The organism is Pseudorhizobium flavum, assembly GCF_044142885.1.
In the GTDB taxonomy this organism is placed as follows: domain Bacteria; phylum Pseudomonadota; class Alphaproteobacteria; order Rhizobiales; family Rhizobiaceae; genus Neorhizobium; species Neorhizobium flavum.
The window spans coordinates 1-54,150 of record NZ_JBIOKZ010000002.1 but is presented as its reverse complement, the minus strand read 5'-3'; the positions used below and the strand labels follow the sequence as shown (position 1 = coordinate 54,150).

General features: G+C 64.1%; 59 protein-coding genes, 1 tRNA gene and 2 pseudogenes (1 of these 62 only partly in view). 22 read left to right on the top strand and 40 right to left on the bottom strand.

The features are described from left to right. Positions 1-893, top strand: a pseudogene (locus ACEPP2_RS03740) (methyl-accepting chemotaxis protein); it begins 891 nt to the left of the window's first position. Positions 894-969: 76 nt separating this feature from the next. Here the strand turns inward: ACEPP2_RS03740 and ACEPP2_RS03735 are convergent. Continuing rightward, positions 970-2,439, bottom strand: a complete 1,470-nt coding sequence (locus ACEPP2_RS03735; protein ID WP_395515829.1) for an aldehyde dehydrogenase — start codon at positions 2,437-2,439, stop codon at positions 970-972. A gap of 218 nt (positions 2,440-2,657) precedes the next feature. Continuing rightward, positions 2,658-3,227, bottom strand: a complete 570-nt coding sequence (locus ACEPP2_RS03730; protein ID WP_395516161.1) for a TetR/AcrR family transcriptional regulator — start codon at positions 3,225-3,227, stop codon at positions 2,658-2,660. 174 nt (positions 3,228-3,401) lie between these two features. Here ACEPP2_RS03730 and ACEPP2_RS03725 point away from each other — a divergent pair. Then, positions 3,402-3,800, top strand: a pseudogene (locus ACEPP2_RS03725) (RidA family protein). A 9-nt stretch (positions 3,801-3,809) separates the two neighbouring features. Here the strand turns inward: ACEPP2_RS03725 and ACEPP2_RS03720 are convergent. Further along, positions 3,810-4,358, bottom strand: a complete 549-nt coding sequence (locus ACEPP2_RS03720) for a DUF2380 domain-containing protein (RefSeq protein WP_395515828.1) — start codon at positions 4,356-4,358, stop codon at positions 3,810-3,812. Between the two features lie 150 nt (positions 4,359-4,508). Between ACEPP2_RS03720 and ACEPP2_RS03715 the strand changes: the two genes are divergently transcribed. The 3 genes from ACEPP2_RS03715 to xdhB are packed head-to-tail and all read left to right on the top strand — an operon-like array spanning position 4,509 to position 9,109. Further along, positions 4,509-5,285 carry a 3-hydroxybutyrate dehydrogenase gene (locus ACEPP2_RS03715; protein WP_077546834.1) on the top strand — a complete coding sequence of 259 codons (777 nt, stop codon included), beginning with the start codon at positions 4,509-4,511 and terminating at the stop codon, positions 5,283-5,285. 13 nt (positions 5,286-5,298) lie between these two features. Continuing rightward, a complete protein-coding gene (gene xdhA, locus ACEPP2_RS03710) occupies positions 5,299-6,771 on the top strand; it encodes a xanthine dehydrogenase small subunit (protein ID WP_395515827.1) in 1,473 nt (490 codons plus the stop codon). Position 6,772: 1 nt separating this feature from the next. Beyond that, positions 6,773-9,109, top strand: a complete 2,337-nt coding sequence (gene xdhB / locus ACEPP2_RS03705; RefSeq protein ID WP_395515826.1) for a xanthine dehydrogenase molybdopterin binding subunit — start codon at positions 6,773-6,775, stop codon at positions 9,107-9,109. Between the two features lie 2 nt (positions 9,110-9,111). On the opposite strand, the gene ACEPP2_RS03700 is transcribed toward xdhB, so the two are convergent. The 4 genes from ACEPP2_RS03700 to ACEPP2_RS03685 all read right to left on the bottom strand — a co-directional run bounded on the left by ACEPP2_RS03700 (position 9,112) and on the right by ACEPP2_RS03685 (position 12,721). Then, positions 9,112-9,375 carry a sunset domain-containing protein gene (locus ACEPP2_RS03700; protein WP_152339695.1) on the bottom strand — a complete coding sequence of 88 codons (264 nt, stop codon included), beginning with the start codon at positions 9,373-9,375 and terminating at the stop codon, positions 9,112-9,114. A gap of 105 nt (positions 9,376-9,480) precedes the next feature. Continuing rightward, positions 9,481-10,632, bottom strand: coding sequence for a GAF domain-containing sensor histidine kinase (locus tag ACEPP2_RS03695; protein WP_395516160.1), 1,152 nt, complete (start codon positions 10,630-10,632; stop codon positions 9,481-9,483). A gap of 140 nt (positions 10,633-10,772) precedes the next feature. Continuing rightward, positions 10,773-11,696, bottom strand: a complete 924-nt coding sequence (locus ACEPP2_RS03690; RefSeq protein ID WP_077546838.1) for a hypothetical protein — start codon at positions 11,694-11,696, stop codon at positions 10,773-10,775. A gap of 65 nt (positions 11,697-11,761) precedes the next feature. After that, on the bottom strand, positions 11,762-12,721 hold the full coding sequence (locus ACEPP2_RS03685) for a GGDEF domain-containing protein (protein WP_395515825.1): 960 nt from the start codon (positions 12,719-12,721) through the stop codon (positions 11,762-11,764). A 171-nt stretch (positions 12,722-12,892) separates the two neighbouring features. On the opposite strand from ACEPP2_RS03685, the gene xdhC reads away from it, so the two are divergent. From xdhC to ACEPP2_RS03670, 3 genes are all read left to right on the top strand, one after another. Further along, positions 12,893-13,714, top strand: a complete 822-nt coding sequence (gene xdhC / locus ACEPP2_RS03680; protein WP_395515824.1) for a xanthine dehydrogenase accessory protein XdhC — start codon at positions 12,893-12,895, stop codon at positions 13,712-13,714. A 44-nt stretch (positions 13,715-13,758) separates the two neighbouring features. Continuing rightward, positions 13,759-13,920, top strand: coding sequence for a hypothetical protein (locus ACEPP2_RS03675; protein WP_395515823.1), 162 nt, complete (start codon positions 13,759-13,761; stop codon positions 13,918-13,920). A gap of 122 nt (positions 13,921-14,042) precedes the next feature. After that, positions 14,043-14,939, top strand: a complete 897-nt coding sequence (locus ACEPP2_RS03670; RefSeq protein WP_077546841.1) for a LysR substrate-binding domain-containing protein — start codon at positions 14,043-14,045, stop codon at positions 14,937-14,939. Between the two features lie 9 nt (positions 14,940-14,948). On the opposite strand, the gene ACEPP2_RS03665 is transcribed toward ACEPP2_RS03670, so the two are convergent. Continuing rightward, entirely contained in the window at positions 14,949-15,287 is a 339-nt protein-coding gene (locus ACEPP2_RS03665; protein WP_077546842.1) for a hypothetical protein, read from the bottom strand. Positions 15,288-15,555: 268 nt separating this feature from the next. Here ACEPP2_RS03665 and puuD point away from each other — a divergent pair, with 268 nt between their 5' ends. The 5 genes from puuD (at position 15,556) to ACEPP2_RS03640 (ending at position 20,177) form a co-directional block, all read left to right on the top strand. Continuing rightward, positions 15,556-16,785: a urate hydroxylase PuuD gene (gene puuD / locus ACEPP2_RS03660; protein ID WP_152339689.1), complete on the top strand. Its 1,230-nt coding sequence runs from the start codon at positions 15,556-15,558 to the stop codon at positions 16,783-16,785. Continuing rightward, positions 16,782-18,107: a guanine deaminase gene (gene guaD / locus ACEPP2_RS03655; protein ID WP_395515822.1), complete on the top strand. Its 1,326-nt coding sequence runs from the start codon at positions 16,782-16,784 to the stop codon at positions 18,105-18,107. The genes puuD and guaD overlap by 4 nt, the downstream gene beginning before the upstream one ends. A gap of 9 nt (positions 18,108-18,116) precedes the next feature. Continuing rightward, positions 18,117-18,437 (top strand): type II toxin-antitoxin system HigB family toxin, encoded by a 321-nt coding sequence (locus ACEPP2_RS03650; protein WP_077546845.1) that lies wholly within the window; start codon positions 18,117-18,119, stop codon positions 18,435-18,437. Then, positions 18,430-18,810 carry a helix-turn-helix domain-containing protein gene (locus tag ACEPP2_RS03645; RefSeq protein WP_395515821.1) on the top strand — a complete coding sequence of 127 codons (381 nt, stop codon included), beginning with the start codon at positions 18,430-18,432 and terminating at the stop codon, positions 18,808-18,810. Before ACEPP2_RS03650 ends, ACEPP2_RS03645 begins: the two co-directional genes overlap by 8 nt. Positions 18,811-19,031: 221 nt before the next feature. Next, a complete protein-coding gene (locus ACEPP2_RS03640) occupies positions 19,032-20,177 on the top strand; it encodes an alpha-hydroxy acid oxidase (RefSeq protein WP_395515820.1) in 1,146 nt (381 codons plus the stop codon). Positions 20,178-20,214: 37 nt separating this feature from the next. Here the strand turns inward: ACEPP2_RS03640 and ACEPP2_RS03635 are convergent, their stop codons facing one another. The 10 genes from ACEPP2_RS03635 to ACEPP2_RS03590 form a co-directional block, all read right to left on the bottom strand. Continuing rightward, entirely contained in the window at positions 20,215-20,394 is a 180-nt protein-coding gene (locus ACEPP2_RS03635; protein ID WP_077546920.1) for a DUF3606 domain-containing protein, read from the bottom strand. Positions 20,395-20,517: 123 nt separating this feature from the next. Then, a complete protein-coding gene (locus tag ACEPP2_RS03630) occupies positions 20,518-20,916 on the bottom strand; it encodes a DUF1622 domain-containing protein (RefSeq protein WP_395515819.1) in 399 nt (132 codons plus the stop codon). A gap of 123 nt (positions 20,917-21,039) precedes the next feature. Further along, the gene (locus tag ACEPP2_RS03625) at positions 21,040-21,834 is read right to left on the bottom strand and encodes a thermonuclease family protein (RefSeq protein ID WP_281976682.1); all 795 of its coding nucleotides are present in this window, start codon (positions 21,832-21,834) and stop codon (positions 21,040-21,042) included. A 76-nt stretch (positions 21,835-21,910) separates the two neighbouring features. After that, a complete protein-coding gene (uraH, locus tag ACEPP2_RS03620) occupies positions 21,911-22,267 on the bottom strand; it encodes a hydroxyisourate hydrolase (protein ID WP_152339682.1) in 357 nt (118 codons plus the stop codon). Then, entirely contained in the window at positions 22,264-22,758 is a 495-nt protein-coding gene (locus ACEPP2_RS03615; RefSeq protein WP_395515818.1) for an ureidoglycolate lyase, read from the bottom strand. Before ACEPP2_RS03615 ends, uraH begins: the two co-directional genes overlap by 4 nt. 2 nt (positions 22,759-22,760) lie before the next feature. Continuing rightward, positions 22,761-23,120: a HepT-like ribonuclease domain-containing protein gene (locus tag ACEPP2_RS03610; RefSeq protein WP_395515817.1), complete on the bottom strand. Its 360-nt coding sequence runs from the start codon at positions 23,118-23,120 to the stop codon at positions 22,761-22,763. Then, complete coding sequence (locus ACEPP2_RS03605; RefSeq protein ID WP_142588162.1) at positions 23,117-23,410, bottom strand: nucleotidyltransferase family protein; 294 nt, start codon at positions 23,408-23,410, stop codon at positions 23,117-23,119. The genes ACEPP2_RS03610 and ACEPP2_RS03605 overlap by 4 nt, the downstream gene beginning before the upstream one ends. Positions 23,411-23,468: 58 nt before the next feature. Further along, entirely contained in the window at positions 23,469-23,966 is a 498-nt protein-coding gene (gene uraD, locus ACEPP2_RS03600) for a 2-oxo-4-hydroxy-4-carboxy-5-ureidoimidazoline decarboxylase (RefSeq protein ID WP_395515816.1), read from the bottom strand. Beyond that, on the bottom strand, positions 23,963-24,889 hold the full coding sequence (puuE, locus tag ACEPP2_RS03595; protein ID WP_395515815.1) for an allantoinase PuuE: 927 nt from the start codon (positions 24,887-24,889) through the stop codon (positions 23,963-23,965). Before puuE ends, uraD begins: the two co-directional genes overlap by 4 nt. A gap of 75 nt (positions 24,890-24,964) precedes the next feature. Further along, positions 24,965-26,155, bottom strand: a complete 1,191-nt coding sequence (locus ACEPP2_RS03590; protein WP_395515814.1) for an NAD(P)/FAD-dependent oxidoreductase — start codon at positions 26,153-26,155, stop codon at positions 24,965-24,967. Between ACEPP2_RS03590 and mnmD the strand changes: the two genes are divergently transcribed. After that, positions 26,154-26,876 carry a tRNA (5-methylaminomethyl-2-thiouridine)(34)-methyltransferase MnmD gene (mnmD, locus tag ACEPP2_RS03585; protein WP_395515813.1) on the top strand — a complete coding sequence of 241 codons (723 nt, stop codon included), beginning with the start codon at positions 26,154-26,156 and terminating at the stop codon, positions 26,874-26,876. The two genes, ACEPP2_RS03590 and mnmD, sit on opposite strands and share 2 nt — an antisense overlap. Here the strand turns inward: mnmD and ACEPP2_RS03580 are convergent. Next, positions 26,860-30,531 (bottom strand): response regulator, encoded by a 3,672-nt coding sequence (locus tag ACEPP2_RS03580; protein WP_395515812.1) that lies wholly within the window; start codon positions 30,529-30,531, stop codon positions 26,860-26,862. The genes mnmD and ACEPP2_RS03580 overlap by 17 nt on opposite strands. A 278-nt stretch (positions 30,532-30,809) precedes the next feature. Between ACEPP2_RS03580 and ACEPP2_RS03575 the strand changes: the two genes are divergently transcribed. Next, positions 30,810-31,136, top strand: a complete 327-nt coding sequence (locus tag ACEPP2_RS03575) for a hypothetical protein (protein ID WP_395515811.1) — start codon at positions 30,810-30,812, stop codon at positions 31,134-31,136. Positions 31,137-31,479: 343 nt separating this feature from the next. Next, positions 31,480-32,982 (top strand): DEAD/DEAH box helicase, encoded by a 1,503-nt coding sequence (locus ACEPP2_RS03570; protein ID WP_395515810.1) that lies wholly within the window; start codon positions 31,480-31,482, stop codon positions 32,980-32,982. A gap of 60 nt (positions 32,983-33,042) precedes the next feature. Here ACEPP2_RS03570 and ACEPP2_RS03565 read toward each other — a convergent pair whose 3' ends face one another. The 3 genes from ACEPP2_RS03565 to ACEPP2_RS03555 form a co-directional block, all read right to left on the bottom strand. Further along, positions 33,043-33,792: an SDR family oxidoreductase gene (locus ACEPP2_RS03565; RefSeq protein WP_395516159.1), complete on the bottom strand. Its 750-nt coding sequence runs from the start codon at positions 33,790-33,792 to the stop codon at positions 33,043-33,045. Between the two features lie 79 nt (positions 33,793-33,871). Further along, on the bottom strand, positions 33,872-34,744 hold the full coding sequence (locus ACEPP2_RS03560; protein ID WP_077546859.1) for a DMT family transporter: 873 nt from the start codon (positions 34,742-34,744) through the stop codon (positions 33,872-33,874). Between the two features lie 147 nt (positions 34,745-34,891). Then, positions 34,892-35,218 carry a hypothetical protein gene (locus ACEPP2_RS03555; protein WP_052639029.1) on the bottom strand — a complete coding sequence of 109 codons (327 nt, stop codon included), beginning with the start codon at positions 35,216-35,218 and terminating at the stop codon, positions 34,892-34,894. A 170-nt stretch (positions 35,219-35,388) separates the two neighbouring features. Here ACEPP2_RS03555 and ACEPP2_RS03550 point away from each other — a divergent pair, with 170 nt between their 5' ends. After that, positions 35,389-35,883: a hypothetical protein gene (locus ACEPP2_RS03550; protein WP_077546860.1), complete on the top strand. Its 495-nt coding sequence runs from the start codon at positions 35,389-35,391 to the stop codon at positions 35,881-35,883. On the opposite strand, the gene ACEPP2_RS03545 is transcribed toward ACEPP2_RS03550, so the two are convergent. Both ACEPP2_RS03545 and ACEPP2_RS03540 read right to left on the bottom strand, forming a co-directional pair. After that, positions 35,865-36,089: a hypothetical protein gene (locus ACEPP2_RS03545; RefSeq protein ID WP_077546861.1), complete on the bottom strand. Its 225-nt coding sequence runs from the start codon at positions 36,087-36,089 to the stop codon at positions 35,865-35,867. The genes ACEPP2_RS03550 and ACEPP2_RS03545 overlap by 19 nt on opposite strands. Before the next feature lie 4 nt (positions 36,090-36,093). Then, a complete protein-coding gene (locus ACEPP2_RS03540; protein WP_395515809.1) occupies positions 36,094-37,314 on the bottom strand; it encodes an ROK family transcriptional regulator in 1,221 nt (406 codons plus the stop codon). Positions 37,315-37,518: 204 nt separating this feature from the next. On the opposite strand from ACEPP2_RS03540, the gene xylF reads away from it, so the two are divergent. The 3 genes from xylF to ACEPP2_RS03525 all read left to right on the top strand — a co-directional run bounded on the left by xylF (position 37,519) and on the right by ACEPP2_RS03525 (position 40,835). Further along, complete coding sequence (xylF, locus tag ACEPP2_RS03535) at positions 37,519-38,559, top strand: D-xylose ABC transporter substrate-binding protein (protein ID WP_077546863.1); 1,041 nt, start codon at positions 37,519-37,521, stop codon at positions 38,557-38,559. 162 nt (positions 38,560-38,721) lie between these two features. Continuing rightward, positions 38,722-40,035, top strand: coding sequence for a sugar ABC transporter permease (locus ACEPP2_RS03530; protein ID WP_077546864.1), 1,314 nt, complete (start codon positions 38,722-38,724; stop codon positions 40,033-40,035). A gap of 14 nt (positions 40,036-40,049) precedes the next feature. Further along, positions 40,050-40,835 (top strand): ATP-binding cassette domain-containing protein, encoded by a 786-nt coding sequence (locus ACEPP2_RS03525; protein WP_077546865.1) that lies wholly within the window; start codon positions 40,050-40,052, stop codon positions 40,833-40,835. Positions 40,836-40,878: 43 nt separating this feature from the next. Here ACEPP2_RS03525 and ACEPP2_RS03520 read toward each other — a convergent pair whose 3' ends face one another. Further along, entirely contained in the window at positions 40,879-41,574 is a 696-nt protein-coding gene (locus ACEPP2_RS03520; protein WP_395515808.1) for an SDR family NAD(P)-dependent oxidoreductase, read from the bottom strand. A gap of 210 nt (positions 41,575-41,784) precedes the next feature. Here ACEPP2_RS03520 and ACEPP2_RS03515 point away from each other — a divergent pair. After that, a tRNA-Arg gene (locus tag ACEPP2_RS03515) sits at positions 41,785-41,861 on the top strand. On the opposite strand, the gene ACEPP2_RS03510 is transcribed toward ACEPP2_RS03515, so the two are convergent. From ACEPP2_RS03510 to trbG, 7 genes are all read right to left on the bottom strand, one after another. Next, positions 41,832-43,490 carry a recombinase family protein gene (locus tag ACEPP2_RS03510; RefSeq protein ID WP_194531979.1) on the bottom strand — a complete coding sequence of 553 codons (1,659 nt, stop codon included), beginning with the start codon at positions 43,488-43,490 and terminating at the stop codon, positions 41,832-41,834. The two genes, ACEPP2_RS03515 and ACEPP2_RS03510, sit on opposite strands and share 30 nt — an antisense overlap. Beyond that, entirely contained in the window at positions 43,487-43,885 is a 399-nt protein-coding gene (locus tag ACEPP2_RS03505) for an HVO_A0114 family putative DNA-binding protein (protein WP_024353510.1), read from the bottom strand. The genes ACEPP2_RS03510 and ACEPP2_RS03505 overlap by 4 nt, the downstream gene beginning before the upstream one ends. Then, on the bottom strand, positions 43,882-44,235 hold the full coding sequence (locus ACEPP2_RS03500; protein WP_395515807.1) for a toxin-antitoxin system TumE family protein: 354 nt from the start codon (positions 44,233-44,235) through the stop codon (positions 43,882-43,884). The genes ACEPP2_RS03505 and ACEPP2_RS03500 overlap by 4 nt, the downstream gene beginning before the upstream one ends. Further along, positions 44,232-44,549 (bottom strand): hypothetical protein, encoded by a 318-nt coding sequence (locus ACEPP2_RS03495; RefSeq protein WP_024353508.1) that lies wholly within the window; start codon positions 44,547-44,549, stop codon positions 44,232-44,234. The genes ACEPP2_RS03500 and ACEPP2_RS03495 overlap by 4 nt, the downstream gene beginning before the upstream one ends. Positions 44,550-44,683: 134 nt before the next feature. Beyond that, positions 44,684-44,905: a DUF2274 domain-containing protein gene (locus ACEPP2_RS03490; protein WP_024353507.1), complete on the bottom strand. Its 222-nt coding sequence runs from the start codon at positions 44,903-44,905 to the stop codon at positions 44,684-44,686. Positions 44,906-44,907: 2 nt separating this feature from the next. Next, the gene (locus tag ACEPP2_RS03485; protein WP_395515806.1) at positions 44,908-46,035 is read right to left on the bottom strand and encodes a TrbI/VirB10 family protein; all 1,128 of its coding nucleotides are present in this window, start codon (positions 46,033-46,035) and stop codon (positions 44,908-44,910) included. After that, positions 46,032-47,030 (bottom strand): P-type conjugative transfer protein TrbG, encoded by a 999-nt coding sequence (trbG, locus tag ACEPP2_RS03480; protein ID WP_029673238.1) that lies wholly within the window; start codon positions 47,028-47,030, stop codon positions 46,032-46,034. The genes ACEPP2_RS03485 and trbG overlap by 4 nt, the downstream gene beginning before the upstream one ends. Positions 47,031-47,048: 18 nt before the next feature. Between trbG and ACEPP2_RS03475 the strand changes: the two genes are divergently transcribed. After that, positions 47,049-47,426: a nuclear transport factor 2 family protein gene (locus ACEPP2_RS03475; protein ID WP_024353836.1), complete on the top strand. Its 378-nt coding sequence runs from the start codon at positions 47,049-47,051 to the stop codon at positions 47,424-47,426. 5 nt (positions 47,427-47,431) lie between these two features. Here ACEPP2_RS03475 and trbF read toward each other — a convergent pair whose 3' ends face one another. The 8 genes from trbF to ACEPP2_RS03435 form a co-directional block, all read right to left on the bottom strand. Further along, positions 47,432-48,121, bottom strand: coding sequence for a conjugal transfer protein TrbF (gene trbF, locus ACEPP2_RS03470; RefSeq protein ID WP_024353504.1), 690 nt, complete (start codon positions 48,119-48,121; stop codon positions 47,432-47,434). Continuing rightward, a complete protein-coding gene (gene trbL, locus ACEPP2_RS03465) occupies positions 48,118-49,491 on the bottom strand; it encodes a P-type conjugative transfer protein TrbL (RefSeq protein WP_171379984.1) in 1,374 nt (457 codons plus the stop codon). The genes trbF and trbL overlap by 4 nt, the downstream gene beginning before the upstream one ends. Before the next feature lie 2 nt (positions 49,492-49,493). Beyond that, positions 49,494-49,760, bottom strand: coding sequence for a putative entry exclusion protein TrbK-alt (gene trbK-alt / locus ACEPP2_RS03460; RefSeq protein WP_024353502.1), 267 nt, complete (start codon positions 49,758-49,760; stop codon positions 49,494-49,496). 13 nt (positions 49,761-49,773) lie between these two features. Further along, a complete protein-coding gene (gene trbJ, locus ACEPP2_RS03455; RefSeq protein ID WP_024353501.1) occupies positions 49,774-50,547 on the bottom strand; it encodes a P-type conjugative transfer protein TrbJ in 774 nt (257 codons plus the stop codon). Next, a complete protein-coding gene (gene trbE / locus ACEPP2_RS03450) occupies positions 50,544-53,036 on the bottom strand; it encodes a conjugal transfer protein TrbE (RefSeq protein WP_024353500.1) in 2,493 nt (830 codons plus the stop codon). The genes trbJ and trbE overlap by 4 nt, the downstream gene beginning before the upstream one ends. 10 nt (positions 53,037-53,046) lie before the next feature. Beyond that, complete coding sequence (locus tag ACEPP2_RS03445; RefSeq protein WP_024353499.1) at positions 53,047-53,328, bottom strand: VirB3 family type IV secretion system protein; 282 nt, start codon at positions 53,326-53,328, stop codon at positions 53,047-53,049. Then, positions 53,328-53,660 (bottom strand): TrbC/VirB2 family protein, encoded by a 333-nt coding sequence (locus ACEPP2_RS03440; protein WP_024353498.1) that lies wholly within the window; start codon positions 53,658-53,660, stop codon positions 53,328-53,330. Before ACEPP2_RS03440 ends, ACEPP2_RS03445 begins: the two co-directional genes overlap by 1 nt. Further along, on the bottom strand, positions 53,657-54,150 hold a 494-nt coding region (locus ACEPP2_RS03435; RefSeq protein ID WP_395515805.1), incomplete at its 5' end, for an ATPase, T2SS/T4P/T4SS family. The genes ACEPP2_RS03435 and ACEPP2_RS03440, both read right to left, overlap by 4 nt.

Genomic DNA, 54,150 nt, shown 5'->3' with positions numbered 1-54,150 from the left:
GTATCCGCGAGAACGCCAAGGCAATCGCAGCCGGGTCGGGTGAAATGAAGTCAGCAGCCGACGACCTGTCGCGCCGCACGGAGCAGCAAGCCGCCTCCGTCGAGGAGACGGCGGCAGCTCTGGAGGAGATTACCCAGACGGTTGCCGATTCCAGCCGCCGCGCGGACGAAGCCGGCAAGCTCGTGATCGATGCACGGCAGAATGCGGAACGTTCCGGCGAGATCGTCGGCAAGGCGATCAACGCCATGGGCGCGATCGAGAAGTCCTCGAAGGAGATCACCAACATCATCGGCGTGATCGACGATATCGCCTTCCAGACGAACCTGCTTGCCCTGAACGCTGGCGTCGAGGCCGCCCGCGCCGGAGAAGCCGGCAAGGGCTTCGCAGTGGTTGCGCAGGAGGTGCGTGAACTCGCCCAGCGTTCGGCCACCGCCGCCAAGGAGATCAAGGCGCTGATCAGCCAGTCCGGCGAACAGGTCAAGACCGGCGTCGGACTGGTCGGTGAGACTGGTGAAGCGCTTGCGCGGATCGTCGAGCAGGTCAAGGAGATCAACGTCAACGTCGCGGCGATCGTAGAGGGTGCACGCGAACAGGCCGTCGGGCTGCGGGAGATCAACGTCGCCGTCAACACCATGGACCAGGGCACGCAGCAGAATGCCGCCATGGTCGAGCAGTCGAACGCGGCGAGCCACAGCCTCGCGAGCGAAGCCCAGGCGCTGTTCCAGTTGCTCGCGCAGTTCCGCGTCGAGGCCGGCGAACCGGCCGCGGCCACACCTGCACAGGACAATCATCGTGCCGCTGCCGCCTCTCCTGTGCACCAGCTGACGCAGAGAATCGGACGGGGCATGGGCGCAAGCGCCGCGGCAGCCGCCCATCAGTGGCAAGACTTCTAGCGCCTGCCACTCCCGCGCCTCATTCACCATCGAGCTACAGGCTGCGTCCCGTGCAACACGGGGCGCAGCCGTCTGGTCAGGCGAAGTTGACCGTCTTCACCTCCACATAGTTGTCGAGCCCTTCGATACCGCCCTCGCGGCCAAGACCGGACTGCTTGACGCCGCCAAAGGGCATGGTGATGTCAACGATATTGCCGTTGATCGACAGATGCCCCGACTGGATGCGGCGCGCCACCCGATAGGCCCGTTCCGGATCGGCCGAATAGATCGCACCGTTCAGCCCGTAGATGCTGTCGTTGGCCTTGGCGATCGCATCCTCCTCGTCCGTATAGGTGATGATCGAGACGACGGGGCCGAAGATTTCCTCCTGGGCGATCGTCATCTCCGGCGTCACGTCGGTGAACACCGTCGGCTGGACGAAATAGCCCTTCTCCAGCCCCTCCGGCCGTCCGCCGCCGCAGGCGAGTTTCGCCCCTTCCCTGCGGCCGGTCTCGATATAATCCATTACGCGGTCGAGCTGGCGGCCAAGCGCGAGCGGGCCCATGTGCACGCTCGGGTCGGACGGGTCACCGACCTTGATGTTGCCGACGGCGCCGACATAGAGGTCGGTAAATTCCTGTGCCCGGCTTTCCGGCACGAGGATGCGGGTCAACGCGAAGCAGACCTGCCCGGTGATCGGCATGGTGTAGACCATCAGGCTCGGCAGTGCCGCCGTGAAATCGGCATCGTCGAGCAGGATGGCGGCGGACTTGCCTCCGAGTTCGAGGCTGACGCGGGTCAGTCTCTCGGCGCAGGCGGCAGCGATGTGACGTCCCGCAGGCGTCGAGCCCGTGAAGGCTACCTTGTCGATGGCCGGATGGCGGATCAGATGGTCGCCGACCTCCCGTCCTGCCGGGACGAGGTTGAACACGCCAGGCGGCAGCCCGGCGGCTTCGATCGCCTCCGCCAGGATATAGGCTTCGAGCGGCGTTTCCGGGGACGGCTTGGCGACGAACGTGCAGCCGGCCGCGAGCCCGGCGGCGATCTTGTAGCTCAGGAGCACCATGGGCGCGTTCCAGGGGGTGATCGCCGCGCAGACGCCGACCGGCTCCTTGACGATCCGGGTCCTGCCGCCGCCGGGTCGTGTGCGCTCCTCCTCGAAGGCATAGGCATTGCCGTCGATGAGATCGGCGTAGAAATCGAAAAGCTGCGCGTTCTGGCCGACCAGCTTGGAGGTTATCATGATCGGCGCGCCGACCTGTACCGTCCAGGCACGAGCGATCTCGTCCAGCCGGCCCCTCAGGTGCTCCGCCACCTTTCGCAGATAGCCCGCGCGCTCACGCGGCGACATCCGTGGCCAAGGTCCCTTGTCGAACGCCTCGCGGGCGGCCGCGATCGCAAGATGGACATCCTCCACCGAGGCCTCCGGATAGCGCAGGATGGTTTCTTCAGTGACCGGCGAGACCACGTCGAGCGTGGCCGACGAGCGGGGTGCGACCCACTCGCCGCCGATAAAGAATTTGTCCGGGGCGCGAAAGGCCGTTCCGGGCGTAGCCATGACATTCATGCGTGCTCCTCCTCTGGCAGACACTGAAGTTCCGGCACCGAAAACGTCTCCTCCCGTTCCCCGATAGCCGGATACCGGAGGCCTCTCCGCCTCCCGCATGTATTCATCCTGCTCTCGGTGACACCGTCACGCAATGGGAAAAGCGTTTCATATTTGCGTGACGGCGCGCGGGTTGACGCCCAGGATGTATACAGTTGGAGGAAGGGAACAGGCGAAGGTCAGGCCGGCTTGGCGAGGAGTCCGGTTGCCAGAGCACGGAACGCCTCGATGGCCTTTGCCAACACATCGCGCGGTTCATCGGACGCGGCAACCCAGAGCGCGGCATTCAGCGCTGCCCCATTGATCAGGCGGGCCGCAGCCTCCGGATCCACCGGTTTCACCACGTCCTCGGCGATCAGGCGCTCTAGGGTGATTATCGTCACCTCCAGGCACTTGTTCTGGCTGTCCCAGCGCGAGGGATCCCCGAGAACCGCAGGTCCGTCCAGCAGCACGATGCGCTGCACTTCCGGCTCGAGCGCCATCTCGATATAGGCGGCGCCCTCCGCCAACAGGGCCTCCCAGCCGTCACCTGCCTTTGCGGCAATCTCCTGCGCCCGCGCGGCCATCTCCGCGTCGATCTGGTTGACGACGGCCGCGAGCAGCCCCCGCTTGTCCCCGAAATTGTGGTAGAGCGCCCCGCGCGTGAGGCCCGCTTGCGCGGTCAGCTCGTCCATCGATGCGGCAGCATAGCCCTGCTCGGCGAAGGCCTTTCGTGCGGCAGCGATCAGCCGTGCACGGTTCTCCTCCATCGTCTGCGCGCGCTTGTTCGCCAAGGCTGCCCTACAATCTCACATACGAGGCGTATTTGAGTTGACATACGCCACGTATATTTCTATTTCACATACGAACCGTATACCAGCGTGCGTGGCCGGAGTGAAGGCCGCGCTCGGCCGTTTTCAACACCATCAAGAAAGGAGCCGGGGATGACCCAGCGCCAGGCAATCTTTCCGACCGACAGGCACGCGCTCTATGATGCGCACCGCTATTCCGCCGCCATTCGCTCCGGCGACCTCCTGTTCGTCTCCGGCCAGGTCGGCAGCCGCGAGGACGGGAGCCCTGAGCCGGACTTCAAGACGTAGGTCGAGCGCGCCTTTGCCAATCTGTCGGCGGTCCTCGAGGCAGCCGGCTGCAGCTTCGACGACATTATCGACGTCACGAGCTTCCACACCGATCCGGAGAACCAGTTCGAGACGATCATGGCCGTGAAGAACGAGGCCTTCCCCGCAGCCCCCTACCCCAACTGGACAGCGGTCGGCGTCAACTGGCTGGCGGGTTTCGACTTCGAGATCAAGGTGATCGCCCGCATCCCTCAGCAGCCCTGATCGGCAGCCTCAGGGCCCCGGCAGGCAGTGCTTTGCGACATCCTGCGCCGCGTAAGCCGCGGCCCGGCTCCATGCCTCGTCCGTATCGCCCCGGTAGCTGAGAAAGCGATCGCAGGTCGGCCTGTTGGTATCAAGGTCGATGACCGCGAACTTCACGCCGCCGACCAGGGTGCTCATCTTGCGCACCTGACCAATGAGCAGATGGCTCGCCCCGGCCTCTACCGCCTGCCTGGAGAGCGCTTCGACGCCGGCGCTTCCGACAGTGCATTTGTCCACGCAATCCAGCGGAACTGTCCTGAGGTTCTTCTCGACCGCAAGGCTGTCGAGGATGGTCCGGTCCAGCGCCTGAAGGCGACGGTCGTGCTCGGCGGTCTGATCCCGCGTTTCGCCCGAGGTGTCGACGAAGTCGAAGCCGGCCATCGCCACGGTGACCGGCTCGGCAGCCTCGGCCGAAATGCCGGTCGGGGCCATCGCCACCAGCGCGGCGACCGTGACCGATCGGCCTATGACGGAAAGGGTGTGGAATACTGCATTCGATGCCTGTCCCATGTCAGCCATCTCCTTCTCCCGCGCTGACGATAGCATCTGCGAGCATCGGCGCCAACAATCGGCAAGAGGCGTCTGGCCGTCATTGCCAGCACCGGGCATTTGCGCATAACCTCGCCAAATCAGTGCAGTGCACAACAGCCACGGATTGGGAGGTCGGGCATGTCCAGAACAGTCGTCGTCACCGGTTCCACCAGCGGGATCGGACTCGGCATCGCGAAGGCCTTTGCGGCCGAGGGCTGTCACGTCGTCATCAACGGCTTCGGAAACCCCGACGAGATCGAGGCCGCGCGGCGCGAGATGGAAGTACTTGGCGGCGGCCGGGTCATCTACCACGGTGCCGACATGACGAAGCCGGAGGAGATCGCCGACCTGATCGGCACCGCAAAGGAGACCTTTGGCTCGGTCGACGTACTCGTCAACAATGCCGGCATCCAGCATGTCGCCAAGATCGAGGACTTCCCGACGGAGAAGTGGGACCAGATCATCGCCATCAACCTCACGAGCTCCTTCCACACCATGCGCGCGGCAATCCCGCTGATGAAGGAAAAGGGCAAGGGCCGGATCATCAACGTCGCCTCCGCCCACGCGCTCACAGCTTCACCCTTCAAATCCGCCTATGTCGCGGCAAAACATGGTATTTTAGGACTCACGAAGACAGCTGCCTTGGAACTTGCCGAATTCGGGATTACGGTCAACGCGATCTGCCCCGGCTACGTGCTGACACCGCTGGTCGAGAAGCAGATCCCGGACACCGCCCGTGAGCGCGGCATTTCGGAAGAGCAGGTGAAGACGGACGTGATGCTGAGGCTGCAGGCGACGAAGGAGTTCGTGTCGATCGAGGAAGTGGCCGCGACGGCCGTCTTCCTGGCGAGCGACGCGGCACGGCAGATCACCGGCACCCATATTTCGATCGATGGCGGCTGGACCGCCCAATAAAGAGAACAATGGCATGACAGATGCGATCCGCTTCATCCTCAACGGCGAAGACGTGAGCCTGGGCGATTTCGGCCCGACCGAAACGCTCCTCGACTACCTTCGGCTGAGGCGCCGGCTGACCGGCACGAAGGAAGGCTGCGCCGAGGGCGACTGCGGCGCCTGCACGGTGCTGGTGGGCCGGCTGATCGACGGTATCCTGCGCTATGAGACGGTGAACGCCTGCATCCGCTTCCTCGGCTCGCTGCACGGAACCCATGTGGTGACCGTGGAGCATCTGGCCGCCAAAGATGGGACGCTTCATCCGGTGCAGCAGGCGATGGTCGACCAGCACGGATCGCAATGCGGCTTCTGCACGCCGGGCTTCGTCATGTCGCTCTATGGCCTTTGGCTCTCCAACGACGCGCCATCGCGGGCCGAGATCGAGAGTGCGCTGCAAGGAAACCTCTGTCGCTGCACCGGCTACGAGCCGATCGTGAAGGCGGCCGAACAGGTGGCGGCGGAGCGGCCGAGTTCCCTCTTCGACCCGCTGGAGCGTGACCGCACGGAGATTTCCGCAAGGCTCTGGGAGTTTCGCGCCCATCCCGAGACCATCATTGTCGAGAAGGACGGCGCCCGTTCTGTCATCCCGGCGAACCTCCAGGCCTTCGCAGACTTCATCGCGGACGAGCCGAAGGCGACGATCGTCGCCGGCTCCACCGACGTCGGGCTCTGGGTGACGAAGCAGATGCGCCTGCTCGACCCCGTCGTCTTCATCAATCACCTGACGGAACTGCAGTCGATCAGCGCCGATGAGAAGGGCATTACCATCGGCGCCGGTGTCACCTATACGCAGTCCTTCGAGGTATTGTCGGAAGAAACCCCTCAGATGGCACGGCTGATCGACCGGATCGGCGGCGGCCAGGTGCGCAACATGGGCACGATCGGCGGCAATATCGCCAACGGCTCGCCGATTGGCGACACGCCGCCTCCCCTGATTGCGCTCGGCGCTGAACTCACCCTGCGCTCCCACAGCGGCAAGCGGACCATGCCACTGGAGGATTACTTCCTCGCCTACGGCAAGCAGGATCGCATGGCCGGCGAGTTCGTCGAGAAGGTCTTCGTGCCGCGCCCGCGGGAAGACGCCTATTTTGCCGTCTACAAGATCTCCAAGCGGCGCGACGAGGACATTTCCGCCCTGTGCGGCGCCTTCCATGTCGAGCTCGATATGGAAGGTCGCGTGGCAAGCGCCCGCATCTCCTTCGGCGGCATGGCGGCGACGCCGAAGCGGGCGCGCCATGTGGAAGAAGCGCTGACGGGGCAGGACTGGAACTGGGCGACGGTTTCCGCCGTTCGCGAACTTTTCGACCAGGACTACCAGCCGCTCACCGACTGGCGGGCGACGGCCGAGTACCGGTCGCTGACGGCCAAGAACCTGCTGACCCGCTTCTTCCTGGAAACCGCCGGCGCGCCGACCGAGCTTCAGCGGCACGAACTGGAGGAGGCGTAGGATGGACAAGACGACTTTCGAAACGAAGAACGCCATCAACGGCCCCATGCACGCGTCGCTCCGGCACGATTCGGCGCATAAGCATGTAACTGGAACCGCCGAATATATCGACGATATTCGCGAGCCTGCAGATACGCTGCATGCAGCCCTCGGCATGGCGGACCGGGCCCATGCGGAGATCCTGTCGGTCAACCTCGATGCGGTGAAGGCAGCCCCCGGCGTCGTCTGGGTGATGACGGCCGATGACATTCCGGGCTTCAACGACGTCGGCTCCACCGGCCAGCACGACGAGCCGCTGCTGGCAACGAACAAGGTCGAATTCCACGGCCAGCCGATCTTCGCGGTGATCGCCGAGACGCGCGACCAGGCCCGTCGGGCCGCACGGCTGGCGAAGATCGAATACCGCGACCTGCCGCACTGGACCGATATCGAAGGCGCGGTCACCAACTGCGCACCTCTGGTCGTCAAGCCGATGACGCTGCAGCGCGGCGAGCCGGAGGCGGAGATCGGCAAGGCGCCGCGCCGCCTGCAGGGCCGCATGGAGATCGGCGGCCAGGAGCACTTCTACCTGGAGGGCCAGATCGCCATGGCCATTCCCGGCGAGGATGACGACGTCACCGTCTGGTCCTCCACCCAGCATCCGAGCGAGGTGCAGCACATGGTGGCGCATGTGCTGGGCATCCCGAACCATGCCGTGACGATCAACACGCGGCGCATGGGCGGCGGCTTCGGCGGCAAGGAGACCCAGGGCAACCACTTCGCGTGCCTTGCGGCGGTGGCCGCCAAGAGGCTTGGCTGTGCGGTAAAATTTCGCCCGGACCGCGACGAGGACATGGCCGTCACCGGCAAGCGCCACGATTTCCGCGTCGACTACGACGTCGCCTTCGACGACGACGGCCGCATCCATGCCGTCGATGCCACCTATGCCGCCCGCTGCGGCTGGTGCGCCGACCTGTCCGGGCCGGTCACCGACCGGGCGCTTTTCCATGCGGATTCGAGCTACTTCTATCCGCACGTCCACCTCACCTCGCAGCCGCTGAAGACCCATACCGTCTCCAACACCGCCTTCCGCGGCTTCGGCGGGCCGCAGGGCATGCTAGGTGCCGAGCGCATCATCGAGGAGATCGCCTATACTGTCGGCAAGGACCCGCTGGAGATCCGCAAGCTGAACTTCTACGGCCAGCCGGGATCCGGGCGCACACTGACGCCCTATCACCAGGAGGTGGAGGACAATGTGATCGCCCGCGTGGTGGAGGAGCTGGAGCGCTCCTCCGATTACCAGGCGCGGCGCCACGCGACCATCGCGTTCAACGAGAACAGCCCCGTCATCCGCAAGGGCATTGCGCTGACGCCGGTGAAGTTCGGGATTTCCTTCACCATGACCGCCTACAACCAGGCCGGCGCGCTGGTGCATATCTACCAGGACGGCTCGATCCATCTGAACCACGGTGGCACCGAGATGGGCCAGGGCCTCTACGTCAAGGTGGCGCAGGTGGTGGCCGATACCTTCAACGTCGACATCGAGCGGGTGAAGATCACCGCCACGACAACCGCCAAGGTGCCGAATACCTCGGCAACGGCGGCCTCCTCCGGCTCCGACCTCAACGGCATGGCGGCCTATGACGCCGCGCGCCAGATCAAGGAACGGCTGATCGACTTCGCCATGCGGCAATGGGATGTGCCGCACGAGGAGGTGGAATTCCTGCCGAACCGGGTCCGCGTGGGGGCGGAAGTGGTGCCTTTCGACACGCTGGTACGCGCTGCCTATTACGACCGGGTGCAACTCTCCGCCGCCGGCTTCTACAAGACGCCGAAGATCCACTGGGATCGCGAGGCGGGCCGCGGACGGCCCTTCTACTACTACGCCTATGGCGCAGCCTGCTCGGAAGTCTCGATCGACACCCTGACGGGCGAATACATGGTGGATCGCACCGATATCCTCCACGACGTCGGCAGGTCGCTTAATCCGGCGATCGACATCGGCCAGATCGAGGGCGGCTTCGTGCAGGGCATGGGCTGGCTGACGACGGAGGAGTTGTGGTGGGACGACAAGGGACGGCTCCGCACCCATGCACCCTCCACCTATAAGATTCCGCTCGCCTCCGACCGACCGAAGGTCTTCAACGTGAAGCTCGCGGAATGGTCCGAGAATGCCGAACCGACCATCGGCCGGTCCAAGGCCGTCGGAGAACCGCCCTTCATGCTGGCGATCTCGGTTCTGGAGGCAATCTCGATGGCGGTCGCCAGTATCGCTGATTACCGGGAGTGCCCTCGCCTCGACGCACCGGCAACGCCGGAACGGGTGCTGATGGCGGTGGAACGGCTGAAGGCGATGTGACCCTAGCGACGCGCCTTGCGCCATCCGGCGCGGCGCGCCTCCTCTTCCGAGCAGAACCAGCGCTCGCCGTGCTCGTAGCTGATCCTGGTAGCGGCGTAATATTCCTGCCCGGGGACGTGATAGATGCGCTCGCCGGAGTTGATGGAGATGTTGCCCTTGATCGTACAATCCGAGTCATAGGTTGCGCGGGGTAACAACGTATAGCCGCCGGCGCCGACAAAGGCGGCGACCGATGCAAGAACCACAACTCCGGTAAACTGGCTCATGCGCCAAGTCTACGGCCAGCAGCTTTTCACTTCGTTATTCTTTTTCGCGGGATTTTAATGAGAAGTTGCCGCCCGTCCGCCTTTGGATCGGCTGCTATGAGCTCCTCACGGGGCATCCTCCACCGGCATCCGGAACGTGAACCTCGTCTCCGTTTCGTCGGAATGCACGTCCAGTTGCCCGCCATGCGCTGCGGCGATCTGTGACGCGATATAGAGGCCAAGCCCGAGACCCTGCAGGCTTGAACTGCCCTCGCCGCGCTTGAACGGCTGGAACAGCTTCTGCAAGGATTGCTCGGGGATTGGAGAACCGGAATTGGCGACCGACAGGCGCAGCTCCCCATCGGCAATTATAGCATCGACGCGGATCGGGTGACCCGGGGAGCCGTGGGTGACGGCATTGCCGAGGAGGTTGGAGAACATCTGGGCGATCCGCTGGTGATCGACCGGAACCACGCCGGACAGCTGAAAGTTCGCCTCGATACTCCGCTCGGGATGCCCTGAGAGTATTTCCGAAACGACCTGCTCCAGCGTTGGCTGAAGTGACGTTTCCTGGTCTCTCTGCAGCGCGATACCGCCCCCGAGACGCCCGCGTGCGAAATCCATCACGTTGTCGATCAGGGCCGACATGCGCAGCACGCTGCCGCGCATCATGCTCAGCACCCGCGTCGACTTGTCGCTCTGCGGCTCCCGCGAGAGGATGCTGATGCCCCCGGTGATCGACGCCACGGGGTTGCGCAGGTCATGGCCGAGCACGGCGATGAACTGCTCACGCAATTCCGAGGCCGTCTTTGCATCGATCAGGCTGGCACGGGTTGAATTCAACTTCTCGGCCGCGTCGAACTGAAAGCCGATGAGGTCGGTGAACAGCTTGAACATGGTCACCGTCTGCGGGTCGCTGAGTTTTGCCGGCTTGGCGTCGATCGCACACAACGTGCCGAAGAAACGCCCGTCGGGCAGGATGACCGGGACGGAAATGTAGCTTTGCAGGCCGTAGAGCCGAGGGGTGTGGTGCTGACAATAGACGGGGTCTTCCGCCACATTGTCGATGACGATCACCTCGCGAAGCTGGCGCACCTCATGGCAGAGCGTCGTCTGGACATCCAGCTCGCCGCCGGCGGGAAGGCCGAAGCCGATATTGTCCAGCAACTGACAGGCTACCCAGCGCTCCTCGGTCACGCGCGCGACGGCGGCAAACCCCATTCCGGTGGTCCGGCATACCATTTCCAAGATGGCAGGGATCGCTGCGATACCCTGCATCGTCTCAACGTCATTCTGAATGTCGTGTGCCATAAGAAGCGGAATTTTTTATCTCGCAGACAGCCCAATACGCCTTCCGGCGCAACCGTTACCACGCAGGAAACCTAGAGCACCTGTTTGAAAAACCAAGCCTGGCGCATTCAGCGGACGAGGGCCCGCATCAGATAGAGCAACGCCCCGAGGATCAGCATGGGCAGGACGAGGAGTTTCACCAGATAGGCCACGGCGATGCCGATCGAGGCGGTGAAGAGGTCTGCTGATAGTGCCAGACCCTCGGTGATGATCCGGGCATTGGCGGTAACGCCGCCCGTTACCGACTGGGCAAGCCCCGAGGCGGCGTCGAGCGTACCGGAAAGCGCCGAGCGCGAGGCATCGACGGCGGAGCCGAGGCGGCCGAGAAGTCCTTCGTCCTCGACAGGTGGAGGAGCGGCCCCTTCTGCCGGCAATCCCTCGCGCAGCGCCTCCACCTGCCCCTGCACGGCCGCGGTCTCATATTGCGCGTCCATGCGCTGGAAGATCTCCGTCGCATCCTTCCAGGCTCCCTCGGTGATGGCATTGCCGGCATGGAAGGCGAGAGAATAGGAGGCCGGCAGAAGCACGGCGCCGAGGAGACCGATGGCCGCAGCCGAACGCGAGAAGCGGTCCAGCGCCGGCGGCACAGAACGCGCTTTGAAGAGCAGGATGGCAATGGCCCCGGCTCCGAGCGCGAGCACCGCCGAGGCAACCTTGGCTACCGGGACAAGCACCAGCGACAGGATGCCCGACGCAATGGCAAGGTAGAAGAGAAGATCGGCCATGCGGTCGATGGTGTTGGTTACGGGCTGCAGGAGCTGTCCGGGGCTTGCGGTGACGGAGGCCACGCCGACCCCGCCCGTGACGTCAGCATCCTTGGCGACGCTCATCAGCGAGTTGGCGACACGCAGCGTGCCGTAGAGCGCGCCGCTGCCGAGCGTTACTTCGCGGCTGAAGCCGGCCGCGGTCTCGGCCAGCGGATTGATGAAGAACATGGCGGCTGCAAGGAGAGCGACAAGCAACCATGCAAGGGAATGCGCGCGTCTGGTCATGGGATGTCCGTCCGGTTGGTCGTGCCAAGCCTAGCACAGCATCGACGTGACGGGACAAGAACGGTTCAGTGATCGGCAGACATTGCCACGGTATCCTGCGGGTCGCGAATGCGAACGATCCTGTTCCGCCCGCCCCTCTTGGCGTCATAGAGCGCGATATCGGCGCGCGCGACGGCCGCATCCAGCCCGCCCTTGCCGATCCGGTCGGTGACGATGCCGGCGCTGACGGTCAGGCTGCCGGAGCCGCCCCGCCGCCATTCGAAGACGGCGTCGGCAAAGGCCGCCCGCACCCGCTCGACCACGGCCACGGCGGATTGCGACGAGGTGTTGGGGAGGAAGAGGATGAATTCCTCTCCACCCCAGCGCGCGGCGAGATCGCCGCTGCGGATGGTCTGCCGGAGGATATCGGCGAAGCGAATGATCGCCTCGTCACCGGCGTCATGGCCGTAACGGTCGTTGAGCGCTTTGAACTCGTCGAGGTCGAGCAGGGCCACCGACGACATCGCCGGCTCGCCATGGACCATCCGGGCGGCGAAGCTTTCATGGAAGGCCCGCCGGTTGAGGAGCCCCGTGAGCGGGTCCGTCTGCGCCAGTCGCAGCAGCTCCCGCTGATAGGAAATGCGCTCTGAAATATCGCGGATGACGGCGATCATCATGTGCTCAGACGTCGTCGATGTCTTGAGGATCGTGATCCCCAGATGGACGTCGGAACCGTCGGCGCGTAGCCCGACGATCTCGGCAGTCCTGGCACCCATGTATCGCGCTTCATCGGCGCCCGCGAAAAAGTTCGAGACAAGCTTGGCGTGGAAGGCCCGCAGATGGTCCGGAAGCAGAACATCCAGCGGCTTGCCAAGAAGCTCTCCGTACCTCCAGCCAAAGATGCGTTCCGCAGAAGGATTGCAGAGGCGTATGATGCCGTCGGCGTCCATGCCGATCACGCCATCATCGATCTCTGACACGATCTTGCGATAAATATCCTGAGGCGCAGTGTCACGGGAGACGTCCGGAAAATGCTTGCTTGTCATGGGTATTGCCCGCGGCCATCTGGTCCGCAGGCTCCAGAGAGAGTTATTCTTGTATCCCCAGAAATAAGGGAGAGATGCTTACAAGTTTTTAACGGCAATCATGGACGGAGATTCGTTCGGGTGCGGAATTGCGGGTGCGGCGGAGCGCCGCAAATGCTAGGCTGATCCACCATGACAACCCGTTCCCTTCCGGCCTTCCTGGCGGCACATCCCCGCATAATTCTCGTCGAGATCACCGAGGCAAAGGGTTCGACGCCACGGGAAGAAGGCGCGGCCATGCTCGTCGCAGACCAAGCCTGCTGGGGCACGATCGGCGGCGGGCAGCTGGAGTTCATGGCGATCGACAATGCCCGTGCGATCCTGCACGGCAGAGGCGACGCGCATATGAGTGTTCCGCTGGGGCCCGAGATCGGCCAGTGCTGCGGGGGAAGAACGCTTCTTTCCTTTCGCCTGGTGACGCCGGATATCGAGGTGGAACTCACGAAGCGCCGCGCGGAGGAGGAAGAGGGCTACTCGACGGTCTTTCTGTTCGGCGCGGGTCATGTCGGCCGGGCGCTGGCCCGTGCCCTTGCTCCGTTGCCGCTCTCGATCACCGTGGTGGAAACGAGGGCAGACGCGCTTCAGGACGTCTCGCCGGACGTCACCGCGCGCCACGCCGCAATGCCGGAGGCGCTGGTCGCCGACATTCCACCAGGCGGCGCCGCGGTCATCCTCACCCACGACCATGCGCTGGATTTCCTGATCGCCCGCGAGGCGCTCGCGCGTACCGATCTCGCCTATGTCGGAATGATCGGATCGGCGACGAAGCGTGCGACCTTTGCCAGCTGGGCCCGGCGCGAGGGCATGGCAGCGGAGATGGCGGAACGGCTGGTGCTGCCGATCGGCGGAAGCGCCGTTAAGGACAAGCGCCCGGAAGTGATCGCTGCCATGGTTGCTGCCGAGCTGCTCACGGTGCTGTCGTCGGCACCCTCTCAGAGACTGCGGGGCGGATAGCTGAGCATCGCGTCCCGCCAGGCAGAACTGCCGCAGACGTGCCGATGCGCCGCCTTCCCATCCCGCAGCCCGATGTCGCGCAGAACATCGTCCGGCAGGTCGCCAACATCAATCTGGCTGATGCCGCGAGGTCTCAGGAAAAACCGGCTCCAGATCTTCGACAGGAGACGCCCGCGATCTGGCGGGCATGGTTGATCACAGCGTGAATTCAGGGCGAAGGACATCGAAATACCCACTTCCATTGGTTCGTCTGGTGGGTTTAGAATGAGCCTCCTTGCACCCATGATCCAATCGAACAATCGTCTGGATGGATCAAGAGAACTTATTCATGAAGCTATCACGACAATTTCCCCTCAATGCCCTGCGCGTCTTCGAGGCAACCGCTCGCCTGAAGAGCTTCACCCGGGCGGGCGAGGAACTGGGGATGACGCAGACCGCTGTCAGCTACCAGATCAAGCTGCTGGAAGACACGCTGGGCGAACCTCTCTTCCTGCGGCGCCCGCGACAGGTCGCGCTGACCGAGGTGGGTGAGCGACTGGCTCCGAAAGTTGGTGAAGCCTTCGACATGCTGGCAGAAGCTCTGGGCGGCATCCGCGATCAATCGGAAGCGACGCTGACAATCCACACGACCGCAACTTTTGCTTCCCATTGGCTCGCCCATCACCTGGGCACATTCCAAGTCGAAAACCCGGGGATCGCGGTTCGGCTGGAAACGTCACAGTCCGTTATCGACTTTGCGCGCACGGAGGGAGACGTGGCGATCCGCTCCGGCAAGGGCGTCTGGCCGGGGCTGAAGTCACACTTCCTGATGAAGAGTCACTTCACGCCGATGCTGAGCCCAACGCTGGCGGCAACCATCGGCGGTGTGCATGAGCCCGCGGACCTGCTGAAACTCCCTATCATCGACCCGCAGGACGAGTGGTGGCCGCTGTGGTTTTCCCGGGCCGGGCTGAAGGACGCCGACTTCTCGCGCTTTCCCGCGACGCAGTACGGTGCACAGTACTTTCATGCAGCCGCAGCGATTGCGGGACAGGGTGTGGCGATCCTGAGGCCGGAGTTCTATGCCGACGACGTTGCCCTCGGACGGCTTTATCAACCGTTCGACCTGCTCGCCAGCGATGGCTCCGACTACTGGCTCGTCTACCCGGAGTCACGGCGCAATTCCCGCAAGATCCGCGCCTTCCGCGAGTTCATGCGCAAGATGATGCCGGATTTCCAGACATAGAGCGTTGTCTCAGAACGCCATATCGGGCGCATAGAAGCAACGCAGCGTATCCTCCGTCGGGTAGAGGCAGATGTGATATTCCTCGTCCTGCGACCGCCGCGCCTCGTCCTGTCGGAGGCTGAAATTGTGCGGGCGGGTCACCAGCCTGTGGTCGCCCGGACCGAGCGAGATCTGATAGCCGCCATTGATGATCCGAACGTTTTTCGTCGAGATCATCTGGCAGTCACCGCTGTGGTTGTCGCCATTGCAGCAGAACTTGTCATAATCCCAGCCCGTATGGGCATCGTGGGCAACGGCCGGGGCGGACAAGAGGAAGACCACAAGCAGGGTCAGTGGTAGGTTGCGCATCTGCTCATTCTCCGTTGACGAATGATCAACAGCCGGCGAGCCCCTACCTACCCTTGTCACCGGCTGGCATGCAACTGGTTGTGACCGGGCGTCTGTCGCGCCGGGTCCGCGCGCCGCGAATCTTCCAGCGCAGCGTGCTCGCGCTAACCGGAGGTCGCGGAGGAAGTTCCGGCCACGAGATTTTATCCCTCTGCCTCGCCCCTTCCCTCACCCGCTGTTTTTTCGCAATGTGGCGAGTCGGAGAACAGGGGTTCCAGAGGATTGCCGAATGTATGAATATGCCGTGGCCTGGGAATGGCTGTCGTTTGCCGCACGCTGGCTGCACGTGATCACCGCCATCGCCTGGATCGGTTCGTCCTTCTACTTCATCGCGCTCGATCTCGGCCTGGTGAAGCGGCCGCATCTGCCGGTCGGCGCCTATGGCGAGGAGTGGCAGGTGCATGGCGGCGGCTTCTACCACATCCAGAAATACCTGGTGGCGCCGGCGCAGATGCCGGAGCACCTAACGTGGTTCAAGTGGGAAAGCTACATGACGTGGCTTTCCGGCTTCCTGATGCTGGCGATCGTCTACTATGCCGGGGCCGACCTCTTCCTGATCGACAGCCATGTGATGGAGCTTTCCCAGTGGCAGGCGATCGGCATTTCCGTCGCTTCACTGGCGGTCGGCTGGATCATCTATGACCAGCTCTGCAAGTCGCCTGTCGGCCGGAATACTTGGGGCCTGATGGCGATCCTCTACGCGGTACTCGTCGCCATGGCCTGGGGCTATACCCAAGTCTTTACCGGCCGCGCCGCCTTCCTCCATCTCGGCGCCTTCACCGCCACCATCATGTCGGCGAACGTCTTCTTCATCATCATCCCGAACCAGAAGATCGTTGTGGCCGATCTGATCGCCGGACGGACGCCGGACCCGAAATACGGCGTCATCGCCAAGCAGCGCTCGTTGCACAACAACTACCTGACGCTTCCCGTCATCTTCTTCATGGTGTCGAACCATTACCCGCTGGCGTTCGCGACGGAGTTCAACTGGATCATCGCGGCGCTGGTCTTCCTGATGGGGGTGACGATCCGTCACTGGTTCAACACGACCCATGCAAGGAAGGGCAAGCCGACCTGGACCTGGCTGGTGACGCTGCTCATCTTCATCGCCATCATGTGGCTTTCGACCGTGCCGAAGGTGCTGACCGGCGAGACCGAGGATGCAGCCCTTTCCCCGGTGCAGCAGAAATTCGCTTCCAACGCCCATTTCGACGCCGCCCGAGACGTTGTGCTGTCCCGCTGTTCCATGTGCCACGCAGCTGAACCCGTCTGGGACGGCGTGAACTTCCCGCCGAAGTCCGTGAAGCTGGAGACCGACCGGGAGATTGCCGCCCACGCCCGCGAGATATACATCCAGGCCGGCCGGAGCCACGCCATGCCGCCCGGCAACATTACAGAGATTTCGGCGGAGGAGCGCCAGCTGCTCGCCGCCTGGTATGAGAGTACAGTTTCCGAATGACGAAGACCCTGATCCGCGGCCGACTGCTCTCCTTCAAGCGCGCGCCGCTGAGCCTCACCGATACGGACAGTTACACTTACGAGCACGACGGCGGGCTGTTGATCAAGGACGGCATCATCGCCGCCATCGGAGATTATGCGGAGATCAAGGCGCAGGCGGCCGAGGACACCCATGAGATCGACCACCGGCCGCATCTCATCCTGCCGGGGCTGATCGACACGCATCTGCACTTTCCGCAGATGCAGGTGATCGCCTCCTATGCCGGCAGCCTGCTGGAATGGCTGAACGCCTATACCTTCCATGAGGAATGCCGCTTCGTCGAAAGCGATCATGCTGCGCGGATCGCCACCCGTTTCTACGACGAGATGATCCGCCACGGCACGACGACGGCCGCCGCCTATTGCTCCGTCCACAAGGCATCCGCGGACGCCTATTTCGCTGAAGCCGTGAAGCGTGGCATGTGCATGGTCGGTGGCAAGGTGATGATGGACCGCAACGCCCCGCAGGGCCTGCTCGACACGCCGCAGATGAGCTATGACGAGACGCGTGCGGTGATCGGTGAATGGCACGGCAAGGGGCGCAACCACGTCGCGATTACGCCGCGCTTCGCCATCACCTCAACGCCGGAGCAGATGCAGGCCGCTCAGGCGCTGGCACAGGAATTTCCGGACCTCCACATCCAGACGCATCTCTCCGAGAACCTCGACGAGATCCGATATACGTGCGAGCTCTACCCGCAGGCGAAGGACTATACCGATATCTACGCCCGCTACGGGCTGCTGGGCGAAAAGACCCTGCTCGGCCATGCTATCCACCTTTCCGACCGGGAGGCAGACGTGTTGAGCGAGATGGGTTCGGTCGCCGTGCATTGCCCGACCTCCAACCTCTTCATCGGCTCCGGCCTCTTTCCGCTGAACGCTATCCGGCGCCGCGACAAGCCGGTGCGGGTGGCGGTGGCAACCGATATCGGCGGCGGCTCGAGCTATTCCATGCTGCGCACGATGGACGAGGCCTACAAGATCCAGCAGGTTCTCGGCGAGCGGCTGAACCCGCTGGACAGCTTCCACCTGATGACCCGCGGCAACGCCGAGGCGCTATCGCTCGTCGACCGGATCGGAACGCTGGAGGTCGGAACGGACGCAGACCTCGTGGTGCTTAACGCGGCCGCGACGTCGGCCATGGCGCTCAGAATGGAAACCGTGACAACCCTGCCGGAAGAGCTCTTCCTTCTGCAGACCATGGGCGATGACCGGGCTGTGGCGGAGGCTTACGTGGCGGGCAAGGCGATGAAACAAGCTCTTGCACCCAATTTGGGAGCATGATAGTCTCCAATGCGAATAATCTCGCGCCGAACGTTGAGGCAATTTGCCGAAAGCCCAAAGGGCCAAAAAGGCGGACCGGCTTTGAAGGCGGCGCTGGATTCCTGGTTTCATGAAGCAAGCAAGGCGGAGTGGCGATCATCCGCCGACATCAAGAAGCGATACGTCCATGCAAGCATCATTAATGCGGAACGCGTCGTGTTCAACATCAAGGGAAATGACTATCGGCTGATCACCTCGGTGGACTTCGGACGAGCCACAGTATGGATCAAATGGATCGGAACACACGGTGACTATGACCGGATCGATGCCGCAACGGTGGAACATGACTGAGATTAGACCCATCCGCAGTGAAGGCGATTACCAGCAGGCAATGACGCTCCTCGAGACCCTGTGGGGGGCCGAAAGCGGAACGCCGGAGGGCGACAGGCTCGACCTGCTGGTCACCCTGATCGACATATACGAAAGCGCCCGCCACCCGGTCGATCTGCCTGATCCTGTCGATGCGATCCTGTTCCGCATGGAACAGCAGGGACTTACCCGCAAGGATCTGGAGCCTGTCCTCGGCAGCCGCGGGAGGGTCGCGGAAATCCTCAATCGGAAACGTCCCCTTTCCCTTGAGATGATCCGGCGCCTCAATGCCGAGTTGGATATCCCAGCAGAAGTGCTGATCCAGCCCATCCGGCCAGCCAAGTCGGCTGCGTAACAGCAAGACTTAGTTGCCATGGTCGGGTGGAGGATGCGGCTTCTTCCGAAGACAAACGCCGCGGCTCCTCCGCTGAGAGGAGCATATGTTCCGGCCTTGTCTATCGGCTGTTGGTCGATTCGACCTTTGCATACATTGAACACCTTTCTCGTCTTTTTTGCTGACGGGTTCGAATGACTCATGCTAGCTGACGGTACGTTCTGCCGGGGGAGTTTCCGATCATGTCCAAGCCGCTCACAATCGCAGACCTGAAGATGCGCGCGCGGCGCCGGGTACCGAAGATGTTCTTCGACTATGCCGACAGCGGCTCCTGGACGGAGGGCACCTACCGTGCAAACGAGGAAGACTTCTCGAAGGTGAAGCTTCGCCAGCGAGTGCTGGTGGACATGACAAACAGGTCGCTGGCAACGACCATGGTCGGCCAGGATGCTTCCATGCCCGTGGCACTCGCGCCAACCGGGCTGTGCGGCATGCAGCATGCCGATGGCGAGATGCTGGCTGCCAAGGCGGCGGAAGAGTTCGGCGTTCCCTTCACACTCTCGACCATGTCGATCTGCTCGATCGAGGACGTCGCCTCCGTCACCTCCAGGCCCTTCTGGTTCCAGCTCTACGTGATGAAGGATCGCGACTTCATCAACAATCTGATCGACCGCGCCAAGGCAGCGAACTGCTCGGCGCTGATGCTGACGCTCGACCTGCAGATTCTCGGCCAGCGTCACAAGGACCTGCGCAATGGTCTCTCGGCGCCGCCAAAGTGGACCGTCCATCATGGCATCCAACTGGCCACCAAGCCCTTCTGGTGCATGGACATGCTGCGCACCAAGCGCCGCGGCTTCGGCAACATCGTCGGGCACGCCAAGAACGTCTCCGACCTCTCCTCGCTCTCGTCCTGGACGGCGGAACAGTTTGATCCGCAGCTTTCCTGGAAGGATGTGGCCTGGATCAAGGAGCGTTGGGGCGGCAAGCTGATCCTCAAGGGCATCCTCGACGAGGAGGATGCGCGGGCGGCGGCCGAGAGCGGCGCGGACGCGATCGTCGTTTCCAATCATGGCGGCCGGCAGCTGGACGGCGCGCTGTCATCGATCAGCATGCTGCCGCGCATCGTCGACGCCATCGGCGACAAGATCGAAGTCCATTTCGACGGCGGCATCCGCTCCGGCCAGGACGTCCTGAAGGCGGTGGCGCTTGGCGCCCGCGGCACCTATATCGGCCGCCCCTATCTCTATGGCCTGGGCGCCATGGGCAAGGCGGGCGTGACGACGGCGCTGGAGATCATCCGCAAGGAGATGGATGTCACCATGGCGCTCTGCGGCAAGCGGGACATCCAGACGGTGGACCGCAGCGTGATTGCCGAGACGCGGTTCTGACGACGGCGCCAGAGCCGCATCATGAGCGAGGGCTGCTTCAGCGGCCCTCTTCCAGCTTCTGCTCTACCTTGTTTCGGCTGTTGCCCACCTCATGCACCGCGTCCTTGACGTCGGCTTTCGACACGCCTTCCTTGTCGGCTTCGTAGCGCACTTCGTGATCCTGGCCGGCGGCGACGCGGGCCCGATCCTGTGCACGTCCACGGTTTGTCTGGCTCATCTTGCATTCCTCCTGTGACTGCATCGCCTGCAGAATCCATGAGGAATCAAAAGGTTCCTCAAGCACCGGGATCAGCAAGGCAGAGAGCAGGCTGGTTGGTCCGTGGAGGTTACCAGGAAGGTCTCAGTGCGGACGATCGACAAGCTCGGTCCGCGCGGAGCTTTCCGAGGATTGACCGGATGAAGGCCTGGCTTGCTGCCAGGGCCACTTTCCTTCGATCTCCACCTCCAGCGAAAAACTCAGGAAGGTTCTGATCAGCACGATGCCTGCCAGCACGGCGAGGCTGTCGAGGGTCGGCTCGATCGCCACGGTGTTGATGATGTCCGCCGCCACCAGGAGTTCCAGGCCCAGCAGGATGGCTCTGCCAAGCGTGGCACGCAGCCCATGATAGGCCCCCTCGCGCGACCTTTCCCTAAGGAAGTTGAAGGCCGCGAAGAACATTCCAATGACGATCACCGCCACGCCTGCGACCTCGATGGCGCGGGTCGTAACATGCAGCAACTGACCAAATGCGACATCCATGGAGCACCCCTTTCACAGCCGTTGAACAGCTACCGTACTGCGAAACTGAAGGACAGCCACAACAGGCCTGGCTCCCGCTCCGCCTGAAGCACGCCCGCCGCGAAGCAGAGCGCACGAATGTCGCTAGCACCAGCCGCCGGACGCACCGGGTTTCCGGGCCAGCCCCTCGCGCACCAGCACGTCGGAGAGAGACACGCCATTGCGCATCACGGCGCGGACCTTACGGCCCTTGCTATCGGCATCATCGGCTCCCGCAGCGACCAGTTCGAAGGGACCGGAGTCGAGAAAGGCCCGCACCCGCAGTTCCGCATCGCTCGCCTTGATCCGCTCCGCCTCGCACCGGGGCTTGTCGATATCAGGCACTTCTATTCCCGCGAGGCGTATCTTCTCGCCATGGAACATGAAGCTGTCGCCAGCGATAACGCAATCATCCTGCTTGGCGGTGCCGCAAAGGTAGAACTTGGTCTGGTGGCGGCCGAGAGCGGCGGAAGGCGCATCGGGCTTGACGGCAGCGGGTATGGGACGCTGCGGGGCCGGACGGCCGATCGGCGCCGGTGGCGTGATAGCTGCCGTCTGCAGCGCATCCTGGCGCTGGGGCGCACCCTGCCGCTTCTCTTCCTTCGAGGCTAGGTCGCGCGGTGGAACGGGTGCAACCGGCCGAACAGTGGCGGCGTCCTTCGACGCCGGCTTCTGCTGCGCCTTCAGCGGCGATGGTCGGGCTGCAACCTTCTGCTCCACGCCGCCCGTCAGGTTGCTTGCAAAGCGCCTCAGATCAGCAGAGTTGTCGTAAGCGGCGATTCCTCCGACGAGCGCGATCAGCGCTCCACCCCAAAGCCATGTGGACCCGCCGCGGCCGCTTGCGGTACGCTTCTTCCTGCCGCCGCTTCTGCGCTGCGGCTTTCGTCTGGAACTGGCCATCAGAACCTCTCATCGATTCCGGCGCAGTATCCTCGTCTATGGTTTCCGAAAGGTTTCCGCCGCCACTGGAAGAGACTCAACTCCCCCGGTAGGTGGAATAGCCGAAGGGCGAAAGCAGCAGCGGCACGTGGTAGTGCGCCGTCGTATCGGCGATACCGAAGCGGATCGGGATCACGTCAAGGAAAGCAGGCTCCGGCAGGGAGTGGCCCGTCATGCGCAGATAGTCGCCGGCATGGAAGACGAGTTCGTATTCCCCCGCCCTGAACGTATCGTCGGCGAGGATCGGGCCGTCGTCGACGCGGCCGTCGGCATTGGTGCTGACGCTCTTCACCTTCTCGCGGACGTCCCCCGAAACACGATAGAGATCGATCTTAAGCCCCTTGGCTGGAACGCCGCGGGCAGTGTCGAGGACATGGGTGGTAAGGCCGGTCATGGGATTGGCTCCGAGATCAAGTAAGGCGTATCGTAGAAGAATTCCTCGAGATTGTTTTCCGGTCGGTCGCGGTCGACGACCAGGAAATCGCTGGGCGATCCGATCACCATCAGGGGATGGTGCCAGACATTGCGGCGGTAGTTGACCCCTTGGTCGCCGCGGGCGAGGAATATCTTAGGTTCGCCAGGGCGGCTCCCGACATCCTCCGCCACCGCCACGAGAAAGGGGCGCCCGGAGAGAGCCGTGAAGCTCTGGCTCCCGAACGGATGCCGCTCCATCATGTCGATTGCATAGGGGAACTGCCGCGGCTGGCCACGGAACAGACTGATGATGGCGCCCTCGCCTTCCGTCTCGACTGTGCCGAGGCGGTGAAAGCGCTCCGTTGTGCCATTGTTGATGAGGCGGACGGTGGCAGGATCGGCCTCGATGACATCACCGAAAGGGGCGAAGGCGGCTTTGGTAAGCGGTTGGATCAGGAGATGCTGCGGCATCATCATTCTCCTTGCCGACGCCAGTGGCGGAGGGTTTGGAGCCGGTCAAGCAGGTCGGGGATCGAGCTCTGCACCGTTTCCCAGATGATGTTCATGTCAAGCGTCAGGTATCCACGAGCCGCACGGTCACGCATACCAATGATTTGCTGCCATTCAATTTCCGGATGGTCGCGAACCACAGCCGGATAGTCGCGCTCAAGACGCGTCACCCCCTCGCCAAGGATAATGAGCGTCATTCCAACCGCCTTCTGGGTTCTGGTGTCATTGATAAAGGCCTCGTAATCCCTGCCGTGCGTGAACTCGCAGGCCTCCCGCGCCGCTTTCTCCATCTGTTCAAGGTAGAGCTGCAGCCGATCGTTCATATGGTCTTGGCTTCGGCAAGGACGCGGCTGCGGATGCTCTCCGGCAGTTCGCCAGGAGTGAGGAGATCGACCTTTACATCCCTCATGATCATCGCGAGCTCCGAATGCAGCCCGCCCAGCGTAAAGAGAGTCGACCCCGGCAGCGCGTCGACGAGAATATCGAGATCGCTGCCATCCTTGTCCTCCCCCCGTGCCACGGAACCGAAGACGCGCGGGTTCGCCGCGTTGAAGCGCTTCGTCGCTTCGCGGATCGCCTCGCGATTCTTCTCCAGGACTTCGGACGGTCTCATGGCATCACCTCGATATGCCTCCTCAATATAGGCGGGGAAGCGAGTTGAGGAAAGCTGCTCAACCTTCCGGCAAGAGTGCCGCAAGCCGAAGGCTGGCGATGCGTTCCACCTGGGCGCACGCAGTCTCAAACTCTTCCTCGAGGCTGTTGCCGATGCGGCGCTCGAAGGCGCCGAGGATGTCGTCCTTGTCGAGCCCCTTCACGGCGATGATGAAGGGGAAGCCGAACTTTTCCGTATAGGCGGTGTTGAGTTCGGTGAAGCGCGCATGCTCCTGCGGGCTCAGCCGATCGAGGCCGGCGCCCGCCTGTTCCTGGCGGCTGTCCTCGGTGAGGTCGCCAGCGATGGCGAGCTTGCCGGCAAGATCTGGATGCGCCCGCAACACGCCGAGCCGCTCTTCCTGCGACGCCTCGCGGAAGACCGACACCATTGCCTGATGCACGCCCCTTGCCGTCAGCGGCACGAAGATCAGCCCGCGGTCATAGGCGCGCTCGGCGATGAAGGCGGAGTGTTCGAAGACGCCCCCGAAGCGGACGATGAAATCCTCACGGGCGCTCATACGGCATCTCCCGGCTTGTGGTGTTCGTGCCAGTGGCGGGCGATCTCGATCCGCTGCGGGATCCAGACCTTGTCGTGGGAGAGCACGTATTCGATGAACCGGCGAAGGGCTGCGGCCCGACCTGGTCGACCGACGAGGCGGCAGTGGAGGCCAACTGACATCATCTTCGGCGCACCCTCCTGGCCCTCCCGATAGAGCACGTCGAAGGCGTCCTTGAGGTAAGTGAGGAACTGGTCGCCGGAATTGAAACCCTGGGGCGTCGCGAAGCGCATGTCGTTGGTTTCCAGCGCATAGGGGACGATCAGGAACGGCTTCCCGTCGACCCCCGGCACCCAGTAGGGCAGGTCGTCGGCATAGCTGTCGGAGGAGTAGAGGAAGCCACCCTCCTCCATGACGAGCCGCAGCGTGTTGTCCGAAGGCTTCCCCTGATACATGCCGTAGGGGCGCTCGCCCGTCAGCTCGGTGTGGAGGCGGACCGCCTCGCGTATATGCTCGCGCTCCCTGTCCTCCGGGAAGTCCTTGTATTCGAGCCAGCGGTAGCCGTGGCTGGCGATTTCCCAGCCGGCTTCCTTCATCGCCGCGACCGCTTCCGGGTTGCGCGCCATGGCAAGCGTCACGCCGTAGACCGTCGTCTGCACCTTGAGTTCGGTGAATATTCGCCACAGCCGCCAGAAGCCGGCGCGGGAACCGTATTCGTAGATCGATTCCATGTTGAGGTTGCGCTGGTTTGGCCAGGGTTGCGCGCCGACGATCTCGGACAGCAGATTTTCCGAGGCCGGATCTCCGTCGAGAATGCAGCTTTCGCCGCCCTCCTCGTAGTTGATCACGAACTGGACGGCGACATGGGCGCCGCCCGGCCATTTCGGATCGGGAGGGTTGCGGCCATAGCCGACGAGATTGCGGGGATAGTCCTTCGACGACATCAAATCACCTTGCGAAAAAGAAGCCTGACGGTAGCCAGCCCTCCACCCTCTGTCGAGATGGCAGATTCCTGAGCCTCAGGATGGGTCCCGCGCCAGCCGCAGATGATCCGCAAACACGAAGGGCGGCGGCAACGACATAGGGTTGCCAGCCACACCCGCGAGTGCGGCATCGGCCAACCGGTGGGCGAGCCCGAAGCTCACCTTGAAGCCGCCCGTCAGCGCAACGAGCGAGGGATGGTCCGGATGCGGGCCGACCATGGGCTCGCGGCCGATCGCCTTCGGGCGCAGACCCGCCCAGCCCTCGAGCACCTGGGGTTGCTGCAGGTCGGGTACCAGTTGGCGCGCACGCTCCAGCAGGTCGTCGAGCTTGCCGTCGGTGGTGGCGGAATCGGCAAACTCCTCTTCGCTCGTACTGCCAATCGCGACCGTGCCGTCGTCATGCGGCACGACATAGAGGCCGTTGAGGAAAATCACAGGCCGGGTCGGATCGATATCGGCCCGCAGGAGCGCCGCCTGCCCCTTTACCGGACGCCCGAGCGGACGGTTCGGGGCCGGTTCGATTGCCTGCAGGAGCGGAAACGACTGGTGACCCGCTGCGACAATGCAGTGGCCGAAGGCGATGCTTGTCCCGCCGGAAAGATGCACCAGCCGCGCCTCCGGATCGATTCGCTCGGCAGCAGCATTCTCTGCGACCTGTACATGATCCGACAGCTCCAGCCGGGCCCGCAGCGCGGTTGTCAGCAGCCGTGGCGAGATGCGGCCGGACAGGGTCTCGTGCACGAGGCCGGCATCGCGGGCAGTCGCGTCGAGGCATGCAGCCTCGGGGGCGCTCTCCAGCACCTGCCAATCGAAGCTGCGCCCACTGGCGGTCCAGTTCCGCCGCGCCTCCTCGGCATTGCGGACGGCGATGTCCCGCAGGTGGGGCTTCGGCAGCGGGATCAGGCGACCGCAGCGGCGATAGCCGGTCGAAAGACCCGTCTCTGATTCGAGCCGGGCGACCTCCTCCTCCAGCGACACCAGCGCTTCGAGCTGGAACTGCTTCTTGTCGTTCCAGCGATCCGGCGTATGCGGCATCAGCGCACCGAGGAGCCCGCCGCTCGCCCCGCCGCCGATCCGCCCTGAATCAAGGAGAAGCGTAGGGATGCCGAGCCGATCCGCTTTCACGGCTGCCCACAATCCCATGACCCCTCCTCCGAGGATGAGCAGATCGGCAGAGGCGGGAAGCGATTGACCGGCCCCGGCGGCGAGACTATCGGCATTAGCCATGAGCGACGACATTTCAGAAAATGATGACGAGGGCCTTCAGTGGCACGAGGGCGATATGCCCTTTTCCACCCAGTTTGGCGACCACTTTTATTGCCGCAGCGACGGGCGGCTCGAATGCGGCCACGTCTTCCTCGCCGGCAACGGGCTGCCGGATCGATGGCAGGCGGGCGGCGACTTTCGGATCGGCGAACTCGGCTTCGGCACGGGCTTAAACTTCTGCGAGACGTGGCGGCAGTGGCAGCTCGCCCGACGCCCCGGTTCCTTCCTGCATTTCATCTCGTTCGAGCTCTACCCGATGCAGGCGCAGGAGATCGACCGGGCACTGTCGCACTGGCCGGAGATCGATACGGAGCGGCAGGCGCTGGTGGCGGCATGGCCCGCGGCGCCGCAGGGACGGTTGGAGATCGCCGCCGATGCCCAGACGCACCTGACGGTCGTCGTCAGTCCCGCGCTGGAGGGCGTCGTGGCTGCGCCAGCGCGTTTCGACGCCTGGTTCCTCGACGGCTTCGCGCCGTCGCGCAATCCCGACATGTGGTCGCCTGAGTTGATGCAGGCGGTCTACGACCGCACCGTCGATGGCGGAAGCTTCGCCACCTATGCCGCGGCAGGCTTCGTCCGCCGCAACCTGCAGGCAACGGGCTTCACGGTCGAGCGACGGCCGGGCTTTGCGGGGAAGCGCGAAATGCTGTGCGGACGGAAGCGCCTCAGAACGACGATCTAGAGGCTGCGGTCTCTCCCAGCCAGGCCTTGATCTTCTGCTCCAGCAGTTCCGGGCTGATCGGCTTGGACATGTAGTCATCCATGCCGGCTGCGAGGCAGAGTTCCTTGTCGCTTTCAAGCGCATGGGCCGTCACGCCGATGATCGGCACGTGACCACCCGCCTGCTTTTCCAGCTCGCGGATCTTCTGCGTCGCCTGGTGACCGTTCATGACCGGCATGGAGACGTCCATGAGGATAAGCGCCGGATCCTTTTCCTGCCACGCCTCAACGGCCTTGGCGCCGTTCTCGACGATTTCGAAGCGCCAGCCGGTCCCCTGCAGGATCTGCGTGAAGACGATCTGGTTGACCTCGTTGTCTTCGGCCACGAGCACGTCGAGCGCGGGGAGCGAGCGGACGACAGGCGTGGACGCCGCGCCTTCGAGAGGCTGGACAGGCTGCGGTGCGGCAACTGCCTGCGCGGCAGCCGTAACGGGCGCGGTGCGGCGCTTCATCCGTACGGAGCGCACGACGTCGATGATCGTTGCGCGCAGGAGGTTGGCACGCGCCGGCTTCATGAGGTGCGCCTGGATGTTCAGTTCCGCGAAGAGGTTTTCGTCGCCGGCCATGTCCATGGAGGTGAGGAAGATGATCCCCAGGTCGTCGAACCTCCGGTCGGCGCGGATATGGCGGGCGGCATCCAGGCCGTTCATCTCCGGCATATGGTAGTCGAGCACGACGGCATCGATCACGAGCCCGAGGCGTGATGCTTCGTTCATGAAGGCAAGTCCCTCGGCACCGCCATCGGCGGCCACGGTATCAAAGCCCCACATGGTCAGCTGTTCGGTCAGGATGCGACGGTTGACGGCATTGTCGTCGATCACCAGCACCCGTGCGCCGGCGGTGTTGATCGGCAGAACCGTGTTGGTGCCGCGCTCGCTGACGACGGGGAACGGCAGGTGTACCGTGAAGACCGATCCCCTGCCGACCTCGCTCGTCACCTCGATATGGCCGCCGAAGAGTTCGACAAGGCCGGCGGTAATGGCAAGGCCGAGCCCCGTTCCCTCGTGCCGGCGGGTCGAGGAGGTATCGACCTGCGAGAACTTCTCGAAGACCGACTTCAGCTTCTCGTCGGGAATGCCGAGCCCGGTATCCTCGATCCGGACGGTCAGCATCATGTCGGTATCGCTGACGGCTTCCGAGTGGAGGTCGATGAAGACGTGCCCCTTCTCGGTGAACTTTACCGCATTGCCGACGAGGTTGGTGATGATCTGGCGGAAGCGACCGGCATCGCCGAGCACCGTCTCCTTCACGGAGGCATCGCCACGGACGATGAGCTCGATGTCCTTTTCCGCGGCGGAAGACGACAGGAGCGTCGCCACATCCTCGATCGCCTCGACCGGATCGAAGGGCGCCTTGCGGAGCTTCATCTGGCCGGCGTCGATCTTGGAGAAGTCGAGGATGTCGTTGATGATCGTCAGGAGCGCATTGCCGGACTTGACGATGATGTCGATGAACGTCTTCTGGCGCGTGTCGAGGTCCGATTTCGCCAAGAGTTCGGCCATGCCGAGCACCCCGTTCATCGGCGTGCGGATCTCATGGCTCATATTGGCAAGGAATTCCGATTTGGCGCGATCGGCGGCTTCGGCGCGCTCGACCAGGCGGGTAAGCTCCGCCTCGCGTTCCTTCACGTCGGTGACATCGGTGAAGACGGCCAGCCAATGATCGTCACCGCTGAGATTGGCCTCGACATTGATCCACTTGCGGCCCTCGATCCGAAAGGTGGCCTCGACGGAATTGCCCTGGCTGACATTCTCCTCCCATAGCCGCAGGATCTCCATCGCCTCGTCGGTGGGGCCGAGATCGCCTCGCTTGACGCAGTAGCGGAAGACATCGCGCCACAGCGAACCGGGCGACCCAAGGCTTTCCGGGATTTCCAGCATCGCCGGCAGCGACTTGTTGGAGAACATAATGACGCCGTCATGCAGAATGAGCAGGCCCTGCGACATCGCCCCCGTGGCCTCGCGCATGAGCGCGCCCTGCCGGTCCAGCGCCTGCTGAGCCGCGCGCACCTCCTCGTCGCGCTTGCGGATGGCGGTGATGTCCGTATAGCTGAGCAGCAGCTTGTCGCCGGACAGTTTCGTGCCGGAAATCAGGATGACGCGGCCCTGGGCGCTGCGCACCTCGATTGGCGGCCGCTCGCCGTCCTTCGTCAGGTTGGCGATGCGCTGCTCGTAGATTTCCTCGAAGCTCTTGTCGGTATCCCCGTAGATGCCGTGGTCGTAATTGACCTTCAGGAAGTCCCGGTAGGAACGGCCCACTAGATCGAACTGCTCGCCGGCATCCCAGAAGCCGTAGAAGGCGGGATTGGCGGATTCGAAAACGAAGTCCTTGTCGAGGATGCCGATGCCGACGGGAATGCCGTGCAGGATCGTCTGCATGTCCTCCCGAAGCTTCTCGGCGTGCTCCTTGGCTTCCTTGTAGGGCGTTATGTCGGTAATCGAACCGACCAGGTGCGGATGGCCGTCGGCGTCCACGACCCGCATCTGCCGCGTGATGACCGGAATGACGCGCCCATCGGGAAAGGCCTTGTCTTCCGCCTTCTCGGCGACCTCGCCATCGGCCAGGATCCTGTCGTTCTCGCTCTGGCTGCGTTCGGCCTTCCAGGGGAACATTTCCGCGTCGGTCTTGCCGAGAATGTTCTCGCGCTTGTCGCCAAACATCCGCTCATAGGCGGCATTGACGAATTCGAGCCGCTGCTCGCTGTCGCGCATGAAGACTGCAACGGGCAGGTCTTCGAGAACGGCGCGCAGGATTTCAGTTTCGCCGATGTTCTTGCGCAGGAGGTGCTCCTGCTCCTTGAAATCGCTGACATCCGACCGGAGTGTGATGACGAGGCCGTTGTCGAGGCGCTTGTTGACGCTCTTCAGCCAGCGGCCGTCGGCAAGCTGTTCGATGCTTTCCGAATAGGGAGAACGGAATGTCGCAACCCTGTCGCGCACCCATGCGGTCCGCTCCGGGGGCTCGCGTCCGGCAAGGCGGGGGCTGTTGCGAACGCTCTTGTCGTAGACCTGCTCGCAGATCTGCGTGAACGTCACGCCGATCTGGAGACGCACGTCGAACGAATCGAAGAAGTCGATCAGCTGGGCGTTGTAGTAGACCAGAGTGTCCGTCTCGTCGTAGATGCCGATCCCCACATCGAGAAGGTCCAGCGCATCCTCCAGCTGCAGGTCCTGCTCATCCCCGCCTTGGCTCATCGTCTTTCCTCCCCCAGATTTCGGTTCAGGCATCGGCACCCTGCCCGGCTCCCCCGCCGGCAGGAAGGTCCCGAAGAGATAGGTCCGATCGTCTTCCGTCACGAAACGCTCGATCATGATCTCGTGGCGCAGCGCACCTGACGCATCGAAACAGTGAACAATCTCCTCGGTGCCGAAGATGAGCGCCCGGCACTCCCGCTCCTTGCGATCCGGCTGAGAGAGACCCGCCATGTCATCGCGGGTGGACTGTCCGACGAAATCATCGGGAATCATCGCGGACAGCGCCGCATAGGCGCTGTTGACGGCAACATAATTGAGCGTGCTGTCCTTGATGAACGCCGGTTCGCGCAGATCCTCGATCCGCGCGCAGGCCGTCATCAGGAGTTCGCCATGCATCTCCACCGTCTTCCGCTCCAACCGCATCCGGCCGGCGCCGCAGCGATCTCTCTATCCTCCGATTCGGCAATCTCATCACGGTTAGGGTTAACAACCTCTTCCCGCGCCGGCTGGCGGGCCGATTTTCGTTGCTTTTTGTCAATTCCAGCGCCTGCACGACCGCCACCGATGCCCGAGGGCCAATTCGGAGCGAACGGTAGATGTTGCTGAACCAGCCGTTCAGCCTGCGTTCATTAGAATTCCATCAAACTGCCACCATCATAGTTGAGGCTCCTGACGTGCCCGGAAAGGGAGAGGAACGAGAAATGTCGATACTGAAGAAAAGTGCTTCTGCGGGTCTGGTCGCGCTGACATTGGCCGGCGCGATGATTTCGACGGCGCCTGCGGCCCAGGCCGGCGGGCGCCACAATGACGACGTCTGGGTTGGTGTCGCGGCAGGCCTGGCCGGCGGGATCATCGGCGGCGCCATCGCATCCCAGCCGCGCCGCGTCTACGTCGAGCCGGAATACGAATACGCGCCCCCTCAGCGACCCGTCTACCGCCGCACCTATTATCGCGCGGCACCACGCTGCCATTACGAATGGGTGGAGAATGAATGGGGCGAAGCCTATCGCGCCCGCGTCTGCTACTGATCCATTCATCAGCAGTTCGAAAGGCCCGCGTCCGGTACTCCGGTGCGGGCCCTTCTTTTTGCGGTTGCGAAATCGCAGCTTGACTTTCGACCACTCATCCACCAAATGAGGCTCAGCTTTCACCTTCCGGCCGCCGCGTGAGCTGGCCCTGCGACACAGGTTCGCGAAGAAGGAACAAGGCGCACAGACAGATCGCCCTCGCTCCCGAGGGTTTACGCGCTGGGAAGCAATTTCCAACACACAAGTTCCCACTTCACGCGGGGTTCTTGACGCCAAGGGCAAACCGGACGGCATGGTGCCGTAGCCGGTCGTGCGCTTTTGGCGCCCCGAAAAGGTATTCGACTTGACGAATTTCCATGAGCTTGGCCTCGCCAAGCAGCTCGTAGCCAACCTTTCCACCCTGGGCTACGACACTCCGACGCCGATCCAGGCTGAGGCTATCCCGCATCTTCTCCAGGGCCGCGACCTCATTGGTCTCGCCCAGACCGGCACCGGCAAGACGGCCGCCTTCGGCCTGCCGCTCATCGAGATGCTGTCGAAGGACCCCAAGCGTCCCGACAACCGCACGACGCGTACTCTGATCCTCGCACCGACTCGCGAACTGGTGAACCAGATCGCCGTCAACCTGAAGGCTTATGTCCGTGGCATGCCGCTGAAGGTCAATTCGGTGGTCGGCGGCGCATCCATCAACAAGCAACAGCAGATGCTGGAAAAGGGCACCGACATCCTCGTCGCAACGCCCGGCCGCCTGCTGGACCTCATTGCCCGCAAGGCGATCGGCCTGACCACCGTCCGCTATCTCGTCCTCGACGAGGCCGACCAGATGCTCGACCTCGGCTTCATCCACGACCTTCGCAAGATCTCCAAGATGGTGCCGAAGAAGCGCCAGACCCTGCTCTTCTCGGCGACCATGCCGAAGGCGATTGCCGAACTGGCTGGCGACTACCTGACGGATCCGATCCAGGTGTCGGTGACGCCTCCGGGCAAGGCTGCCGACAAGGTCGAGCAGTACGTGCACTTCGTCGGCGGCAAGAACGACAAGACCGAGCTCCTGAAGAAGACGCTGACCGCCAATGCCGGTGGCCGGGCGATCGTCTTCATGCGCACCAAGCATACAGCCGAGAAGCTGATGAAGCATCTCGACCAGGTGGGCTATTCGGTTGCCTCCATCCACGGCAACAAGAGCCAGGGCCAGCGCGAGCGGGCACTGAAGGGTTTCCGTGACGGGGAGATCCAGACGCTGATCGCGACCGACGTCGCTGCCCGCGGCATCGACATCCCCGATGTCACCCACGTCTTCAACTACGACCTGCCGGAAGTCCCGGATGCCTATATCCACCGGATTGGTCGTACAGCACGCGCTGGTCGCGACGGCATCGCGATCGCCTTCTGCACGTCAGAAGAAACCGGGCTGCTGCGCGACATCGAGAAGCTGATGGGGATCGAGATCGCCACGGCCTCTGGCGAGCGCCCGGAGGGGCTCAATCGCCCGGCACGCGGCAACAACAACAGCCGCGGCGGTAATCGCGGTCGCGGCAACGGCCAGCCGGCCGGTGGTGAAGGACGCCCGCAGCAGCGCAAGCGTCTGGCCCGCAAGCCGTTCTTTGCAGCGGAAGGCGGCGAAGGTCGCGGTGAAGCTGGAGAACGCCCGGCGCACGCGAACGGCAGCCGGCCGGCGCGCAAGGAGCATCGCAAGGGTAATGGCCCGGCAGCTCACGGCGCCCACGAGAGCGGCAACCAGCGCAGCCGCAACGGCCATGGCCGCCCGGCCCAGAAGGCCAGCGGCAATCCCGGCCCGGTCCGCTTCGGCGGCGGCAACGAAGGCCGCAGCCGCCGTCCGGCCTGAGCGGTTCGCTCGGCCAGATGATACGAAAGAGGCCGCCATCGCGGCCTCTTTCTGTTTCGGCTACTTGACCGCTGCATTGCCTCCATCGGCAAACAGTGCCGTGCCCGCAACGAAGCTCGCCATCGGTCCGGCAAGGAAGAGCGCCGCGCGCGCAATCTCCTCCGGCTGCGCGATTCGCTTCAGCGCGTGCAGGCCGGCCGCCCATTCCTTCTGTGCCGCATCGCCAGCGGCCGGGGTATCCACGCCGCCGGGCAGCAGCGCATTCGCACGAATGCCGCGAGAGCCGTAATCGGCCGTGATCGCCTTCACCAATCCCATCAGGCCGGCCTTGGCCGACGCATAGGCTCCCATATTGGGAATGCCCACGCTTGTTCCGACGAAGGTGGAGGTGAAGATGATCGACCCGCCTCCCCGTTCTAGCATGGCGGGTATCTGCCGTCTTGCGCCGAGGAAGGCGCCGGTGAGGTTGACGGCGAGTACCTCTCCCCATTCCTCCGGCATCACCTCGGCAAGCGGCTTGTACGGTCCGACCGAGCCGGCATTGTTGAACGCGATGTCCAGGCCGCCGAACATGTCCCGCGCCGCCTCGATCATCCTCCGATGGGTCTCCTCCTCGCCCACGTCGCCGGCAACGGCACAGGCACGCCCGCCGGCAGCCGTGATCTCCTCGACCACCGCCTGGAGGTTCTCCTGGCGGCGGGCGTTGAGGACGAGCGCCGCGCCCTCGGCCGCGAACAGCCTTGCGGCGGCAAGCCCTATTCCGCTGGACGCGCCGGTGATGATGGCAACCTTGTTCTCAAGCATCTGGATCTCCTTCACTGTTGAGACCCATTGCCTAGTCAGTGCCGGCTTTTGCCGACACCCGTTCCCTGACCCGAAAACAGTCCCGCTATGCCTTGCGGTTCACCATGTAGACGCCTGCGACGACGATGACCGTTCCGACGATCATCGGCAGCGTCATCGGTTCGCCGAACAGGAAGAAGGCCTCGATCGCCACCACCGGCGGCATCAGGTAGATGAGCGAAGCGGCACGCGATACCTGGCCACGACGGATCAGGTAGAGCAGCAGCCCAACGGCGCCCATGGAAATGCCGAAGACCGACCAGGCCATGGCGAAGATCGCCTCCCCCGTCCAGTCGAAGCGCAGGTCCTCGAACGCAAGCGCCAGTGGCAGCGTCACCAGAAAAGCGCCGACAAACTGCAAGACAGCGATCGTCAGGAGGTCGCCCTGCTGCAGGTGGCGCTTCTGGTAGAGCGTGCCATAGGTGACCGAAAACATCGCGAGAAGGTTGACCATCACGGGGAAGCCCAGTCCTGCCAGTCCCTTCTCAAACGTGTCGAGAAGTTGCGGCGAGATGGCGATCAGGATGCCGACGAAGCCGACGACGATGCCGATCTTCTGGCGGGGGCGAAGCCGTTCGCTGATCAGCAACGGCGCCATGGCAGCCGTCAGCAGCGGCTGCAGCCCGGCGATGATCCCGGACAGCCCCGCCGGCACCCCCTGCCCGATCGCCCACCAGACGCCGGCCAGATAGAGGCCATGCAGGAAGACGCCGGAGAGCATCGCATACCCGGCCACCCTGCGGCTTGAAGGCCAGGTCGCGCCGACGGCGAGGCAGAGGCCGGTAAACGCGATCGCCGCCAGCGCATGGCGGGCCGCCATGAAGGTCAGCGGATCGGCATGCGCGACCGCGAACTTGGCGACCAGCCAGCCGGTGGACCAGAGAAGGACGAAGAGGGCCGGAGCCAGGCGGTCGAGCATGAAGGAGTCCCGGCAGACGGCAAGGAGGGAACGGCCTTCCTAGTCGCCGACCGGCGGCACGTCAAAGCAGAAATGCTGACAGCGAGGATCAGTCCGGTTGAGCAGGAAGAACCGGAGGGCGCGGAGCAGCGCCGGAGGTACCGGCCCTCAGGCGACCTTCGCCTGCAGCGAGAGCACGCGGCGGAAGCTGACGTCGAGCGTGTTGTAGGCAGCCTGCATCATGTCGAGATCCTGCAGATGGCTGACGGCGGCAATCGCTTTCATCAGTTCGCCGACACAATCGGCCACATCGCCGGGATCGGTCTCAAAGGCTTCGCGAACGAGCTCGTGGCCGACGCTCGGCGAGCCACCGATACTGCGGTAGAGGAGAAGCGACGCCTTCAGCATCTGGAAGCGAAAATCGGCGGCCTTGTTGTCGAGCGAGGGATGCTGAAGCTGCAGAAGTTGGACAGCCCGATTCTGTATTTCACTCATAATGCCCCCGTACTCAAAGACAGACCCAGACGCGCGAACAGTAGAAGCGAACCAGTATACAGGCCGTTAAAGAAACACGTTCGGGAGTTGCCATCCGCCGTGGCGAGCGCCCGCCCGCAAGCCCGGCGCCAACTCCGTGTGATCCTGTCTCCCTGAACCGGGAAACAGACATGCTGGTCGGGCAATCGCTGTTCCAGTCGGTACTGACCCGGCTGGACGAGGAAGGCAAACAGGATGAGGACGAGACGTACCAGCCCGCCTTCCGGCAGGCTGGGTTGAAGACGGCTTTCGTCGCCGCCACGACGGAGGCCGATACCGATTCGGAGGCGACGGGCCACGCCGCCCGAGACGCCTATCTCGACCTGCTGGCCGACATCCCGGAACCCGAAACGGAGCCGAGGGGTGAACAGGTGACGGAGCAGCCGGTCGAAGAACCGACACCACCGCACCTGCTCCGGCTTGCCGAAGCAGAGATTGCCGAGGAACTGGCCGTCAGCGAAACGGACACGGCCGAGACGCTGGCGGAAAAGCGGAGGCGGTTTGCCAAGGACAATCATCCGGACCGGGTGCCGGAGGCGCTGCGGGACAATGCGACGCTGAGGATGAAGACCGCGAACCTCTTGATCGACCGCGCCATGAAGGACCTCTACTGGCGCTCCTCCTGAGCAGACTTCTGGGCCGCATCTGCGGATGGCCTGCGGTTGAATTCGTAGAAGAGCTTGTAGGCGGAATAGATCCCGAGCGCGCCGACGATCATTCCCCAGACCGGCGCCCCGCTCCAGAATTCCAGGCCGGCCCAGCCGGCACAGACGCCGACGATCAGCAACCGGGCCCAGAGGGGCTTGTAGAAGGGATGGTCGAGGTCGATCATGTCGTCATTCTCCGGCCGCCTGGATTGGTGCACGCAGGGAGAGGATATCCTGATCTATGCGCTGAAACGCAAGCCCCAGATGCCCCTCGAAGACCAGTGCCGGCTCATCGGGCACTACGTCGAGCTGGGGCATGCCGGACAGGCGCACCACGTGGGTCTGCGCCAGTCCTTCCTCGACGCCCGCCCGCATCAGGTCGTAGTAGCGCATTCCCGGCCCGGTGATGTGGACCGGCATGTGGCCGTGCAGGCTGAGGAGACGCGACAGGCCGTTGCCGAGCGCAATACCCGCCTGCCGGAAAGCGAAGCCCGCCATCCGATGTCCCTGTCGCGCCTGCTGGGCGATCTTGTCCACCTCCGGCAGCGGAACGAACTTCGCCGGCACGGTGTCCACCGGCACCTCGAACGCCGTCCGCAGAACGGCATAAGACCCCGCATAGGCCTCGATGCAGCCGCGTGCCCCGCAGCGACAGAGCGCACCACCGGGAATATGCAGCATATGCCCGAAATTCGGCGCCGAGATTTCCGTCTCCCCGTCGCGGGTGATGCGTGCGATGCCGAGGCCGATACTGTGGCCGAGCGAAAGCGCCGCCAGCGACGCGGGGGCCTCGCCCTTGCGGGCGAGACGCTGCTGCAGCGCCTTTGCAACCAGCAGGGTTTCGTTGTTGAGGATGACCTTGCCGCCCCACTCGTCGCCAAGAGCCAGCCGGAAATCGACGGCATCGGCACCAAGCACGGGAGACCAGACGAGCACCGGCGCATCGGCGCTGACGAGACCCTTGCTGCTGATCGACACGAGGAGCACCTGCTCGCGGCCGATAGACGAACGCTCCACCGCACGCTCCAGCCCGGCGTTGATGGCCGCAATGAATTCCGGAGCCGCCCCTCGCCTTGCCTCGGCGAACCGATCGAGCAGTGTGCCGGCATAGTCGACGAGCGAATACTGGATCAAATCGGAGGAGACGATGACGGTGATGACGTAGCCGCAACCGCGCGTCTGGCTGAAGAGCACCCGCGGGCGGCCGCGCCCCGTAGCCGCCTGCTGCTCGCTCTTCTCGATGATCGCGCTGCGCTCGAGTTCGGCCGTGATGGCGGAGACGGTGGCCGAGGAAAGGCGGGTCGCTTCGGCAAGCTGCGTGTGGGAGAGCCTGCCGCTGCGCCGCAGAGCGGAAAGGACCAGCGCGCTGTTCTGGTGCCGGACCAGTTCGGTACTCGACTTGCCCAGCATCTACGCCTGCATCTCCCTCGGGTTCATCCTCCGATAGTCGAAGAGGCGACTTCACTCAATCCACCTCATTGACTCCCCGGAAAATCTCTGACAGTTAATTTCTCGACTGTCGAGAAAAAAGCGATCCTGCTTTGTCTGGCAGCTAATCTGGCGGGGGGAGAGCACGGAAGGCTTTGGCCATCCGCCGTCATTCGGGAGGACATCATGAAGTCAATCGTCAAGCTGATGGCTGGTGCAGCCATCGTCGTCACCATGCAGACCGCCGCTCTGGCGCAGGAACTCGTCGTCGGCGTTTCCTGGTCGAACTTCCAGGAAGAACGCTGGAAGACCGATGAAGCCGCGATCAAGACCGCCCTCGAGGCAGCCGGCGCGAAGTACATTTCCGCCGATGCCCAGTCGTCCGCTGCAAAGCAGCTTACCGACGTCGAGTCGCTGATCTCGCAGGGCGCAAACGCGCTGATCGTCCTGGCGCAGGACAGCGACGCGATCGGCCCGGCCATCGAGAAGGCGACCGCGGAAGGTATTCCGGTTGTCGGCTATGACCGCCTGATCGAGAACCCGGAAGCCTTCTACATCACCTTCGACAACAAGGAAGTCGGCCGCATGCAGGCCCGCGAGGTCTTCAAGGTGGCACCCGAAGGCAACTACGTCTTCATCAAGGGCTCCTCCTCCGATCCGAACGCGGACTTCCTGTTCTCCGGCCAGATGGAAGTGCTGAAGGAAGCCATGGACTCCGGCAAGATCAAGAACGTCGGCGAAGCCTATACGGACGGCTGGAAGCCGGAGAACGCCCAGAAGAACATGGAGCAGTTCCTGACGGCCAACAATAACGAGGTGGATGCAGTCGTCGCATCGAACGACGGCACCGCCGGCGGCGCGATCTCCGCTCTCGACGCCCAGGGCCTTGCCGGTTCCGTGCCGGTGTCCGGCCAGGATGCTGACAAGGCAGCTCTGAACCGCGTCGCGCTCGGCACCCAGACGGTGTCTGTCTGGAAGGACAGCCGTGAACTCGGCAAGAATGCGGCCGAGATCGCTCTGGCTCTCGCCGGTGGCAAGACCATGGACGAGATCCCGAATGTCGAGACCTTCACGGGCGGCCCGAAGGGTGCCGAGATGAAGTCGGTCTTCCTCGCTCCGCTTCCGGTCACCAAGGACAACCTCAATGTTGTCATCGAAGCCGGCTGGATCAGCAAGGAAGAGGCTTGCCAGGGCGTGAAGGCCGGCTCGGTCGCCGCCTGCGACTAATCGCCAGCCGATAGCCAGGGAAGTCCCGGCGTTACAGCCCATCGCCGTAACGCCGGGATTTGTCATTGAAGGGGCGGTTCTCGACGATCCGCCCGCAGACGGCGCACTCCCGATTGGATGCAAGACGTCCCGGATGCGCTCAAGAGGTGGGGAACGGCAGGAATGGCCGATACGATGCATTCTACGACAACCGGCGGGCCGCGCCATGCGGATGCCAACCCGGTAACGCGCTTCTTCCGCGCCACCGAGATCGACACACGCCTTCTCGGCATGATCGGTGCGCTGCTGATCATCTGGCTGGGCTTTCACTTCCTGACGGGCGGGCTGTTCCTGACGCCCCGCAACCTGTGGAACCTGACGGTACAGACATCGTCGGTGGCGGTCATGGCCACCGGCATGGTGTTGGTCATCGTCACTCGCAACATCGACCTTTCGGTGGGCTCCATCCTCGGCTTCACCGGCATGATCATGGGCGTGATGCAGGCGCAGATCCTCCCGCAGCTGCTCGGTTTCAATCATCCCGCCATCTGGATCGTAGCGCTTGCGACGGGCCTGCTGGTGGGCGCAATGATCGGTGCATTGCAGGGATCGATCATTGCCTTCCTCGGCGTCCCCTCCTTCATCGTCACGCTGGGCGGGCTGCTCATCTGGCGTGGCGCCACATGGTTCGTCACCAGTGGCCAGACGGTCGCGCCGATGAACCCGACATTCCGACTGATGGGCGGGGGCACGGAGGGCTCGATCGGCGCCACCTGGAGCTGGATCGTCGGCCTCGTCGCCTGCCTTGCCATCATCGCGGCCATCATCAACGCCCGCCGCCAACGCAAGCGCTTTGCTTTCCCCCGCAAGCCTGTCTGGGCCGAGTACGTGATCGGCGCCATCAGCTGCCTGGTCGTTCTGGGTGTGGTGCAGGTGGCCAACAGCTACTACTGGCCCGTCGCCATCGCCCGCCGATACGCGGAAGCCAGCGGCATCGACTGGCCGGAGGGCGGCCTCCTGATCTCGCACGGCATCGCCATTCCCGTGCTGATCGCGATCGGCGTCGGCATCGTCATGACCTTCATCGCCACCCGCCTGCGGTTCGGCCGCTACGTCTTTGCCATCGGCGGCAATCCGGAGGCGGCGGAGCTGGCCGGCATCAAGACCCGCTGGGTGACCGTCCGCATCTTCGCGCTGATGGGCATGCTCTGCGCCATCGCCGCCGCCATCTCCACGGCCCGCCTGAACGCGGCGACGAATGCGCAAGGTGAACTGGACGAACTCTACACGATCGCGGCCGCCGTGATCGGCGGAACCTCGCTCTCGGGCGGCATGGGCACGATCGCCGGCGCCATGCTCGGCGCGCTGGTCATGCAGTCCCTTCAGTCCGGCATGGTGTTGCTCGGCATCGACACGCCGCTGCAGCGCATCGTCGTCGGTGCGGTCCTGGTGCTCGCCGTCTGGCTCGACACCGTCTACCGCGCCCGCGCCAAGTAACAGGAGTTTTCATCGTGACGGACCAACATACTCCGCTCGTGGAAATGCGGAATATTTCCATCTCCTTCGGCGGGATCCATGCCGTGGAGAATGCCAGCATCGACCTTTATCCGGGCGAGGTCGTCGCCCTGCTCGGCCACAACGGCGCCGGCAAGTCGACGCTGATCAAGATCCTGTCGGGCGCCTATCGCCGCGATGCCGGTGAAATCCTCATCAACGGCGAGCCGGCCGACATCAAGAACCCGCGAGACGCCAAGAAGTTCGGCATTGAGACGATCTACCAGACGCTCGCCGTTGCCGATAACGTCGATGCCGCCGCCAACCTTTATCTCGGCCGCGAACTGCAGACGGCCTGGGGCACGCTCGACGATGTCGCCATGGAAGCCAATGCGCGCAAGGTGATGGGGCGTCTCAACCCCAACTTCAAGCGCTTCAAGGAACCGGTGAAGGCGCTTTCGGGCGGCCAGCGGCAGTCGGTGGCGATTGCCCGCGCCATCCTCTTCGACGCCCGCATCCTCATCATGGACGAGCCGACGGCAGCCCTTGGACCGCACGAGACGGCGCAGGTGGGCGACCTCATCAAGCAGCTGAAGAAGGAAGGCATCGGCATCTTCCTGATCAGCCACGACATCCACGACGTCTTCGACCTCGCCGACCGCGTCTTCGTCATGAAGAACGGACAGGTGGTTGGCCATGCCCGCACAGAGGACGTGACCAAGGACGAGGTGCTCGGCATGATCATCCTCGGCAAGTGCCCGCCCGGCGCCACGCCTGGGCCGGGTGCAATGATGATGGCATGAATGGGGGGCTCTTCGGAGCCCCTTCCCTTTCTGCCCGATCGTGTCACCACTCGATCGCGCTGCCGTCATAGGCGAAGAACCGCCCGCTCTGGGCCGGCTGCAAACCGTCCAGCACGTCGAGCAGCATCCGCGCCGAATGATCGGGGGACAGGCGCTCGCGCCCCGCGCCGTAAGGCTCCGACAACGGCGTCGTCACCGTACCGGGATGAAGCGCCGCAATCACCGCCTGCGGATGCGTCCGCGCCGCCTCGATGGCGGTGGTCCGGACGATCTGGTTGAGCGCCGCCTTCGAGGCCCTGTAGGAGATCCAGCCGCCGAGCCGGTTGTCGCCGATCGAGCCGACCCGGGCAGACAGGGTCGCGAAGACCGCCCGGCGATCGCGGCGCAGGAGCGGCAGGAAGTGCTTGAAGATGAGCGCCGGCCCGATCGCGTTGACGGCAAACTGCTTCGCCATCGCCTGCGGATCGAGCACGCGGATGGTTTTTTCGGGCCCGATGCCGTCGATCGTCAGAGCGCCCGTCGCGTCGAACACGAGATCGAACGGCGTGCCGTCACGCAGCCTTTCAGCGGCAGCGGCAATGGTGCCCTCCTCCGTCAGGTCGAGACCGTCGTCGCGGCGCGACAACGTCTCGACGCCGCCGCAGCCGGGCTCGTCCCGCAGCAGCTCCGCCGCGGCCGCACCAATCCCGCCGCTCGCGCCGACGACCAAGGCACGGTATCCCGATGGCAGAGACTTCATCCTTCCCCTTGGCATTGCCCGCTCGCCTTGACCGCAGACGCGGCTGCGGCCGCCTGACCGGCCTTATCATGACCCTGTACGAGGCGCTCCGGCCACCGGTTCAGGCGCGCGATCTATTTTCCGCGCCAACCAATCATGGGCATTGATGCCGGCCGCATCCTGGGTTAAGTACCAGCCATCGGAGCGGCGAGCGAGACTCGCCGGCGGTTAGCACCCGTAGCTCAGCTGGATAGAGTGTTGGATTCCGATTCCAAAGGTCACAGGTTCGAATCCTGTCGGGTGCGCCATTTCAGAACAGAACTATGAACGCCGAACGCCGCCGTTTCTACGCTTGAAGCGGCGACCAACGTTCGCAGCAGTTCCGACTTCGATCCCATGATGCGAACCTCGTCGTCGGCAACCTCGACACGCTGCGCCAGCGCGCGTAGATGGTCGCGGCGGTAGCCGCCATCGTTGAGCTTGATCCGTTCACGGGCTTTGCGGGCAAACCCCTTGAGCATATCGGGGGTGACGCCCTGATTGCCTGAACTATCGAGCGCGAGCTGCGTGCGCTCCGCGTCGGCGGCGGCTTGATCCCGCAATGCCTTGAGGCTCACCATGCGTTCCTTTGCCATGGCGTCGTCCTTGTCCACCATGCCGGCTTCGATGGCGTCAAAGAGACGGCCGAGCCGCTGGTCGGCTTCCGTGATTCGCCTTTGAAGCTCGGCAAGATGCTCGCGGCGGCGTTCGGTGCGTTCCTGTCGGCGGTCGATGACGCTGGCAAGGACGGTTTCCAACCGCTTGGGCAGGAGCAGGCGGTCCCCGATATAATCGGCGACCGTATGGTCCAGCTTGTCCATGGGGATTGTGCGACCCTTGCAGCCGGTCTTGCCCTGCCGGGCCTTGGTCGAGCAGGTATAGTAGCGGTATGTCGCGCCCGTGCTGCCTTGGCCGGTGCGAAGGGTCATCGCTCCCCCGCACTTGGCGCAGAAGCAAATGCCGGTCAGGAGCGTCGGGCCGCTGGAGACACGTGCAGGCGTCACCATGGGATTGCGGGACTTGAGGCGGGCTTGCACCGCGTCGAACGTCTCGCGCTCGATTAGGGGCGGCACCGCCATGATAGCGACCTCGCTCTCCGGCTTCTTCTCCCGGTCCTTATGCGAGCGGGTGTTGAACCTGTGCTCGCCGATATAGGTGGTGCGGGTCAGGATGGCGTGGATTTGCGCCAATCCCCAACGCCCTCCGTCGCGGGTGAAGAAGCGGCGCTCGTTGAGATAGGTGGCGATGGCCTTTACGCCCATCGCGCCGGACGTGCCGTCTCCTTCGAGGAACAGGCGATAGATCAGCCGCACGGTGTCGGCGTGCAGCGGGTCGATCTCCAGCTTCTTCTTGATCTTCGATCCCCGCTGCTCGGCTGCGACGATGCGATAGCCGATAGGCGGCCGTGCGCCGTTCCAGAAGCCTTGCCGGGCGTTCTCATTCATGGCGCGCAGGACGTGCTTGGCGTTCTCCTTCGACTGGTATTCGTCGAACAGCGCCATGATCTGCCGCATCATCTGGTGCATGGGATCGTCGCCCATCTCCTGCGTGATGGACACCAGCTTGACGCCGTTCTTCGCCAGCTTTCTAACGTAGAACTCCATCTCGAAGTGATCGCGGAAGAACCGGCTGAACGAGTGGACCACGACAATATCGAAGGGCGCGGGCTTGGTCGTGCCCGCTTCGATCATTCGTTGAAACTCGGGGCGTTTGTCGTTGGTGGCGGTTGCGCCTGCTTCGATGAACGTCTCCACCAGTTGCAGGCCGCGTTGCTCGCAATAGGCTTCGCCCTGCCGCTTCTGGTCGGGAATGGAAATGTCATGCTCGGCCTGCCGGGCAGTCGAGACGCGCAGATAGAGGGCGGCACGGGCGGTAGTGGTTGGGCTGTGCTTGTTCATGCTTGGCCTCCCATAGCTTTCTTCGCCTTGGGGCGGTCGATCAGGGGCAACGCCAGCTCCACCCGGTCATGCACCACCTTGGGCGCGAGTTTGCGTCCATGCCCCGGTTCAAACCGCACAAGGCCATAGCTCTCCATGGTTTTCAGGGTGCGTGACAGGTTGGAGCCGGCCCGGCCGGTGATTTCCGCCAGTTCCTCCAGCGATGCCGGGGCTTTCTCGGCGATGATGCGCAGCAGTTCGCGGTTGCCGGCCGACAGCACCTTGGCAAAGGATTCGGTCGAGGTGAACCACACCTTCGGATCGCTGGGCGCAGGTTTTTCCTCGCCGCGCGCGATCCGCATGGTGCGGGCCTTCATTTCTTCATAGTCGGCAATCCCGACTTTCAATGTGGTCATAGGGCACCTCGTTCCTTCAATACCGCTTCCACGGTCTGCCAGAAGTCGGCCAGCAGCGTGGCCGCATCCTCGTAGGCGTAAGGCTTCACGGTCTGAAAGCGGTGCCGATGGTCCATCGGCTCGCCGCGCCTGCCCCGGCCGACCGGGTGGGCATTGTCGAAGCCGACCAGTCGTTCGCCCGAAGGCCCGTGAAGCGTGAGCGAATAATCGAGGCCGTGCGGCTTCTCCGGGGATGCCGGAACGCGGGTGACGACGAACTTCACCCAATGGCCGCCCTCTGGATCGACAAAGAGCATCTGTCCGTCGAGGTCCAGAAGCGTGTCGAGGCCCGGATCACGATCCGCGCTCATGCCTTTTTCCTATCAGTTTGAGATAGGAATTGCAAGCTGTCATCCGGCTTTCCCGGGTTCAAGAGTTCGTCGAACACATCGCCGAACCAGCGCTCGAACACGTCAATCTCGGCCTCGGTAACGGGAATGTCCTCCGGCCAATCGTCGGTAACGCGCATCCTCTGGCCGTCCGGGCCGAGAAGTGGAGTGTTGCCGGCTCGCGTCCGGTCGTCCGGCGTAGGATCGTCGGCGTAGTCGAACAGATCGTCGGGAAGTGGTTCGGGGATCGACTGTCGCGGTCGCCCTTTGCGGGCGCGGCGGCGCTCTGCGCACATGGAATCCTCCTTGGTTCTGGCGGATTCCGGGGCGCTATTGGCCCCGGAATTAAGCGAACCATGGAGGGCAGTCGGCGGCCTGTAGCGTGCCGCATTTGCGCCTATGCGCTGGCGGCACCCCTGCCGGAATGGGGTTAGCTGGAGGCTCGCCGCGCCTTGGCGAAACCGCGATCCGTGGCGATGAAGTGTTGAAGCATCGGAACGATGAGCTTGGCGGGATCGGCAACGGGCTGGCCGCTCTCGCGGGCCAGCACCTCGGCATAGGCGATCAGATCGCGGTGAAGCGGCGCGGGCAGTTCCACCGTCACCTTGACAGGCTTGTCGTCGGGCAGCGGGCCGAGTTTCAGTTTCGTCATGGTCAACCTCCTGCCGGCTCGAACACAAGATCGCGGGTGACGATGATCCTGACCGGAAAGCCCGGCCGGATGGTGAGCGTCGGCGCAACCTGCAACTGGCGCTGGACGATCTGCTGGCCGGCCTGATTGACGGTATCCTGCGCCCCGTCGCGGATGGCGCGGATCAGCCGGTCCTCGTCGCTCGTGGCCAGCTCCGAGCCGACTGCAAGCAGCGTGGATAGCCCTGCGGCCTTCATTAGATCCCACCAATGGTAATCAACACCGTCCTCAAGGCCGGCATAGCCGCTGGCGTCCGCGCCCGGCAGGCGCTCCAGAACGATGGAGCGGCCGCCCGGCAGGATCAGGCGGTTCCACACCAAGAGCACCCTGCGCTGGCCGAAGGTCACGCCGTCATCGTATTGGCCTATGATGCGGGTGCCCTGCGGGATCAGGAGCAGCGAGCCGGTCGGGCTGTCATAGACGCTCTCCGTCACCTGCGCGGTGATCTGGCCCGGAAGGTCGGAACGGATGCCGGTGATGAGCGCGGCCGGGATCACGGCCCCGGCCTGAAGGATATAGGGCGATGCTGGCGGCACAACGCGATCCGGGGCGACGGTCTGCCGGTCCACCGGCCCGTTGAGAAACGCCGCGTGGCGATCCTGTGTCGCGGGCTGCCCGCCGAGGCCAAGACCGGCAAGGCCGGGCATGGCCGTGCCGGCTGGCGCTACCGTGCGCGGGCCGGACTGGAAAAAGACGTTGCTCAAGCGCGCGGCTTCTTCCTCGGCCCTGCGGCGTTCTTCCTCGGGATCGACGGCGGGCGTCGTCATGACGGGCGGCGCGACTGGCTGGCCCCTGTTCTGCGCGTCAAGGATCGGGCGGCCAAGGTCGCCCGGCAGCGCGGGACCGAGCACCGGGCCGCTATAGTCGCTCGGCAGGCCCGCCAGCCCATCGGCGGTTTGCCGGTTGTTGGTCGAGTAAAGTTCGCCGCCGTCCGGCCCTCCGTCGCGGGTCTGGAGCGCGTAGATCAGCGCCCCGCCGAAGCCGAGAAGCGCGACGGCTCCGACGCCTGCCAGCATTTTGCGGGACAGGCGGGTGACGCGGGGCGATTCAGCGCGCAGGCGCATGGGTGCGGCGGTATCGGTATCGCTCATGAGGACGATCCTCCCGTGGTCGCGCTGGCCGGCTGGGCTGCGGCCTGCGTCGGGTTGGTGCGGACGATCCTGACCGTCTGCTGGCGGTTGCCAGAACCAAGGCGCAGTTCGGCCGTGCCGAACAGGCGGTCAACGATCAGGACGTTCTGGTGGACACGGCTGTTGACGATCTGCGGCTCGCCGTTCGCGCCAAGCACGAAGATCGGCGGCATCTCGCCCTGCACGATCCCAGCCGGGAAGACGATATAAACGCGCCTGCCGTCATCGAAGACGGAAACCGGCCGCCATGGCGGGCTATCGCCCTGCACCTGCAACCCATAACGATAGTTCCGCGCTGCCTCGGCGGGAATGATGGGTGCGGCCGGAACGGTCTGGCGCTGGCCGGCAGGCGGTGCGGGATAGGCCCATGCCACGGCCGGCATGTAGAGCGATTCCCGCGCGCGCAGCTCGAGCATGTAAGTGCGCCGGTCGGTGGTGACGACAAGGTTGGTGGAAATGTCGGGGCGCGTCGGCTTCACGAGGATATGGACCCGGCGGTTTGCACCGCTGCCGCTCTCTGTGTCGCCGATAATCCACCTTGTCGTATCGCCGGCCGCGATCGGCCCCGCGCCTGTCAGGCTCTCGCCTGGCTCCAGCGCAATGGTCGTGATCTGCCCGACTGCGGCATAGACCTGATAGAGCGCGCCTTCCGACCACGGATAAATCTGGATGGCGTTGTAGTAGCCTTCCCGGCGCGGCTCGACGCGGGCGGCGGCATTTGCGTTCTCGACGCGGCCGGTCGGTGTGCCTGCGGCGGTGCCGCCGCGCGCCACGGTCCATGCCGGGGGCACATGCAGCGGCCGGGGCGTGTTGTCGGTTGCCGCCGCCTGCACGGTCGGCAGCGGCGGAACGCTGGCATCGTAGCTGAATTGCGGTGTCCGGTTGGTCGCGCAGCCTGCCAAAGTAATTGCAAACGCCGTCGCAAAAATCGCATAGGTTAGCGACTTCAGGATCAGTAAGGAGGAATCGACAGAATGGATTCTGTGCCGACGATTGTTGCCCGGTATATCGACGCCTACAACAGGATGAATGTTCAGGCGATGCTCGACTGCCTGTCGGGCGACGTTCGGTTTATCAACAGATCGAACGGAGAGACGACGAACGAAACGCACGGGATCGAGGCATTCCGCGCGCTGGCGGAACAGGGCGTCCAGTTGTTTGCTGAAAGAGAACAGACGATCCTCGACTGTATCGCGATAGACGACCGTGCAGCCGTGCGCATCGGCTATCGCGCCAAGGTCAAGACCGACCTGCCCAATGGCTGGAAGGCCGGGCAGGAGATCGAGATGACGGGCACCTCGTTTTTCATGATCTCCGAGGGAAAGATCAGCGAGGTGATTGATGCAAGCTGAAGTTTTCATTGGCTCATCTCCCGCGACCACGAAATTGCGTTGACGTAGATTCCGAGCGGATTGGCGCGCAGGCGCTCGGCATTGCGAGGCGGCTGGATCACGATGGTCAGGATCGCGGTCCAGCGTTCGGTCGTGGAGAGTTGGCCGTTCTCGAAATGGCGTTCGGTCCACGCCACTCGGAAGCTGTTGGGGGACGCGCGGATGACGCTCGAGACCTCGACGGCGACCTGCTGACGGCCGACGCGGGTGAACGGGTCGTTGGCGCGGGCGTAGTCGTTCAAGGCAGCCGCGCCTCGATCCGTGGTCCACTCATAAGCCCGAAGCCAATTCTGGCGGACAATGATCGCATCGGCCGGGATCGCGCGGACCTGCTCGATGAAGCGGCCGAGGTGGAAAGCGATTTGCGGGTCAGTCGGGCGATAGTCGGCTAGGGCCGGCGCGACGGTCTGCGCCTGCCCGAGATTATCGACCTGAACAACCCAAGGCACCACGGTCCCGCGCGCCGACTGCCAGACCAGCGCCGAGGCGAAGCCGGCCGAAAGGATCAGGGAGCCGAAGGCCATGAGCCGCCAGTTCCTTGCCTGCACGCGGGCAGAGCCGATGCGCTCGTCCCACGCCTGCGCGGCCTTCTGGTAGGGCGTCTCGGGTTCGGGTGATTTGCCGTAATGAGTTGCGGGTCGTTTGAAGATGCTCATGAGCGGTCACTTTCGGAAAGGTTGACGGAGGAACCGGAGCCGTGGCTGTCGCCGGAGCGGACGGCATGGGCTGTCATGGCGGTGCCGTGGTTGAGGGCCTGCCGGCGCTGCATCCGCTGCGCCCAAGCCGGGGGACCATCGGGGAAAGTCGGCGGCGCGGCGGCCGGGGCGGCGCTCGCGCCGCCGACCGTGCTCATGGTCGAGCTGCCGCCAGTCGCGCCGAAGCCGGCCTTTGCGCCAGCGGAGAAGCTGGACTTGACGCTTTCGCTTGCTTGGGATGTTGCGCTGGAGGCTGCGCGCTTGAGCGGCGAGACGGCGGCCGAGCCTGCCGCTCGGGCGACACCGCCGAGGCCGGAGGCAACGCCCGCCGCTCCGGTCTGGCCGAGCGAGCCGAGGTTATAGGCAGCGGTCGCCGCGCCCGCGGCGGTCGCGCCTCCCCGAACGGCCGCGGCTCCACCGGACAGGGCAGCAGCACCACCTTTGGCGGCGAGCATGGCCCCGCCGCCAGCGGCGACGCCTGCACCTGCGACCGCAAGGCCGGTTCCCACGGCTGCGCCCGCGCCGAGTTGCGGGCCGCCAGAGACGATGCCGTTGGCGATACCGGGACCGAAGATGCCGAGGCCGAGCAGAGACAGCGCGGCAAGCACAATCGCCATGGCCTCGTCGATGGTCGGGGTTGCCCCGCCGAAACCGGCCGTGAATTGCGAAAACAAGGTGCTGCCTATGCCGATGATGACGGCGAGCACCAAGACCTTGATGCCGGACGACACCACGTTGCCCAAAACCTTCTCGGCCATGAACGCGGTCTTGCCGAACAGGCCGAAGGGGATCAGCACGAAGCCGGCCAGCGTGGTCAGCTTGAACTCGATCAGCGTCACGAAAAGTTGGATCGCCAAAATGAAAAACGCGAGCACCACAAGCGCCCACGCGAACAGCAGGCACGCGATCTGAATGAAATTCTCGAAGAAGGCGATCCAGCCCATCAGGTCGGAAATGGAATCGAGCAGCGGCCGGCCGGCATCAAGGCCGGTCTGCGCCACGCGGCCCGGCCGCATCAGATCGGAAACGGAAAAGCCGGTACCCGACGCCATGAGGCCGAGGCCGGCGAAGCTCTCGAAGACGATGCGGGCGAGGTTGTTCCAGTTTGAAATGATGTAGGCGAAGACACCGACAAACAGGGTCTTCTTGACCAGCCGCGCGATAATGTCGTCATCCGCGCCCCATGCCCAAAAGAGCGCGGCAAGCGTCACGTCGATGACGATGAGCGTCGTGGCGATGAAGGCGACCTCGCCGCCGAGCAGCCCGAAACCGCTGTCGATGTAGGAGGTGAATACGCCGAGAAAATTGTCGATGACGCCCGTGTTGCCCATGGTCAGCGCGCCTCGCTGCGGTCACGGCCGAGGAAGCGGTCGCGGGATTCAGCCCATGCGGCGAGGCAGTCGGTGTCACTCGCCGCCGCCTCGCCGAGCTGCTGGCAACGGCGCAGGGTTTCGCGCAGGGGATCGGCCGGTGGCTGGAAGGCCGACGCCGGGGGTAGCACGGAAGGTTCGTCCTTCCGCGCCATGTCGATTGCGGTCGCCGTGACGGCGATGGCGATGAACACCACGGCCCCGAGCCGGGCCAGCATCTTGCCGTCCATGGCGAGCCTCCCGTCAGTTGTTGCCGTTGAACATCTGCGCGTTGCCGGGCTGGTATCCGCTGCCCGGCGTCAGGAACCGTTCGCGCTGGATGCGGCCCTGCTCGGCGGCGGTCGCGCGCTCTGCCTCGGTCAGCGCGTCGGCGCGGCCGTTTGCCGAGATGACCGCGATTAGGTCGGAAAGCTGCTGCGACTGGAGCGCGAGAAGCTGGTTGCCGGCCTGCGTCGCCTGCAATGCCCCGGTCGCGCCCTGACTCTGGCCGACAAGCGCGGCCATCTCGGCGCGGTTGCTGTCGATGTTGCCGACCGCACCCGCCTGAACGCGCATCGCGTCCTGCAAGCCGCCAACGGTATTCTCCCAGCGGCCGCGCGCATCGGCGACAAGCTGGGCTTCGGTCGCCGAAAGCGAGACGTTGCCATATTGCTGCTGGAACGCTTGGTCGATCTGCCCGACCTCGAACGCGATGTTCTGCGCTTGGCCGAGAAGCTGCTGCGTGCGCTGGACGTTCTGCTGGAGCTGCTGGAGCGAGGAATACGGCAGGCTCGCCAGATTGCGGGCCTGATTGATGAGCATTTGCGCCTCGTTCTGGAGGCTGGTGATCTGGTTGTTGATCTGCTCCAGAGTGCGCGCTGCCGTGAGCACGTTCTGCGCATAGTTGGACGGGTCATAGACGATGCGGCCGAAACCGAATTGCGCATGGGCCGGGCTTGCCAGCATAGGCGACAACGCGACGGGCACGGCGAGCGCCAGCGCGAGGGCCGAGGCCCCGACGATCTTGGAATAGGTCATGGAAGAATCTCCTGTGTGGGGTGGATATCCGGCGCGGCCGGCGCGGCGGATTCCGGTCGGTCGGCGAGATTGGTGAGGTTCGGGATCAGGTCGGCAGCCCAATCGACGCCGCGCGCCTGTAGCCATGCGGCGAGGAAGCCATCGCGGCCGTGTTCGGCGACAATCTGCGCGATGAGCGTCTGGTCGGATTTGGCGGATGCGGCGCAGAGCGCGAGGCCGACTTCGGACAGGCCAAGCTCGAACAGGCGATTGCCCCTGCGGCTTTGGCAGTAATAATCCCGCTTGGGCGTGGCCCTTGCGAGGATTTCGATCTGCCTGTCATTGAGGCCGAAGCGGCGATAGATGGCCGTGATCTGCGGCTCGATGGCGCGCTCGTTCGGCAGCAAGAGCCGCGTCGGGCAGCTCTCGATGATGGCGGGCGCGATGTTGCTCCCGTCAATGTCGGACAGGCTTTGCGTGGCGAAGATGACGCTGGTGTTCTTCTTGCGCAGCGTTTTCAACCATTCGCGGAGCTGGCCGGCGAAACCCTCGTCGTCCAGCGCGAGCCAGCCTTCATCGATGATGAGAAGCGTCGGCCGCCCGTCGAGCCGGTCGCCGATCCGATGGAACAGGTAGGCGAGCACGGCCGGAGCCGCGCCGGTCCCGACCAGCCCCTCGATCTCGAACGCCTGCACGTCCGCCGATCCCAAATGCTCTGTCTCGGCGTCGAGTAACCGGCCATAGGCCCCACCGACGCAGAACGGCCGGAGCGCCTGTTTCAGATCGTTGGATTGCAGCAGCACGGCAAGGCCGGTGATGGTGCGTTCCTCGACGGGGGCCGAGGCCAGCGAAGTCAGCGCCGTCCAAAGATACTCTTTGACCTCGGGCGTGATGGTTAGCCCCTCGCGCATGAGGATGGCGGCGATCCAGTCCGCCGCCCATGCGCGTTCATAGGTATCGTGGATGCGGGCAAGCGGCTGGAGCGAAACGGACGTCTCGGCCCCTTCCGTGAGGCCGCCGCCCAAATCGTGCCAGTCGCCGCCCATGGCGAGCGATGCGGCGCGGATCGAACCGCCGAAGTCGAAGGCAAAGACTTGGCTGGCCTCATAGCGCCGGAACTGTAAGGCCATGAGGGCGAGCAGCACGGATTTGCCCGCGCCAGTGGGGCCGACGACAAGGGTATGGCCTACGTCGCCGACATGGAGGCTTAGCCGGAACGGGGTTGAGCCTTCGGTCTTTCCAAAGAGCAAAGGGGGCGCACCGAAATGCTCGTCCCGTTCCGGCCCCGCCCACACCGCCGATAGCGGGATCATGTGGGCGAGATTCAAAGTGCTGATGGGCGGCTGACGGACATTCGCGTAGGCGTGTCCGGGCAGGCTGCCGAGCCATGCATCAACCGCGTTGACGCTCTCGGGCATGGCGGTGAAGTCGCGGCCCTGAACGATCTTCTCGACCAGGCGCAGCTTCTCGTCGGCAAGGCGCGGGTCGGCATCCCATACGGTGACGGTCGCCGTGACGTAGGCCATGCCCGCCACGTCCGCCCCAAGCTCCTGCAACGCCATGTCGGCGTCGAGCGCCTTGTTGGCGGCGTCGGTGTCCACAAGCGCGGACGCCTCGTTTGTCATGACCTCTTTCAAGATCGCGGCGACGCTCTTGCGCTTGGCGAACCATTGGCGACGGATGCGGGTCAGCAGCCGGGTTGCATCGGTCTTGTCGAGCAGGATCGCGCGGGTGCTCCACCGATATGGGAACGGCAGCCGGTTCATTTCGTCGAGCAGGCCCGGCGTCGTCGCGGTCGGGAATCCCACGATGGTCAGCACGCGCAGATGCGCGTCGCCAAGGCGCGGCTCCAGCCCGCCGGTCAAGGGCTGGTCGGCGAGCAGCGCGTCGAGGTGCATGGGCACCTCGGGCACGCGCACACGATGCCGGTTGGTCGAGATGGTGGAATGGAGATAGGTCAGCGTCGCGCCGTCATCCATCCAACGGCACTCGGGCATGAAGCCGTCAAGCAAGGCCAGCACGCGGTCGGTGCGGTCGATGAAGCCGCGCAGGACTTCCCACGGGTCCACCCCCGTTTTCTCCCGGCCCTCGTAGAGCCATGCCTCAGTGCGGGCGGCTTCCTCGGCCGGGGGCAGCCAGAGGAAGGTGAGGAAGTAGCCGGACACGAAATGCGCGCCCGCTTCCTCGAAACCGGCCTTACGCTCGGCATCGACCAGCGCCGACGCGGGATCGGGAAAGGTGCTGTCGGGATAGGTGGCGGCTTCGCTGCGCTGCGCCTCGACGAAGATGCTCCAGCCGGAGCCGAGGCGGCGCACGGCATTGTTGATGCGGCCGGCGACGGCGACTAGCTCGGCCGCGACGGCGGAATCCAGATCGGGACCGCGAAACTTCGCCGTCCTCTGGAAACTGCCGTCCTTGTTGAGCACAACGCCCTGACCGACCAGCGCGGCCCATGGCAGATAATCAGAGAGGCGCGCGGCGGTGCGGCGGAATTCGGAAAGGTTCATCATGGCTGCACCCTCAAACCGCCAAATGACCGGGGATGCGGAGATGCCGCCGCCCGACCTCGACAAAGAGGGGATCGCGCTTTGCCGCCCATACGGCCGCGAAGTGGCCGATTGCCCAGATGGCGATGCCGATCAGCCAGAGGCGCAGGCCGAGGCCCACGGCTCCGGCCAGCGTTCCGTTCATGATGGCGATGGCGCGCGGAGCGCCGCCGAGCAGGATATGTTCGGTCAGCGCCCGGTGAACCGGGACCGTGAAGCCCGGCACGGCGTCCAGTTGCTCGAACGCGACGGCCATCAAACGAGCGCCCCGCCGCCGAACGAGAAGAACGACAGGAAGAAGCTCGACGCGGCGAAAGCAATCGACAGGCCGAACACGATCTGGATCAGACGGCGAAAGCCGCCGCTGGTGTCCCCGAACGCGAGGGTCAGGCCGGTGGCGATGATAATTATCACCGCGATAATTTTTGCGACGGGTCCCTCAATGGACTGAAGGATTTGCTGAAGCGGTTGCTCCCACGGCATCGACGATCCCGACGCATGGGCGGCCGGGGCGAGCATGAAGCTGATAGCAAGGGTGGATGCGGCGGTCGCGGCGAAGCGATAGCCGCGCGAAATCGTGCGGATCATGAAGATTCTCCTGTGCTGGTTTGGATTGCGGGGGTGATGCGGTAGTCGCCGTCCGGCCCCAGCCCTTCGACGCGGGCAAGCTCGGCAAGCCGGCGCGCGGAACCGCGCCCGGAAAGGACAGCAACAAGGTCGATTGTCTCGGCGATCAGGGCGCGCGGGACGGTGACGACAGCCTCTTGGATGAGCTGTTCAAGGCGACGGAGCGCACCGATGCCGGTGCCTGCATGGATGGTGCCGATGCCGCCGGGGTGTCCCGTTCCCCACGCTTTCAGGAGGTCGAGGGCTTCCGATCCGCGCACCTCGCCGATGGGGATGCGGTCGGGGCGCAGGCGCAGCGAGGAACGCACCAGATCGGAAAGCGTCGCCACGCCGTCTTTCGTCCGCATCGCCACTAGATTGGGCGCGGCGCATTGCAGCTCGCGCGTATCCTCGATGATGACGACGCGATCCGCCGTCTTCGCCACCTCGGCGAGCAGCGCATTGGTCAGCG

Excerpts from the sequence above, each read along its gene's own strand:
- ACEPP2_RS03590 (WP_395515814.1), bottom strand. The coding sequence starts at position 26,155 with ATGGCTAATGCCGATAGTCTCGCCGCCGGGGCCGGTCAATCGCTTCCC.
- trbK-alt (WP_024353502.1), bottom strand. The coding sequence starts at position 49,760 with ATGGACGGCAAGATGCTGGCCCGGCTCGGGGCCGTGGTGTTCATCGCC.
- ACEPP2_RS03550 (WP_077546860.1), top strand. The coding sequence starts at position 35,389 with ATGCTGGTCGGGCAATCGCTGTTCCAGTCGGTACTGACCCGGCTGGAC.
- guaD (WP_395515822.1), top strand. The coding sequence starts at position 16,782 with ATGACGAAGACCCTGATCCGCGGCCGACTGCTCTCCTTCAAGCGCGCG.
- ACEPP2_RS03610 (WP_395515817.1), bottom strand. The coding sequence starts at position 23,120 with ATGAACGATCGGCTGCAGCTCTACCTTGAACAGATGGAGAAAGCGGCG.
- ACEPP2_RS03485 (WP_395515806.1), bottom strand. The coding sequence starts at position 46,035 with ATGAGCGATACCGATACCGCCGCACCCATGCGCCTGCGCGCTGAATCG.
- xdhC (WP_395515824.1), top strand. The coding sequence starts at position 12,893 with ATGACAACCCGTTCCCTTCCGGCCTTCCTGGCGGCACATCCCCGCATA.
- ACEPP2_RS03555 (WP_052639029.1), bottom strand. The coding sequence starts at position 35,218 with ATGAGTGAAATACAGAATCGGGCTGTCCAACTTCTGCAGCTTCAGCAT.
- ACEPP2_RS03700 (WP_152339695.1), bottom strand. The coding sequence starts at position 9,375 with ATGAGCCAGTTTACCGGAGTTGTGGTTCTTGCATCGGTCGCCGCCTTT.
- uraH (WP_152339682.1), bottom strand. The coding sequence starts at position 22,267 with ATGACCGGCCTTACCACCCATGTCCTCGACACTGCCCGCGGCGTTCCA.
- ACEPP2_RS03545 (WP_077546861.1), bottom strand. The coding sequence starts at position 36,089 with ATGATCGACCTCGACCATCCCTTCTACAAGCCCCTCTGGGCCCGGTTG.
- ACEPP2_RS03530 (WP_077546864.1), top strand. The coding sequence starts at position 38,722 with ATGGCCGATACGATGCATTCTACGACAACCGGCGGGCCGCGCCATGCG.
- ACEPP2_RS03690 (WP_077546838.1), bottom strand. The coding sequence starts at position 11,696 with ATGACCAGACGCGCGCATTCCCTTGCATGGTTGCTTGTCGCTCTCCTT.
- ACEPP2_RS03510 (WP_194531979.1), bottom strand. The coding sequence starts at position 43,490 with ATGAACAAGCACAGCCCAACCACTACCGCCCGTGCCGCCCTCTATCTG.
- puuE (WP_395515815.1), bottom strand. The coding sequence starts at position 24,889 with ATGTCGTCGAAGGACTATCCCCGCAATCTCGTCGGCTATGGCCGCAAC.
- ACEPP2_RS03560 (WP_077546859.1), bottom strand. The coding sequence starts at position 34,744 with ATGCTCGACCGCCTGGCTCCGGCCCTCTTCGTCCTTCTCTGGTCCACC.
- ACEPP2_RS03735 (WP_395515829.1), bottom strand. The coding sequence starts at position 2,439 with ATGAATGTCATGGCTACGCCCGGAACGGCCTTTCGCGCCCCGGACAAA.
- ACEPP2_RS03630 (WP_395515819.1), bottom strand. The coding sequence starts at position 20,916 with ATGGATGTCGCATTTGGTCAGTTGCTGCATGTTACGACCCGCGCCATC.
- ACEPP2_RS03490 (WP_024353507.1), bottom strand. The coding sequence starts at position 44,905 with ATGACGAAACTGAAACTCGGCCCGCTGCCCGACGACAAGCCTGTCAAG.
- ACEPP2_RS03580 (WP_395515812.1), bottom strand. The coding sequence starts at position 30,531 with ATGCGGTTGGAGCGGAAGACGGTGGAGATGCATGGCGAACTCCTGATG.
- puuD (WP_152339689.1), top strand. The coding sequence starts at position 15,556 with ATGTATGAATATGCCGTGGCCTGGGAATGGCTGTCGTTTGCCGCACGC.
- ACEPP2_RS03540 (WP_395515809.1), bottom strand. The coding sequence starts at position 37,314 with ATGCTGGGCAAGTCGAGTACCGAACTGGTCCGGCACCAGAACAGCGCG.
- trbJ (WP_024353501.1), bottom strand. The coding sequence starts at position 50,547 with ATGACCTATTCCAAGATCGTCGGGGCCTCGGCCCTCGCGCTGGCGCTC.
- ACEPP2_RS03730 (WP_395516161.1), bottom strand. The coding sequence starts at position 3,227 with ATGGAGGAGAACCGTGCACGGCTGATCGCTGCCGCACGAAAGGCCTTC.
- xdhB (WP_395515826.1), top strand. The coding sequence starts at position 6,773 with ATGGACAAGACGACTTTCGAAACGAAGAACGCCATCAACGGCCCCATG.
- ACEPP2_RS03615 (WP_395515818.1), bottom strand. The coding sequence starts at position 22,758 with ATGCCGCAGCATCTCCTGATCCAACCGCTTACCAAAGCCGCCTTCGCC.
- ACEPP2_RS03645 (WP_395515821.1), top strand. The coding sequence starts at position 18,430 with ATGACTGAGATTAGACCCATCCGCAGTGAAGGCGATTACCAGCAGGCA.
- ACEPP2_RS03445 (WP_024353499.1), bottom strand. The coding sequence starts at position 53,328 with ATGGCCGTCGCGTTCGAGCAACTGGACGCCGTGCCGGGCTTCACGGTC.
- ACEPP2_RS03695 (WP_395516160.1), bottom strand. The coding sequence starts at position 10,632 with ATGCAGGGTATCGCAGCGATCCCTGCCATCTTGGAAATGGTATGCCGG.
- ACEPP2_RS03685 (WP_395515825.1), bottom strand. The coding sequence starts at position 12,721 with ATGACAAGCAAGCATTTTCCGGACGTCTCCCGTGACACTGCGCCTCAG.
- ACEPP2_RS03675 (WP_395515823.1), top strand. The coding sequence starts at position 13,759 with ATGCGCCGCCTTCCCATCCCGCAGCCCGATGTCGCGCAGAACATCGTC.
- ACEPP2_RS03665 (WP_077546842.1), bottom strand. The coding sequence starts at position 15,287 with ATGCGCAACCTACCACTGACCCTGCTTGTGGTCTTCCTCTTGTCCGCC.
- trbL (WP_171379984.1), bottom strand. The coding sequence starts at position 49,491 with ATGGGCAACACGGGCGTCATCGACAATTTTCTCGGCGTATTCACCTCC.
- ACEPP2_RS03500 (WP_395515807.1), bottom strand. The coding sequence starts at position 44,235 with ATGAGCGCGGATCGTGATCCGGGCCTCGACACGCTTCTGGACCTCGAC.
- uraD (WP_395515816.1), bottom strand. The coding sequence starts at position 23,966 with ATGAGCGCCCGTGAGGATTTCATCGTCCGCTTCGGGGGCGTCTTCGAA.
- trbF (WP_024353504.1), bottom strand. The coding sequence starts at position 48,121 with ATGAGCATCTTCAAACGACCCGCAACTCATTACGGCAAATCACCCGAA.
- ACEPP2_RS03475 (WP_024353836.1), top strand. The coding sequence starts at position 47,049 with ATGGATTCTGTGCCGACGATTGTTGCCCGGTATATCGACGCCTACAAC.
- ACEPP2_RS03440 (WP_024353498.1), bottom strand. The coding sequence starts at position 53,660 with ATGATCCGCACGATTTCGCGCGGCTATCGCTTCGCCGCGACCGCCGCA.
- ACEPP2_RS03605 (WP_142588162.1), bottom strand. The coding sequence starts at position 23,410 with ATGAGACCGTCCGAAGTCCTGGAGAAGAATCGCGAGGCGATCCGCGAA.
- xylF (WP_077546863.1), top strand. The coding sequence starts at position 37,519 with ATGAAGTCAATCGTCAAGCTGATGGCTGGTGCAGCCATCGTCGTCACC.
- ACEPP2_RS03505 (WP_024353510.1), bottom strand. The coding sequence starts at position 43,885 with ATGACCACATTGAAAGTCGGGATTGCCGACTATGAAGAAATGAAGGCC.
- ACEPP2_RS03575 (WP_395515811.1), top strand. The coding sequence starts at position 30,810 with ATGTCGATACTGAAGAAAAGTGCTTCTGCGGGTCTGGTCGCGCTGACA.
- ACEPP2_RS03640 (WP_395515820.1), top strand. The coding sequence starts at position 19,032 with ATGTCCAAGCCGCTCACAATCGCAGACCTGAAGATGCGCGCGCGGCGC.
- trbE (WP_024353500.1), bottom strand. The coding sequence starts at position 53,036 with ATGATGAACCTTTCCGAATTCCGCCGCACCGCCGCGCGCCTCTCTGAT.
- ACEPP2_RS03495 (WP_024353508.1), bottom strand. The coding sequence starts at position 44,549 with ATGTGCGCAGAGCGCCGCCGCGCCCGCAAAGGGCGACCGCGACAGTCG.
- mnmD (WP_395515813.1), top strand. The coding sequence starts at position 26,154 with ATGAGCGACGACATTTCAGAAAATGATGACGAGGGCCTTCAGTGGCAC.
- ACEPP2_RS03715 (WP_077546834.1), top strand. The coding sequence starts at position 4,509 with ATGTCCAGAACAGTCGTCGTCACCGGTTCCACCAGCGGGATCGGACTC.
- ACEPP2_RS03670 (WP_077546841.1), top strand. The coding sequence starts at position 14,043 with ATGAAGCTATCACGACAATTTCCCCTCAATGCCCTGCGCGTCTTCGAG.
- ACEPP2_RS03625 (WP_281976682.1), bottom strand. The coding sequence starts at position 21,834 with ATGGCCAGTTCCAGACGAAAGCCGCAGCGCAGAAGCGGCGGCAGGAAG.
- xdhA (WP_395515827.1), top strand. The coding sequence starts at position 5,299 with ATGACAGATGCGATCCGCTTCATCCTCAACGGCGAAGACGTGAGCCTG.
- ACEPP2_RS03650 (WP_077546845.1), top strand. The coding sequence starts at position 18,117 with ATGCGAATAATCTCGCGCCGAACGTTGAGGCAATTTGCCGAAAGCCCA.
- ACEPP2_RS03720 (WP_395515828.1), bottom strand. The coding sequence starts at position 4,358 with ATGGCTGACATGGGACAGGCATCGAATGCAGTATTCCACACCCTTTCC.
- ACEPP2_RS03635 (WP_077546920.1), bottom strand. The coding sequence starts at position 20,394 with ATGAGCCAGACAAACCGTGGACGTGCACAGGATCGGGCCCGCGTCGCC.
- ACEPP2_RS03520 (WP_395515808.1), bottom strand. The coding sequence starts at position 41,574 with ATGAAGTCTCTGCCATCGGGATACCGTGCCTTGGTCGTCGGCGCGAGC.